The 43134-nt window shown below is 39.2% G+C and carries 44 protein-coding genes and 1 pseudogene; 14 read left to right on the top strand and 31 right to left on the bottom strand.

What is annotated here, in order from left to right:
- Positions 1-300: 300 nt before the first annotated feature.
- Together CCY97_RS08275 and CCY97_RS05970 are read right to left on the bottom strand one after the other, a co-directional pair.
- Positions 301-441, bottom strand: a complete 141-nt coding sequence (locus CCY97_RS08275; RefSeq protein ID WP_181562843.1) for a hypothetical protein — start codon at positions 439-441, stop codon at positions 301-303.
- A gap of 111 nt (positions 442-552) precedes the next feature.
- Complete coding sequence (locus CCY97_RS05970; RefSeq protein ID WP_112064573.1) at positions 553-2109, bottom strand: flagellin A; 1557 nt, start codon at positions 2107-2109, stop codon at positions 553-555.
- 146 nt (positions 2110-2255) lie between these two features.
- Between CCY97_RS05970 and CCY97_RS05965 the strand changes: the two genes are divergently transcribed.
- From CCY97_RS05965 to CCY97_RS05950, 4 genes are read left to right on the top strand one after another with little or no spacing between them, the layout of a single operon-like run.
- Positions 2256-3452 (top strand): DegT/DnrJ/EryC1/StrS family aminotransferase, encoded by a 1197-nt coding sequence (locus tag CCY97_RS05965; RefSeq protein ID WP_112064572.1) that lies wholly within the window; start codon positions 2256-2258, stop codon positions 3450-3452.
- A 14-nt stretch (positions 3453-3466) separates the two neighbouring features.
- Positions 3467-4444, top strand: coding sequence for a Gfo/Idh/MocA family oxidoreductase (locus tag CCY97_RS05960; RefSeq protein WP_112064571.1), 978 nt, complete (start codon positions 3467-3469; stop codon positions 4442-4444).
- A 35-nt stretch (positions 4445-4479) separates the two neighbouring features.
- Positions 4480-5328 (top strand): biotin synthase, encoded by an 849-nt coding sequence (locus CCY97_RS05955; protein ID WP_112064570.1) that lies wholly within the window; start codon positions 4480-4482, stop codon positions 5326-5328.
- Between the two features lie 43 nt (positions 5329-5371).
- A complete protein-coding gene (locus tag CCY97_RS05950; protein ID WP_112064569.1) occupies positions 5372-6196 on the top strand; it encodes a YihY family inner membrane protein in 825 nt (274 codons plus the stop codon).
- Here the strand turns inward: CCY97_RS05950 and lnt are convergent.
- Complete coding sequence (lnt, locus tag CCY97_RS05945) at positions 6193-7548, bottom strand: apolipoprotein N-acyltransferase (RefSeq protein ID WP_112064568.1); 1356 nt, start codon at positions 7546-7548, stop codon at positions 6193-6195. The genes CCY97_RS05950 and lnt overlap by 4 nt on opposite strands.
- A gap of 152 nt (positions 7549-7700) precedes the next feature.
- Here lnt and CCY97_RS05940 point away from each other — a divergent pair, with 152 nt between their 5' ends.
- Positions 7701-9167: a major outer membrane protein gene (locus CCY97_RS05940; RefSeq protein WP_112064567.1), complete on the top strand. Its 1467-nt coding sequence runs from the start codon at positions 7701-7703 to the stop codon at positions 9165-9167.
- 276 nt (positions 9168-9443) lie between these two features.
- Entirely contained in the window at positions 9444-10454 is a 1011-nt protein-coding gene (locus CCY97_RS05935; protein WP_258457056.1) for a glycosyltransferase family 2 protein, read from the top strand.
- On the opposite strand, the gene CCY97_RS05930 is transcribed toward CCY97_RS05935, so the two are convergent.
- The 12 genes from CCY97_RS05930 to folD all read right to left on the bottom strand — a co-directional run bounded on the left by CCY97_RS05930 (position 10444) and on the right by folD (position 22585).
- On the bottom strand, positions 10444-12204 hold the full coding sequence (locus CCY97_RS05930) for a tetratricopeptide repeat protein (RefSeq protein WP_112064565.1): 1761 nt from the start codon (positions 12202-12204) through the stop codon (positions 10444-10446). The two genes, CCY97_RS05935 and CCY97_RS05930, sit on opposite strands and share 11 nt — an antisense overlap.
- 111 nt (positions 12205-12315) lie before the next feature.
- Positions 12316-14052: a hypothetical protein gene (locus CCY97_RS05925; RefSeq protein WP_112064564.1), complete on the bottom strand. Its 1737-nt coding sequence runs from the start codon at positions 14050-14052 to the stop codon at positions 12316-12318.
- 22 nt (positions 14053-14074) lie between these two features.
- Positions 14075-14617 carry a class I SAM-dependent methyltransferase gene (locus tag CCY97_RS05920; protein ID WP_112064563.1) on the bottom strand — a complete coding sequence of 181 codons (543 nt, stop codon included), beginning with the start codon at positions 14615-14617 and terminating at the stop codon, positions 14075-14077.
- Between the two features lie 89 nt (positions 14618-14706).
- Positions 14707-15846, bottom strand: coding sequence for a bifunctional glycosyltransferase family 2/GtrA family protein (locus CCY97_RS05915; RefSeq protein WP_112064562.1), 1140 nt, complete (start codon positions 15844-15846; stop codon positions 14707-14709).
- A 31-nt stretch (positions 15847-15877) separates the two neighbouring features.
- On the bottom strand, positions 15878-16972 hold the full coding sequence (gene ychF, locus CCY97_RS05910) for a redox-regulated ATPase YchF (RefSeq protein WP_112064561.1): 1095 nt from the start codon (positions 16970-16972) through the stop codon (positions 15878-15880).
- Positions 16973-16978: 6 nt separating this feature from the next.
- Positions 16979-18436, bottom strand: coding sequence for a leucyl aminopeptidase (locus tag CCY97_RS05905; protein ID WP_112064560.1), 1458 nt, complete (start codon positions 18434-18436; stop codon positions 16979-16981).
- A gap of 11 nt (positions 18437-18447) precedes the next feature.
- A complete protein-coding gene (locus CCY97_RS05900) occupies positions 18448-19185 on the bottom strand; it encodes a DedA family protein (RefSeq protein ID WP_112064559.1) in 738 nt (245 codons plus the stop codon).
- Between the two features lie 12 nt (positions 19186-19197).
- Positions 19198-19728, bottom strand: coding sequence for an adenine phosphoribosyltransferase (gene apt, locus CCY97_RS05895; protein ID WP_112064558.1), 531 nt, complete (start codon positions 19726-19728; stop codon positions 19198-19200).
- Between the two features lie 18 nt (positions 19729-19746).
- On the bottom strand, positions 19747-20028 hold the full coding sequence (locus CCY97_RS05890; protein WP_181562844.1) for a hypothetical protein: 282 nt from the start codon (positions 20026-20028) through the stop codon (positions 19747-19749).
- A gap of 66 nt (positions 20029-20094) precedes the next feature.
- On the bottom strand, positions 20095-20520 hold the full coding sequence (gene rpiB, locus CCY97_RS05885; protein WP_112064556.1) for a ribose 5-phosphate isomerase B: 426 nt from the start codon (positions 20518-20520) through the stop codon (positions 20095-20097).
- Positions 20521-20545: 25 nt separating this feature from the next.
- Positions 20546-21688 (bottom strand): signal peptidase I, encoded by a 1143-nt coding sequence (gene lepB, locus CCY97_RS05880; RefSeq protein WP_112064555.1) that lies wholly within the window; start codon positions 21686-21688, stop codon positions 20546-20548.
- A 33-nt stretch (positions 21689-21721) separates the two neighbouring features.
- Positions 21722-22585, bottom strand: a complete 864-nt coding sequence (gene folD / locus CCY97_RS05875) for a bifunctional methylenetetrahydrofolate dehydrogenase/methenyltetrahydrofolate cyclohydrolase FolD (RefSeq protein WP_112064554.1) — start codon at positions 22583-22585, stop codon at positions 21722-21724.
- A 93-nt stretch (positions 22586-22678) separates the two neighbouring features.
- Between folD and CCY97_RS05870 the strand changes: the two genes are divergently transcribed.
- The 4 genes and pseudogenes from CCY97_RS05870 (at position 22679) to cysS (ending at position 28371) form a co-directional block, all read left to right on the top strand.
- Positions 22679-23086 (top strand): c-type cytochrome, encoded by a 408-nt coding sequence (locus tag CCY97_RS05870; RefSeq protein WP_346435145.1) that lies wholly within the window; start codon positions 22679-22681, stop codon positions 23084-23086.
- A 200-nt stretch (positions 23087-23286) separates the two neighbouring features.
- Positions 23287-25386 (top strand): annotated as a pseudogene (locus CCY97_RS05865) (RNA degradosome polyphosphate kinase); the annotation flags it as partial.
- Positions 25387-25413: 27 nt separating this feature from the next.
- On the top strand, positions 25414-26865 hold the full coding sequence (gene murJ / locus CCY97_RS05860) for a murein biosynthesis integral membrane protein MurJ (RefSeq protein WP_112064552.1): 1452 nt from the start codon (positions 25414-25416) through the stop codon (positions 26863-26865).
- A 30-nt stretch (positions 26866-26895) separates the two neighbouring features.
- On the top strand, positions 26896-28371 hold the full coding sequence (gene cysS / locus CCY97_RS05855; RefSeq protein ID WP_112064551.1) for a cysteine--tRNA ligase: 1476 nt from the start codon (positions 26896-26898) through the stop codon (positions 28369-28371).
- On the opposite strand, the gene CCY97_RS05850 is transcribed toward cysS, so the two are convergent.
- From CCY97_RS05850 to CCY97_RS05825, 6 genes are all read right to left on the bottom strand, one after another.
- On the bottom strand, positions 28372-29175 hold the full coding sequence (locus CCY97_RS05850; RefSeq protein WP_112064550.1) for an energy transducer TonB: 804 nt from the start codon (positions 29173-29175) through the stop codon (positions 28372-28374).
- Positions 29159-30181 (bottom strand): hypothetical protein, encoded by a 1023-nt coding sequence (locus CCY97_RS05845; RefSeq protein ID WP_112064549.1) that lies wholly within the window; start codon positions 30179-30181, stop codon positions 29159-29161. The genes CCY97_RS05850 and CCY97_RS05845 overlap by 17 nt, the downstream gene beginning before the upstream one ends.
- Positions 30182-30186: 5 nt before the next feature.
- Positions 30187-30540 carry a flagellar motor switch protein FliN gene (gene fliN, locus CCY97_RS05840; RefSeq protein ID WP_112064548.1) on the bottom strand — a complete coding sequence of 118 codons (354 nt, stop codon included), beginning with the start codon at positions 30538-30540 and terminating at the stop codon, positions 30187-30189.
- Positions 30537-30956, bottom strand: coding sequence for a chemotaxis protein CheX (locus CCY97_RS05835; RefSeq protein WP_112064547.1), 420 nt, complete (start codon positions 30954-30956; stop codon positions 30537-30539). The genes fliN and CCY97_RS05835 overlap by 4 nt, the downstream gene beginning before the upstream one ends.
- Positions 30957-31022: 66 nt before the next feature.
- Positions 31023-31667: an endonuclease III gene (nth, locus tag CCY97_RS05830; RefSeq protein ID WP_112064546.1), complete on the bottom strand. Its 645-nt coding sequence runs from the start codon at positions 31665-31667 to the stop codon at positions 31023-31025.
- Positions 31664-32341, bottom strand: a complete 678-nt coding sequence (locus tag CCY97_RS05825; RefSeq protein WP_112064545.1) for a YggS family pyridoxal phosphate-dependent enzyme — start codon at positions 32339-32341, stop codon at positions 31664-31666. Before CCY97_RS05825 ends, nth begins: the two co-directional genes overlap by 4 nt.
- 159 nt (positions 32342-32500) lie before the next feature.
- On the opposite strand from CCY97_RS05825, the gene CCY97_RS05820 reads away from it, so the two are divergent.
- The 4 genes from CCY97_RS05820 (at position 32501) to CCY97_RS05805 (ending at position 36637) form a co-directional block, all read left to right on the top strand.
- Entirely contained in the window at positions 32501-33181 is a 681-nt protein-coding gene (locus tag CCY97_RS05820) for a hypothetical protein (RefSeq protein WP_112064544.1), read from the top strand.
- 81 nt (positions 33182-33262) lie between these two features.
- The gene (locus CCY97_RS05815; protein ID WP_112064543.1) at positions 33263-33784 is read left to right on the top strand and encodes an LPP20 family lipoprotein; all 522 of its coding nucleotides are present in this window, start codon (positions 33263-33265) and stop codon (positions 33782-33784) included.
- 32 nt (positions 33785-33816) lie between these two features.
- Positions 33817-34755, top strand: coding sequence for a radical SAM protein (locus CCY97_RS05810; RefSeq protein WP_112064542.1), 939 nt, complete (start codon positions 33817-33819; stop codon positions 34753-34755).
- Positions 34756-34837: 82 nt separating this feature from the next.
- Entirely contained in the window at positions 34838-36637 is a 1800-nt protein-coding gene (locus CCY97_RS05805; RefSeq protein WP_146744511.1) for a DUF342 domain-containing protein, read from the top strand.
- A gap of 53 nt (positions 36638-36690) precedes the next feature.
- Here the strand turns inward: CCY97_RS05805 and CCY97_RS05800 are convergent, their stop codons facing one another.
- The 10 genes from CCY97_RS05800 to greA form a co-directional block, all read right to left on the bottom strand.
- On the bottom strand, positions 36691-37344 hold the full coding sequence (locus tag CCY97_RS05800) for a TonB family protein (RefSeq protein WP_181562842.1): 654 nt from the start codon (positions 37342-37344) through the stop codon (positions 36691-36693).
- A complete protein-coding gene (gene exbD, locus CCY97_RS05795) occupies positions 37316-37696 on the bottom strand; it encodes a TonB system transport protein ExbD (protein ID WP_112064539.1) in 381 nt (126 codons plus the stop codon). Before exbD ends, CCY97_RS05800 begins: the two co-directional genes overlap by 29 nt.
- 3 nt (positions 37697-37699) lie before the next feature.
- Positions 37700-38137, bottom strand: coding sequence for a TonB-system energizer ExbB (gene exbB / locus CCY97_RS05790; RefSeq protein WP_112064538.1), 438 nt, complete (start codon positions 38135-38137; stop codon positions 37700-37702).
- A 470-nt stretch (positions 38138-38607) separates the two neighbouring features.
- A complete protein-coding gene (locus tag CCY97_RS05785) occupies positions 38608-38934 on the bottom strand; it encodes a hypothetical protein (RefSeq protein WP_112064537.1) in 327 nt (108 codons plus the stop codon).
- Positions 38931-39548 carry an ATP phosphoribosyltransferase gene (hisG, locus tag CCY97_RS05780; RefSeq protein WP_112064536.1) on the bottom strand — a complete coding sequence of 206 codons (618 nt, stop codon included), beginning with the start codon at positions 39546-39548 and terminating at the stop codon, positions 38931-38933. Before hisG ends, CCY97_RS05785 begins: the two co-directional genes overlap by 4 nt.
- Positions 39549-39553: 5 nt before the next feature.
- Positions 39554-40192 carry a type III pantothenate kinase gene (locus CCY97_RS05775; RefSeq protein ID WP_112064535.1) on the bottom strand — a complete coding sequence of 213 codons (639 nt, stop codon included), beginning with the start codon at positions 40190-40192 and terminating at the stop codon, positions 39554-39556.
- Complete coding sequence (locus CCY97_RS05770; RefSeq protein WP_112064534.1) at positions 40192-41205, bottom strand: plasminogen-binding protein; 1014 nt, start codon at positions 41203-41205, stop codon at positions 40192-40194. Before CCY97_RS05770 ends, CCY97_RS05775 begins: the two co-directional genes overlap by 1 nt.
- Before the next feature lie 9 nt (positions 41206-41214).
- Positions 41215-41859: a tetratricopeptide repeat protein gene (locus CCY97_RS05765; protein ID WP_112064533.1), complete on the bottom strand. Its 645-nt coding sequence runs from the start codon at positions 41857-41859 to the stop codon at positions 41215-41217.
- 3 nt (positions 41860-41862) lie between these two features.
- Entirely contained in the window at positions 41863-42303 is a 441-nt protein-coding gene (dut, locus tag CCY97_RS05760; protein WP_112064532.1) for a dUTP diphosphatase, read from the bottom strand.
- 11 nt (positions 42304-42314) lie between these two features.
- On the bottom strand, positions 42315-42806 hold the full coding sequence (gene greA / locus CCY97_RS05755) for a transcription elongation factor GreA (RefSeq protein ID WP_112064531.1): 492 nt from the start codon (positions 42804-42806) through the stop codon (positions 42315-42317).
- Positions 42807-43134: the final 328 nt, after the last annotated feature.

The raw sequence follows: 43134 nt of genomic DNA, 5'->3' as shown, positions 1-43134 counted from the left end.
AGAATGGAAAAGAAGTTGGCGAGCGCTTGGTAGAACCAGATGCAAAGCTTCCTATACAAAATCTCTTGCAGCAGACTTTAGACTAAGCTAAGAATCTCTGATTCTTAACACTTGGTACGATCTGTACAAACTTATCTTTCACAAATTAATAAAACCTTTTAGAGCAGGCTTTGGCGAATATATCTCTGTACTAGCTTTGGTTGGATTTATCACTCTTTTTGGAATAGTGCTTAGATGTGGTGGATTGCTTCTCTTGGTGGAGTATGTTTGGCTATATAAGAATCTATACGCTCTAGTACTTCATCTTTTATCTTCAGTCTTAATCGCAATACAAGGAAAGTCATCAAGTCTTGCAGGGTTGGCTATGGCTGTCAGAAGCAGCATAGCAGAGTTTTCTACAAATACTTCGCGCACATATTCTTGCTGCTCTTGTATGAGCAAATCTGCACTCTTGTATAAATGAATTACTGATTGATAAAGAAGTTGTTTAGAGGATTGTTCAAATAGAAAGAAAGAAGAGAAATAGCAGAAAAGCTAGGAGTTACTCCTAGCTTAGTTAAGAAGTCGCAAGATATTTTGCTGTACTGCATTTGCTTGAGAAAGTGCATAACTTCCAGACTGCGCAAGAATATTAAGCTTAGTAAATTCTGAGCTTTCTGCCGCAAAATCTACTTCGCGGATTTGTGATTCCGCTGCTTTGACATTCACTTGAGTAACGCTAATGTTGTTTATCGTGCTAATCATTTGGCCTTGGACAGAACCTAAATCCGCGCGGATTCTATCAAGAGCCTTTTGTGCAGACTCTGCTATATCCATGACCACCATAGCACCACGCAAGCTTGTTACACCAGCACCTAAATTCTTACTTTCATCTCCAAACACTTTGTTGTAGTTACCACCTGCCGCAGAACGTATATCAGAATCAAAGCTATCTATCACTCCGCGTAGATTCACAGTGGCTTCAGCTACTGCCTGATTTTGGCCATAACCAGTAGCGCTGATATTCACTCCACTTACGACAATATCCCTCGCATCAGTCCTTACAAGTGAAAGACGACCGAGATTTATAGATCCACCTGTAACTTCACCTGTGTTTTGATCTACTTGTCCTGTCACATCTTGCCCACCATTGAGCTTATCAATAGAGACAGTCTGTCCTTCGCTTGGTGTGCCTGTAATCGCGAACTGGATACCACGACCATCTGTACTGCGCAAATTCAATCGACCAAGATTGTCTGTATAGGCTTCTACACCTGTATCTTGTGTGGTTGCATTAATCGCTTGCACCAAACGACCATCGCTGTCATTGTCCTTGATATCAACAATATCACCAATTGAGATTCCATTAAGCACAAGCCCTATGAGCGAACCAGCTTTGATTGCTTCATCTGAAGTAGAAACGACATTAGCCTGCGCTCTTACACCTAATTGATCAGAGTTTTTGTTGATAACTTCTGCGAGAACGCCTAAGCCTGTACCTGCTGAAGTAGAGATCTTGACAGATTCTAGCTGTACGTCATTGACGCCATCTACATTGATGAACTTCAATTGGACTTCGCCAGTAGCTGTCACATTCTGTCCTGTTTCAATTCGCACCTGTCCTATCTTATCGCTTGTCGTCGAACCAATTGAGACTTTGATAGTCTGATTAGAATACGCACCAACTTGGAATTCCCTATTTGAGAAGACGCCAGAAAGAAGTGCTTGTCCATTGTAGGTCGTGGTATTACCAATGTTATCAAGCCCTTCAATAAGCCTTTTGATATCAGCTTGGATCGCCTGACGAGATTGTGTAGATTGCCCATCTTGAGCAGCTTGTACAGCTTTTACTTTGATCGTATCGAGGATTTTTATCTGCTCATCCATTGCTTTATCAGCAATTTGGATAATCCCCATACCATCGTTCGTGTTTTTTATAGCTTGTCCTAATGCACTTGCTTGACTTCGCAAACTATCTGCAATAGTCATGCCTGAAGCATCGTCTGCTGCCTTGTTGATTCGCAAACCAGAACTCAGCTTGTCCAGTGAATTTCTCATATTGGACTGTGTAAAAACTCCTTGAACATGCGCGCTAAGTGCATTCACATTTGTATTGACTTGAAAAGCCATATATCACTCCTTACATAATATTTCCCCCGCTTCCTTGCTTGGGATCATTTCAATATCGGAAGCTCGAAAAAAACTTTAATGCTTTTTTGGTAGAATCGCTGCAACTGTGCGTAGCAAAAGTCTATAAAACACCAAAGGCCCCAATTATGAATATCGACTTTATCAATCTCAAAGCCCAATACCATGCTTATAAACAAGATATAGATTCTGAGATAGCCAAAGTTCTAGAATCAAGCGCTTATGTGATGGGAGAGAGTGTAAGAGAGCTAGAGATAAATCTTGCGAGATTTTGTGGCTGCAAATACGCACGGGCTGTCTCAAGCGGGACAGACGCACTTTTGCTCTCTCTCTTAGCACTTGGTATCAAAAGTGGCGATGAAGTTATCACGACACCCTTTACCTTCATAGCCACTGCCGAGATGATAGCCTTACTTGGAGCTAGACCTGTATTTGTGGATATTAATGAGCGCACTTACAATATAGATGTAGATAAAATCCGCACACACATCACACCCAAGACAAAGGCTATCATTCCTGTCAGTCTGTATGGTTTGCCAGCAGATATGGATAGTATCAATGCCATTGCAAAAGAGCATGATCTTGCAGTGATTGAGGATGCTTGCCAGAGCTTTGGTGGGCTGTATAAAGGACGCAAGAGCTGTAACTTAGGCTCACAAACTATCAGAAGTATGGGCGTTACAAGCTTTTTCCCCTCAAAGCCTCTAGGGTGCTATGGCGATGGTGGAGCGGTGTTTAGCAATGATGAAAAGCTAGATTCCCAAATTGGCTCATTGCTTAATCACGGGCAGGTCGCGCGCTACTCGCATAAATATATAGGACTCAATGCCAGACTAGACTCCTTGCAATGTGCAGTGCTTAATGTCAAGCTCAAGCATTTTGAAAACGAGTTAAAAATCCGCCAAGAGTTAGCAAACGCCTACAATAGTGGCTTAAAAAAAATAGATTCTCAAAACTACCGGCTTATCCTGCCCTATATACCAGAATCTTATGTCAGTGCATATGCCCAATACTCCGTGCGACTATCACCCAAAGCACCCGATGCGCAATACCCACTCTCGCAAAAAATCTTGCAAGACAAAGCAAGCAAGCGTGATTCTTTACTGAAGGCTCTACAAGAAAAGGGCATACCAACCGCTATACATTATCCTATACCGCTACATTTACAAGAATCTTTAGCCTATCTTGGCTACAAAGTAGGCGATTTTCCTACCAGCGAAGCGATTGCAAGCGAAATATTCTCCTTACCTTTTAGTGCATTCCTCAATAAAGACGAACAAGACTACATTATAAGTACTCTCTCTTCTGAACTCCAAAAACTCTAAAGGTAAATTTCACCATGGAAAACAAAATCATAAAAATTGGCCTGCTTGGTATTGGCAAAATGGGACAAAACCACCTCCGCAACCTTAATATGCTAAAAAATGTAGATATAAGCTTTATCTATGATGTCAATACCGAGCTTTTGGTAAAAACCGCTACGGACTTTGGTGTGCCTATGCTCAAAAACGATGATGCACTAGAAGATGCGCTCAAAAATAGTGATGGCGTAATCATCGTCACGCCTACATTCACGCATTTTGACTATATCAAGAAGGTAAGTGCGCACACAAAAAATATCTTTGTAGAAAAGCCGCTTACCGATACACTTGATACCACGCAAATTATCGTAGATGCCGCAAGAGAAAACAACCTCAATATACAAGTAGGATTTATCGAGCGCTACAACCCAGCCATTAGCGCACTCAAAGAGTTGCTCAAAAACTCTGATCGCATTTTCAGTATCGATTTTACACGTACAAACAAGATGAGTAGTCGCATTACTGATGTGGATGTCGTGATGGATCTGATGATTCACGATATTGACTTAAGTCTGCTGTTTAATGGAGAGCCACAGAGCATACAAGCACATGGAATCATAATCAATGGGATGATAGAGTATGCACGCGCCATCATTGCACATAAAAACGGTGCTTTTAGTACAATCACTGCTTCAAGAGTCACAGAAAAGAGAATCCGCCAAATCAGCGTAACCTGCGAGGATATGTATATCGACTGTAATCTCTTAAGCAAAGAAGTGCTTGTCAATAAACAGACCCTAGAACAGCACCTGCATAATATATCAATCTCAAGCCGAAGTGAATCTATAGAGATTCGGGCGCAAGAAGCATTGCTTTTAGAGCTGCTAGATTTTGCAAATCTCTGCAGATCTAACTCAAAGCACAAAAACTCTAGTCTGCCAAACGAAAATGATGGCAAGAATGCAATGCTAGTGGCAAATAAAATCCAACAACTTATCCACGCCTCCGCCAAGTAACCATAGATTCCAACAACTATGAATGAGGAGAAAAAATGAGCACTACGAATGAAATTTTTCTTTGTTCGATTTGCAATGTCACTTCGGGCAACTGCAAGGAGGATTGCAAATATTGCACGCAAAGTGCGCACTACAATACAAATGTACCCATCTACAAAAACAAGCCCATACAGCAGATCCTGCAAGAAGCCAAGCGGCTCAAAGAATTTGGGGCGCTGGGATTTTGTCTGGTTACCTCGGGGCGAGGATTAGACTCACAAAAATGTGAGTATATAGCCCAAGCTGCAAACGCGATAAAAGCGGCAGATTTAGGCTTGCATATTATCGCTTGTTGCGGTAGAGCAGATTTAGAATCTCTCAAATACCTGAAAAAAAACGGCGTAGATAGCTACAACCATAATCTAGAAACCTCCAAAGAATTCTTTGCGCAAATTTGTAGCACACACACTTGGGAAGAGCGCTTTGAGACTTGTGAGAATACCTTGCGTGCAGAGCTTGGACTATGTAGCGGAGGGATTTTTGGTCTAGGGGAAAGCTGGAGCGATAGGATAAGCCTCCTAAAAACCCTGCAGATTCTCACCCCCCACTCAAGTCCTATAAATTTTTTTATTGCAAATCCATCATTGCCTCTTAGTAGCACAAAGCTTACACAAGAGGAAGCGTTAGAATGCGTAACCCTAGCGCGTGAATTCTTGCCAAACACGCGTCTTATGATAGCAGGCGGTAGGGAGCATATATTTGGCCAAGAGCAAAAGGCTCTTTTTGAGTGCGGGATCAATGCCGTAGTGCTTGGAGACTATCTCACCACAAAAGGTGAGACACCAGAGCAAGATAGGGATCGCGTACTCTCTTACGGATATACCATAGCTACAAGCTGTCACTAGGCTATGTAGCACTTATAAGACCTTATTATCACAAAGAAGCAGAATGCATAAACCAAAGAAAGTTCCCACACTCTACCGCAAGCTAAAATTCGAGTTCCATAGAATCTACAAGTTTTTTGACCAGCAGCTTATCTATGCAGCAAGTCTGAGTTTTTATAGTGTGTTTGCGATGATTCCGCTACTCTTGATACTGTTTTCTATCCTGCTGAACCTCCCACAATTCAAAAACCAAATGCAAGAATTCAAAACCATCATTCTCTCAAACATACTGCCCACACACACCGAAATATTTGCCCACTATCTTGATACTTTCTTGGCAAATAGCACGAAGCTTGGCGTTATGGGGGTTATTTTTGTATTCATCACATCTATTCTGTTTTTTCGCAATTTTGAATACGCAGCCGCAAAGATGTTTAATTCCAAGCCAAGAAGTTTCCTAGATTCCATCATGGTGTATTGGACTATGATAACGCTCTTTCCTATTTGCCTTACGCTTTCAATCTACACAAACCAAGAAGTCCAAAAAAGGCTCACGGGAGTGGCAGACTTAAGTATCCTATTTGATTTTCTACCTTACATCATTACCTGGTGCATGTTCTTGCTACTCTTTAAAATCTCAGCAAACAAGCCCCTACGCCTTGTGCCCCTACTTCTTTCGAGTCTTATAAGCTCTCTTGTTTGGCTGCTTATCAAATGGGCATTTGTGTATTATATTTTCTACAATCAGACCTACAAGAGCATCTACGGACAAATCTCTATATTGCTTTTTTTGATGACTTGGATTTATATCTCTTGGATCATTATCCTTTGTGGTATGCGGGTATGCGAAGGCTTGATGAGTAATTTTGGCAAATCATTCAAAGCCTAAAAAGGTGCAAGCACAAAGCTCTTGCTCATATTTGCCGCATGTAGCACAAAGCTATTGTTTTTGCGCGCATAGTATTTCATAAGCATTCTTTGCATTACAGGCTCTATGCTTGGATAAAACCACGCATTATTGCTAATGGCAAGCACGACATTTGGATAGTCCTCATAAAGCTTGCTGTGCGTAGCCTCATAGCAGATTCCTACACGAATCTTCTGTCCTAGTACCTTAATATCTTCAAATCCACTCCCCCTAGCAAATTCCATATCCAGCAAAAATGGAAAATGCTTCTTTATAAAATACGGCAATGGCACGACCTCCCCAAATGGTGCTAAGACGACTTTATCCACGCGGCTAACCTTAGAATCATCAAACACAAAAAGACTATTATAATACCTGTCTTGCTCCCTATACAGCGCGCCTGTAATAATGACAATCCCATGAGAAAGCTCTAAAAGTTCATTATAGATATCTAAATCTTTGCTTAGCACAAACGGAAAGGCATTCTCTGGCAAGACAACTACTCTTTTGTCTGTATTTTTAGAATCCTTAATCAGCTTGAGATTTTGCGAGACTATTTCTTTGTTTTTTTGAGGATTCCACTTAAGCTCTTGGGTTACCTGCGTGGAAGCAAGAGTGATATGACTAAAGTCCTGCTTACCTTCCCCTCGCTCCAAATACCTAAAATCAAGCGCGAGAAAGAGCAGGACCAAAGCCCCAAGAAGCCTAAGTGTTGTGCGGGTTATAAACAAATACACCGCACAAACAATAAGTGCCAGATGCAATAACTCCAATCCAAAATAGCTATAAGCAAAGAAGCTAGAGACATTCAGCCAGTCAAACCCAAAGGGCGTGATACTGCCAAGAAGCAATAACCCTAAGAGCCGCACAAGCAAGCATTCACAAAATGCCACCAGCCAGAACACTACCCCATACACCAGCGCTACAAGCAAGCTTATCACAGGCACCAGATACTCCAACCCCACAAATCTAAAGCTCAGCCCAACCCAATAAAAGCAAAACAACCCTACAAAGACTCCCACGCCAAAGCGCCTGTTTTTTGGCATTCTCATATACACATACACGCTTATTATTCCAGCCACACTCCCTAGCCAAAGTGGTGTATCACTCTCAAAGCACACATCAAAAAACACCAGCACATAAAGCGGCAGGCAGAACAGAAAACCAAGCAAACAATCAACAAGCATGATATAGCCAACGCGCACAAGTTTCGAATCTACACCTTCCAATCCCAAAGCTTTCATCACGCACACATACATAGATTCTATAAGATGCTCAAAACTTGGGATCTCACTCTTTTGGCGAAAAGTTTTTAAAAACAGACCAACTCGCAATTCTTACTCCTCCAAGCTCCCCCAATTCCGCTAAGATAGGTAGGTTTTTGACAGATAGGATTTTGCAGGGATTTTACAAGAAATCAATATATTTCACTCATTGTGTAGCCTACAATCTCATCGTTGAAATCACATCAAGTTAAGGAGAAAACATGAAGCAGCAAGTCACACTCTATATATTCTTAGCAAGCATTTTGGCCCTCAGCGCAAATGAGATTCCATCCACCAAAGTGCCACAGCAAGAAACAAAACAAGAGGAGGTGCCAAAAGAAGCAGCCAAAGAGACAAAGCCAAGCCTTCTTGATGGTATGAGTTTTAAGGGCTTTGCATACATGCGCTATATGACAGCAGATGGTATCGGTGGCTCTGCACAAAGACAGCAATACAGACTAAAACTCGATGCCACAACGGCTAAATCAAAAGGCTTCAGTTTCACAGCTGGAATCTTTTTCAACCAAGGCTCAGCCTCACCCAGCAGAGATACCCACAATACGGACAAAGATATACAAGGATCATTAGGAGTAGCTGTTGGCAGTGTATTCGCGGACAGATTCACAATCGCTACCTACTATGTATCCAAAGAGCTACAAACAGCAAACACACAAGCCACCATCAACATAGGCCGCCTCAATCTCAACTCTGTATGGACAGACAAGAATCTCGACCTTGGTATAGGTGTGGATTCCAAACTCACATCCCACAAGCTCCAATACCAACTAGGATATTTCGACACTTGGGTAACCAACCGCATAGCCTATGCTTTGCGCTCCCACAAAGCAGTGGCAAATGACTACAAGGCTGCCAGTCTGGGTATAGGTCGGAATCTCGTGATATTTGCTATCAAGGGTGATGACTTGAGTGGACTAAGCTTTAATGTCAGTGTGGGGAATGTCTCAGGCCTGCTTGATTATCTCGCATTCAGTGATCTCAAGTTTGCACACTCCCACTTCCATATACGCGCACAAGTAGCAGCTGCAGGTATGAATCCCAAGCCAGACTTTGGCAAAGGTGCTGGTGACACTTCCAAGCTTATTAAATGGGCACCAGGTAATATCAATACAAGCAACGAAGGCTTCTCAAGCACCACAAGACCAAAATACACAGGTTTTAATGGCAATACCGACTGGGCTAACCACAGAGGTGTGTATAACATACAGATAGGCTACAAGAATGCTGGATTCTCAAGCAAGCTAGGCTTCCTAGGAAGTTTTGGTGATGGCTATGGCGTATCGCTTGATTACAAAGGCGCACTAGATGTTGGGGGCAAGGCTTGGGTTGGTAATCTCGATGCCGCAAGCGAGGGCTTCGTATTTATGGGCAATGGCGGCAGACACGGCACAAGTATCACAAGCCTCTATCTTGTCCTAAGCTACGCTATCAGCAAGCCTTTTAAGATAAATCTCGACATCGCCCACATAGGAGGGGACAATAACTACACGATATTAGATGTAGCCAAAGCACCCAGACAAACCACTGCTAAAGGCATCACCTTCACAGAAATCACTCCATCACTAAGCTACAAGCTCAGCGATAAGCTGAATTTCTCTGTATGGTATGCATACGCCACAGGCGATATGAACTTCGGCAAATCACGCTTTGAGCTACGACACACTTTTTAACCACATCAGCAGGAGCTACTCTTAATAGAACGATTCAAAATGGGCAAGGATGGAACATACTCTTTCGTGGTGGCTCTACAATGAGAGAGCTTTGAAAATAAAGGAACAATAAGCTCAAGCAATAAGGCACTCATTTATAACAGATAGAAAATATCTCTATGTGATGGGTTGAAAAATTGCAGTTGTGTAGATTACAATTAAAATAATTTTATACCTAGAGAGAAGTCATATGTATTTGCCCCCCCCCCCGTTTTAAAGACTGATGTATTTGTCTGCGTGTCCATAATCGTCCCCTGCTATAACGAGGAAGTATCCATTCCTGCGTTTTTTTCTCAGATGCTAAATATCATAGAGCAGACAAAACCAAAGCTTGCTAAAGTATTCAAACCAAAAGATTGGAGCTCTTGCCATACACAAGGCTATTTTTATGAGCTTATTTTCGTCAATGACGGGAGCAAGGATAAAACACTACAAGCTTTACAAAACATACAGCTGCATAACCAAAGTAGCGACTACATAATCAAAATTATCAATTTCTCGCGTAATTTTGGCAAGGAATCTGCAATCATCGCGGGGTTAGAGCATGCAAGCGGCGAAGGTGTTATCTTGCTTGATGCAGATTTACAAGATCCTCCAAGTCTCATTCCGCAAATGCTAAATATCTGGCTGGATTCCCAAAGAGAAATCAAAGTCATATACGCAAAGCGCACAAATCGTATGGGTGAAAATAAAATCCGTGCATTCTTTAGCGAGATATTCTATAAGCTCTCAAACTTCGTATCTGAAGTGAAAATAGAATCTGGAGTGCGCGACTTTAGACTGATGGATAGGGTCGTAGCGAGTGCACTTCTCTCAATGCCTGAGTATCATAGATTTTCAAAGGCGATGTTTGAGTGGGTGGGATTCAAGCGTCAATGCCTAGAGTACGAGTATATACCGCATTTTAAAGCAGCCTCAAGCTGGAATTTCTGGAAACTTTTCAAATACGGTATTGAGGGGATTATAAGCTTTAGTACTCTGCCACTTCGTATAGCCTTCGTGCTTGGGTTGATCATCAGTACGCTTTCTGTCGTGTATGGGAGCATCATAGTTGTCAAAACACTTTTATATGGTAACCCTGTCGCGGGCTATCCTAGCCTTATTGTTGTCATCAGCTTCATAGGTGGAATTGAACTTATAATCCTAGGAGTGATTGGAGAATACATCGCAAGAATCTACGAGCAGGTCAAAATGCGTCCAACCTATATCTTAGAGCAACCTACTGACACAAAAGATTCTAAACCTTAGCTTGCAAAATCTCTTTGGTCTTTGTTTTGAGTTCATCCAAAGCTTGCTCTCTGTCTTTATGCACTATGATATTTGCATTTGGCCAAAAGAGGCTTGAAGGATTCTCAAATTTCCCCCAACGCCAATCAAATCTCCTGCTCAATAAGAGTATTGTAGGAATCTCCATAGCCAAAGCAAGATGAGCTATAGCTGTATCAATAGATACCATACAATCAATTTCTGCTAAGACCTTATAGGTATCAAACCAAGTGCCAAAATCTTTACCTTTATTAATAATAAAGCTCGGAAGATTCTTGACCTCTTCTCCCTCGACTTGAAAGGAGATAAGCTCATATCCACTTTCTTCGAAAGCCTCTATAAGAAAGCCTAAATCAAAGTTCCGCTTCAAATTACTATCATCTCCTTTAGGAGTGAACCAAAAAAGCCCAACCTTTGGTTTCTTGGCTTTTAGGGAATCTTTTTTGGTCTTTTTTGTGGGCACAAGTATAGGTGTCTTAAGTAAGGGAATCTCATCTTTTGTGATACCACAAAAGACAGGTAGAGAGCAAACAGGCATAGCATAATCAAATTTTACAGGGATGTCTTTTTGGATTCTCATATTTCCAAAGTCTGTAGTCTCAAACTTTTTCAAACTATAATCAAATAAGCTATATAGCGCAGTTTGTGGCGCGAATAAGACTTCTTTAGCTATACCACAAAGCTTCTGCAGGCATCTTGCATACATTATCGTATCGCCAAAGCCCTGTTCGCAGAACACAACGACTTTCTTGCCCTTAAAAGCATCCACACCATGTTTATTAAAAGCATCAAGACTTTGGGTGTAATGCCGTGAACTAAAGCTTGCATCGTTTGCGTAATACAACCTTGCTTCATAATGCTTCACCCCTTCATCAAACTCCCCGATACGCATAAGCAAAAACGCCAAATCAAAGTAGTAAGTAGCATGCGGATGGATACCAATAGCCTTCTGATAGGCTTCATAAGCACCCTGATAATCGCTTGTAAGTTCTAATGTCTTGGCAAAATTCTGCCAAAAAGGCGCATTATTCTGATTAAACTCTTGCAAGGAATGGAATAATTTCGAACTTTCATCGAGCCGAAAAAGCTTGAGGTATAAATAGGCAATTTGTGGATAAATCTTTGTATTGAGGTAATTGTTAATAGAATCAATTTGTGGATTCTCATTTGCTCTTTGTAATCGTAACTCTAAGCTATGGCTTAACGCTTCTCGCTGTGATTTGGGATTGTCTTTTAAATCTTTCATAATACCTTTTGCTACTTCACAAAGCTTTTGGTGTATTTCTAGGCTTTCTTTTGGGTAATTATCAAAATACACCTCAGCATAGTTAGCCCAAAATTCTAAATTTTCTGGATGACGCTCTACAAGCTGCCTAAAGAGATCTCCTGCTTCTTGTGTCCTGCCTGCACATTTGTAGCTAAAGCCTGCTTCTAAAGCCACTTCATCAAAGAATTCTTGGTTTTCTAAAAGCTCATTAAACATCGCAAAAGCCTTAGCAAAATCCTTTGTCCCATACACATAGGCTTTTGCTAGATAAAGCTTCCAGAATGCATTTTGCTTGTGCTGATAGACCTTTTCTAAAAATCCAAGTGCTTTAGTCCAATCCCCAAGCTTTATTGCACTTAAAGCTCCAAATTCCTGCGCAAATAAGCTATCACTATGAGAATTACACAATTCTAATGTCTGAGCATAGTTCTCACTAAAAAATGCGTAGAGAATCTTATCCTGCATTAGTTCAACCCCTAGAGTAAGCCTTCAAATCCATATCTGTAAATTTTTAATAGCCATAAAGAAGTGATAAGAAAGTTCAGATATGCTTGCAAAGCGCGCGATTATAGCATATTATTCACGCTCTAAGAGAGTGTAGTAGCCGCTGCTTCCTAGAATCACAAGATTATTTTCTTCAAAAAACTCCTTGTAGTATCCAACATAATCATTTTGCAATAAGACATAAAAACTTGGCTCCATGTATGTCGAAAGAAATTTTTCAAACGCTCTAGTATCCTGGCTAAAAGAGAAATGCTCATAATATTTGCGATCAAAGCCAAGTGCATAAACTAAGAGTTGATTATCTGTAATAATAGGTTTTATGCCTTTATGTTTAAAGGTTGCTAACACAAGCTCATTGGTATCTCTGCCCCCGATATTAATCCTTCCTCCTTGCTCGATTGTCAAAATTTTCTCTTGCACAAAAGGCAGTCTGAGACTTGTGGCAATCACACCAAGAAGTAAAATGAGTGCTAAGCGCTTGTGCAAAAACTCTAAGAGAGTAAAAAATGTGCGTGAGTTCAGCATACTCCATACACCTCCACTCAATGCGAGAATCATCATAGGCAATCCACCTTGGAGATTGCGCAGGTCATAGCTAAGCAAGCAGCCCCATAACAAGAAATACACCACCCCAACGACTCCAAAAAACGCAAAGCGCTTTGAAAATAAACTAATAAGCGAGAGGAAAAACAACACGCTCATTTGGTAATACTTCGTAAGCGCGTGGCTTAGGCGCTCAAGGTATGACTTGCCTTGATAGATTTCTTGCCAAGTGTGCTGGATGTTTGTCGCATCTACGGATAAGAAAAGCTTTTTATAGAGCGCTATGAGAATCCAAGGTGCACATAAGAATATAATAATGCCAACACAGACTCCAAAGACTTTCAGTGAGAGTGTGAAGTAAGAAAACCGCCAAAAATACAATAGCCCGATGATATACATCACGCACCAAAAAAGTCCAGATTGCTTAATCTCTGCGCTCACACCAGCTAGAAGCGCACCCAAATAGAGATAGAATCGCACATCTTTTTGACTTGTTTCAAAGCTCGCCCTCAGCAGACAAAGCGCACTTAGCAAAATAACCAGACTTACAGGCATATCAACATAGCCTACATGAAATTCTCTCTGTTTGATTGCAAAATACACGATATAGAAAAAAGCTAGCACGACAAAGCCAAGAGCGCTTAACTTGAGATTGTTTTTATCAAAGAGCAAAAACACACAGCCCAAAAGACCCATTAACGCAAAATACCAATAGATAGTAACGCCAATACCTTGAAAATCTGAGATTTTAGAGCTTAGCACATAGCCCAAAGAGAGTAAAATAGGATAGATCTGTGCATATCCACCTTCATTTAACACAAACTTACCACTAGCCCACTCACCTGCCCATCTATTCCATGAAACCACAGAATCCCATGCATAAAAAATATCTAGGCCAAACTTTTTGCAAAACACATAGATACAGATTCCAATCCCTGCAAAATAGATAAGCTCTTGCATATGGCTATCAAATTCTAAGCACTTTAACCCAGACACAAGCTCTCTTTTATACACCCACAAAAAGCCAAGAATTTCTAAGAAGGTAAGCGATATAAGTATGCTATGGGTATAGAGATGAAGCCACACAAGCAAAGAGACCATAAAGAAATTAAACACTAGACTTAGACCAAAGCATACAATCACATAAACCCATACATTTGGAAAGAAAACATCATGTTTGAAATATCTTTCAGAAAGCTTATACAGCACACTACCAGGCAAAAATACGGCGACAAAAAACCCCAAAAATGCTAGCACTAGACTCATAGATTTCCTTTTGAGATTAAGATTAATGTTTTTGGTATACAAGCACCTCTTGCGTCAAGAGAATAGGCCAGTTGAGTTTTCTCAAACGCAAAGCGCCAAACTTCTTGCAAGTACTATGAACTTCATCAAAAAGTAAAGGGCGCTCATCATGAAACTCCCACATCTTGAGATATTCCAAAACCCCGCGTATGAAGCAATAAAGCGAAGTCGGTGTAGGATAGGTAATAAGCACATAGCCACCTGATTTGCATGCTTCAAAGTGTCTCTCAATCATTGCCTGTGTCAAATCCTTACCAAAATGCTCAATCAAGCCCACAGAAAACACAATGTCAAATTCCTCACACAAATACGATTCCAAGACATTGAGTTGGTAGGCAATTTGTTTGGAAGTCTGAAAACCTTGCGCATATTTTTGATTAAAAGCCATGACACCATTTTCTGAACTATCAAACACTACATATTTGGCATTTTGATAAACTGCCCTAAAGCTTTGGTAAAAGCAGCTATCGCCTCCTCCAAATTCACAAATTTTTGTGGATTCTCTAGGTAATGCACTTAGAATCATTCTTGCACTCCATTTTCTTGTGAGATTTGCGATGTGGAGTTTCTTCTTCTCACCGCGCTTTTTATAGTAATTCTCCCAATCTGTAGCCTTTAGGGAGCTATGCCCCCCCCCCCCGATGTATTTTTTAAGTCACAAGAATCATCTTGCTTTCTTAGCTGTATAACTTCGCTTTGGGGTTTAAAAATCACAAATCTCTGTACCAAGAAACTTATAGCAAAGATTCCCAGCTCGCATATTGGCTTGATGATAATCTCACTGACACCGCTATATGCAGATAAAATCTCAATGCCTTTGTATGAGAGCAGCATAAGAATAAGAGTGAGGAAACAGTAGCTGATAATCTCAAAACTCATATTGTTTTTGCTTTTGAAGACAAATCTCTTGCCTATAATGAAGTTAAAACTACCTGCGATAATGCGTCCACAGAGCATAGAGACAAAAAGCGAGCCACTCAAACCAAAGCTTAAGACAAACACCACATAATCCAAAAGTGCAGTAATTAATGAATTTGTAATATGTCTAAAAAGCACAAAGTAGATATTAAGAGAATCCAAGAAGGGATTAAAGTGTGAGCTTGCGTTATTGTCAATATAGATTGTATGGATTGGGGTTTGCAAAATTTTATATGTGTTATTGCATGCTTGGATAAGCATATCCATCTCAAATTCGTAGCCATTGTAGGGAATCTTCAAAAGATTTTTCGCAAATTCATAGCTAAAAGCTCGCAATCCTGTTTGTGTATCAGCGATGTTTTTTCCATACATAAGTTTGAAAAGCTTTTGTGTGAGTTTGTTACCAAAGCGCGAGCGCAGTGGCACACTCTTATCAAAATCTCTCACGCCAAGCGCGAGATCTACATCATTTTGGATAAATGTTTGGTAAAGATTTTTGATGTCTTCAAGCGAGTGCTGCCCATCACAATCAGCTGTAATAATGCAAGAGTATCGCTTCTCTTGGGTGAGAATGGAGTTTATGCCAGATTTGAGTGCTGCGCCTTTGCCCAAATTTATAGCGTGCCTGAGAATGCCAACTTGTGGTGGGAGAGATGAAAAAACAGAATCAAAATCTTGCGGCGAGCCATCATTGACGACAACCACCGCAAAATCAGAACAAAGAAGCTCACCAACAAACTCAATTAATGAATCTGTAGGCTTATAAGCAGGGATAAGTACAATCCCCCCCCCCATTATCAAATGTGACAGGGATTTTTCCTGTTTTGTATTTTCCATAACCGGTTTCCAAACCTCTCTTAAATTTTATTTATACATTAAAGCGGAATCGCATAATATCGCCATCTTGCACTATATATTCTTTTCCCTCGCTTCGCATAGCTCCTGATTCTTTGGCTTTTGCCTCACCGCCGTATTTCACAAAATCATCATAGCTAATAGTCTCAGCACGTATAAAGCCTTTCTCAAAATCATTATGTATCACGCTTGCAGCCTGAGGGGCTTTCGTACCATTGGCAATAGTCCAAGCACGCACTTCTTTGACCCCCGCTGTAAAATAACTAATAAGCCCAAGAAGTCTAAAGCCACTTCTTATAATCTGCTCCAATCCAGATTCTGAGCTCCCAAGCGCGCTTAAAAACTCTGCACGCTCTTTGTCATCTAGACCTACCATCTCTTCTTCTATTTTCGCGCAGAGCTTGATAACCTCAGCGCCGTTTTTTGCACCATATTCGCGCACTTTTTCTACATATTCATTATCTTTGCTCAAGCCCTTTTCATCCACATTTGCAGCATATATGACCTTTTTATTGCTCAAAAGTCGCAGTTCTCTATCAAGTCCTACAAATTCCTCGCTTTTTTCAAAACTGCTTGCTGGGTTATCAGATTCTAAATGCGCAAGAAGTTTGTTTGCTACCTCTAAGGTTTTGGAGCTATTTTTTTGCGCCTTGCTCTCGCGCTCTAATTTGGCGATTTTTCTCTGCAAGGTAACAATATCAGCCAGGACAAGTTCTAGTTCTATAATCCCAATATCGGCAACGGGGTTTATGCGGTTTTCTACATGCGTAATATCAGAATCTTCAAAGCAGCGCACGATATGCAAAATTGCATCCGCTTCTTTGATATTTGCTAAGAATTGATTCCCTAAACCTTCGCCTTTGCTTGCTCCACGTACAAGTCCTGCAATATCCACAAACTCCACTTGTGCATATAAGATTCTCTGCGGCTTTACAATCTCACTTAGTACTTTAAGACGTATATCTGGCACTTCTACGATGGCTTTGTTTGGCTCTATGGTGCAAAATGGATAATTGGCTGCTTGGGCATTCTGTGATTTTGTGAGGGCATTAAAGGTTGTGGATTTGCCTACATTTGGAAGTCCTACTATTCCGATAGAAAGTGCCATTTTTGACTACTTTCTGGAATTTTTGGAATCCAAAGATTTTTTGACGCTAGAGTTTTTGTGGGATTGCGTTTGTAAAGATTCTAAAAACTCCACGCACGCTCTCACCCCTGCACCACTTGCACCATATGGATTAATATCCCATTCTTTTTCCACATATGCTGGTCCTGCTATATCGATATGTAGCCATCTGTGCTTGTATTCCTCACGGATAAATTCACCCAAGAACATACCTGCACTTATCGCGCCTCCATAGCGACTAGATGAGACATTGCATACATCTGCGATTTTTGATTCTATGAGTTTTTTGATATGGCGATTAAATGGCAGCCTAGCACTCAACTCCCCACTTCTAGTAGCACTTGATTCAAATGCGCACTTTAACTCCTCGTTATATCCCATAATCCCGCTTGTATATTCGCCAAGCGCTACAACACAAGCACCTGTAAGCGTTGCAAAATCAAGCAAAAAATCAGGCGCTAAATCTTGTGCATAACTCAGACAATCGCTTAGTACCAAGCGACCTTCAGCATCGGTATTACGCACCTCAATGCTTTTACCCTCACGAGAGAAAAGCACATCATCGGGTTTGTATGCATCCCCGCCTATCATATTTTCAGCCGCACCTACAATCCCATGGACTTCTATTGCCAATCCAAGTTTTGCTACCGCATGCATGATTCCAATAACCGCGCAAGCTCCACTTTTATCAGCCTTCATCGTTACCATATAATCTGCTGGCTTCAGACTTAATCCCCCACTATCGTAAGTGAGTCCTTTGCCTACTAGTACGACTTTTGTATGTGCATTTTTTGGCTTATAAGTAAGATGGATCAAATACGGCTTGTGGCAAGAAGCGCGCGCTACAGCAAGAAAAGCTTGCATATTTTCTTTTTCCAAATCTTTTTGTTCAAGTGCCTTGTATTCAAGCGGCAGATTCTTTGCTAGCTGCTTACAAAAATCAGCAAGATATTTTGGCGTAGCAACTTGTGGCATGGTATTTACCAAATCGCGTGTGATAGCAAGACTGCTTGCAATGATTTGGGCTTTTTGACAAGCAGAATCCAGAGAATCCAGATTCTTAGAATCTCCAAGAAAATAGATGGTTTTGAGCTTGGGTTTCTTGCTCTCATTTTTATACATCGCACTATTGTATACACCTGCAAGAATTCCTAAAGCTAAGGCATAAGTCAATTGGGCATCACAAAAGCTAGGCACACTCAGACTCGTAAAAGGCAGATTTTTAAAATATCTTGCGATATTTGCACCTGCTTCACGCAAACAATCTGAATCTAGCTTCTCAACCACCAGCAGAAAAAGCTTTTGTTCTTGTAAAAAAAACCCGCCTTTTCCATCAAATCCTAATTTTTCTGCCACCTTAAAATTCTTGCTTTTTGTATCAAAATCTAAAATCTCAACTTCTACATCTGCCTTACAACTACGCGCGACCTTTAATTCTAATTCCATTTTTTCTCCTTTCAATTGGTTACCTCTTTCATCGAGGTTTGTATGCGTTTGATGCTTCTATCTACGCGCTTTGTCTGGGTCTTAAAATACACCACCACACCGCCTCCAATCACTAAAGCCAATACGATAAGTAAATATGGATGGTCCTTAAACCAATCAAGTACCATAAAAATCTCTTCCCCAAAATACCAGGTGATGCAAATAGTAATGGCCGCCCATACCTGCGCGCTTAAGAAATTGATCAAAGCAAATTTGCCAGCGTGATAACGCGTAGTGCCTATACTTATGGGAATAATTGTCCTCATACCATACATATAACGCTGGATAAAAATAATGCTCCATCCATACTTTTGTAATAACAGATGGGCAAGGGCGAATTGTCTGCGTTGTGCTTTGAAGCTTTTTTGAATCCCTGAGCGGTTTAAACGCCCTATATAGAAATAAATCTGATCACCCACAAAGCCGCCCAATCCTGCGATAAAAATCGCCAAAAACATGTCCATTTTTCCATCATGTACTGCAAGTCCTGCAAAAATAAGCCCAAGCTCACCTTCTAAGATTCCCCAACAAAACAAAATAAGATAACCCCATCTCTCGACATGTTCCTCCCAAAGCTTTGTGATAAATTCCTCTAGTGAGAAACCGCTGCTTTTGTAGGAATAAAAAAGCAAAACAAAAAGCAGAAGAATCACACTCCATACGAAAAGTTTTTTGGGGTTGTTTCTAGCAAATTCTCTCACTCTATCCATCGCTTAAAGCCCCTAAATATCTAGCACACAAAAGACTTTTGTGAGTTTTTCCATATTTTTTACCCCATCAAGCTCGGCAAGATTTAGGATAAAGCATGCCTCGATGCATTTGCCACCAGCACTCTGGATAAGCTTCACACTCGCTTGCGCAGTACCACCTGTGGCTATCAAATCATCGATAAGCACTACGCGAGCACCCTTTTTACCCTCAAAGGCATCAATGTGAATCTCCACTTCATCAAATCCATATTCAAGACTATATTTCTCGCTGATTGTAGTAGATGGCAATTTGCCTTTTTTGCGGATTGGCACAAATCCGATTCCAAGTGCATAGGCCAGACTTGCACCAAATATAAAACCTCGAGATTCGATTCCTACAATAAAATCTATGTTTTGCTTTATATAACGCTCTTTCAGAGAGCCAATAAGCTGTGAAAACACTTCTTGGTTGGCTATCATTGTCGTGATGTCATAAAACAAAATCCCGGGTTTTGGATAATCAGGTATCTTTCTTATTGAATCTCTAAGCTTTTGGTGATCCATAACTCCTCCTCGTATGTATTAAAGCAATGCTTGGATTTTCTGCTCTAGCTCTTTTATACGAGCCTTGTATTTGTCGGTTTCGATTCTGTATTGGGAATTACGAGCTTTGAGAAGTTTGACTTCATTTTTGAGTGCATTCATCTCTTGCTGCATATTATCCATATTGCCTAATGCCCTCTGGAGCTGCAGCTGATGCTTGCGTATAAGAATCTCCGCTTCGCTTAATGTAAGCTTCATAGAAGCAGACTTTTTCTCCTCTTTGCGAGCGACACTTTTATAAAAAAACGTCCGCACAATCATATAAAACACAAAGAGTATAAAGCCTGTAAGAAAAATCCACTGCGCTACAAATACCACTTGTCTGCCCTATCCTAGCTTTTGTACTCTTATTTGGTGGCGACCATTTTCAAAAGGTGTATTTAAAAACGCCTCTACAATGTCAAAGGCCACAGCCTCTCCTATGATTCTCTGGCCGAGGCATAAGACATTACTATCATTATGCGCACGTGCTAGCTTCGCCATGAGGCTATCGGTACAAAGCGCAGCGCGAATCCCACACAATCTATTAGCGGCAATACTCATTCCTATCCCACTCCCGCAAATAAGAATACCCTTAGAACCTTGGCACTTTAATACTTGCTGGCAGAGAACATTTGCAAAGTCTGGATAATCCACACTCTCCTTACAATCCACTCCCAAATCCTGCACATCCAATCCCAAATCCAATAAATATGCTCTCAGTGAGGCCTTTAACCCAAAACCTGCGTGATCGCTAGCGATAAAGATTTGCATATATTCTCTTGTATTGGTTTATTTGCTAAAGAAAGTCATTTTCTAAAACTTCTACAGCTAGTCTCTGAGTTTGTGCTTCTTGGGATTGTAGTTTTTCCCGTCTGGTTTTTGAATCTCTTTCTAACGAATCCACACTCTTAAACATTCTCTCCCAGCGCACGCTATAACGTTTCTTGAGATCCATATCAGCTCCTATCTCCTCGCTATTTGCCTTATTGAAACTCAAGTAGATAAACCAAGGCTTACCAATAATATTACTATAAGGCACGCTCCCCCAGAATCTAGAATCATAGCTATTATTGCGATTATCACCCGCCATAAAAAACTCATCTTGAGGCACTTTGAAATAAAAGATTTTCTCGCCATTGTTTTGTACTAGACGCATAGCTCTACCCAAGCTTTCAAAATACTGCATCTCGGCAAAAGTGATATTTTGGACTTTCAAAAATTTATCCACACTTTCATTGCTATAAGATTTCTCAAATAAAGAACAGTCTTTTCTCCTATCAGCAAGAGAGATTTTAGAATCTCCGTTAGCACAAATTTTTGTATAAAACTTTTGGTTTTCTTTGTCGTAGTGGTATGCGATTCTTTCAAGTGGTCGTATATTTGGATGGTTTGCTAACTCTTCTTTATGCCAATAGATTGGCGTATAAGAAATGCCTCCATAGAGTGTGATGAATGGATCTTGTATATATTTTTTTCCAAAAAAGTATTTTTGCTGTATTTTTATCCCTTGATTCTCCAGTGTTTTGGTGATGTGTTCTATTTCTTTATCACCACCATTTGGGCGCAAAAAATAACCATCTTTGTTAAAAAGCACTTCATCACTACCCACAGCAAAAACGCGCTTGACATAGTAGGTATTCTGCTCCATTGGGGGAATAAACACGACAATATCACCTCTTTGTGGGCGATCCCCCTCGATCAAATGCCCATTGCCAAATACATCAGGCATGATAGGTATATCAATGAGTGGCAAGCGTGGAATCGGAACACCAAAACTAAACTTTTTGACCATGAGCATATCGCCTTCAAAAAAACTTCCAACCATAGAACGCGTAGGAATTATAAAAGGCTGCGCAAAGAAAAAGATAATGAGCAAAAGAAGAATAATTGTGCCAATCCAACCTGAAAAAAAATTTTTTAGTTTCATCAGAAACTGCATTGCTTCCCTTTAGTATGATATTTTTGAAAATGTCTAAGTGTCAAAACGCGAAAAAGCCTGAGAATCTACAGATAACCTAGCAGCTTTCAGAGTATTTTCTAGCAATGAAATAATAGTCATAGGCCCTACACCACCAGGAACAGGCGTAATAAAACTTGATTTTTTGCTTACAGATTCAAACTCGACATCGCCAACTAGCACACCAGATTCTAAGCGATTGATTCCAATATCAACCACTACAGCACCTTGCTTCACCATAGCGGCCTTCAGCAAGTTTGGCTTACCTACACCCACACATATAATATCAGCACGCTGTGTATAAGAGCCTAAATCTTTGGTGAGAATGTGGCATAAGCTAGTGGTCGCTCCTGCATTATGCATAAGCATGGCTAAAGGCTTGCCAACAATATTACTAGCTCCAATAATTGTGACATCTTTTCCTTTGACTTCTATGTCATAAGCTTTGAGTAAATTCATCACTCCTAATGGAGTAGCAGGTGCAAAACACTCCAATCCAACACTTAGCCGACCAATATTATACGGATGGAATCCATCGACATCTTTGTGCGGAGCGATAGATTCCAAAATCTTAGAAGTATCAATATGTTTAGGAAGTGGTAGCTGGACTAAGATTCCATGTATTTGGGGGTCATTATTAAGCTTATGTGTTAGGGCTAAAAGCTCCTCTTGAGTGCAAGCCTCATCAAGCTCAAACTTTACAGAGCGAAATCCTACACGTTTGCACGCGCATTCTTTCATATTTACATATGCCCTGCTTGCGGCATTATTGCCCACAAGCACAACAGCAAGACCGGGAATAACTGAGCTTGTGGTGAGTTCATGTTTAAGATGGTTTTCTAGCTTTATACTAAGACTCTTACCATCAAGAAGTTCCACTTTGCCCCTTTTGCCTCTAAAATGCGTCATATGATTGTTGTATTATACTATGAATTTTGAAAAGAATTCTGGCGGTTTGCAGAGGCAGTTTGTATGAATAGACTTTTTGATTTTAGCCTTGCTATAAGTGTTTTTCTTAGCATTTCTTGTACACAGATTTTCGCTCAGGATTCTTCAGACACTAGCACAAGTTTTGAAAACCTCACACATTCTCATGATGACTTTGATGGGTTTATAAGTTTTAAAGACTATGGAAGAAATCTTTACGAAAATCCCCGTGGCATAGGCTGCAATAGATGCCATGGCAAAAAGGGCGAGGGCAGTGTGATTGCACATTATTCACATAAGGGCAAGGCAAAAACTCTCAAAGCCCCATCTATAAAAAATCTGGAGTTTGGGGCTTTTATAAAAGCCTTGCGTTCCAAAAAAATCGGGGTTATGCCGACTTATTACCTGACTGACAAAGAAATAGAAGCGATTTATTTTTTCTTATACGAATAGCAGTATTTACAGACACATTTATACACCACAGATAACTGCTTTTTTTTTTTTTTAAAGTAGAGGTTTTATCTTCTTAGTCTATGGGCTTGCTTTAAAAAATCCAGATACCAAAAATCTCTTAAAATTACACTTTGACTCTTAATATAGCCTTGAAATACTTTCGGTTACAATAACTTCCAGCAACTACTTCCAAACAAGGCAATGTAATGGATATCAAAGATTCTAGAATGTATTTTAATCGTGAGCTTTCTTGGCTTCGATTTAACACCCGTGTGCTCAATGAAGCTAAAAACCCAAATATCCTCTTGCTTGATAATCTCAAATTTATAGCAATCTATGGGACAAACTTGGATGAGTTTTACATGATACGCGTCGCGGGATTAAAACGCCTCTATGCAAGCGGAATCACAGAAGTCGGAGCAGACAAACTCACGCCACTCCAACAGCTCACAGAAATAAGAAAATATCTCCACGCACAACAAAAGGAACTAGAACATATCTTTTCTACTATCAAAGCACAACTTGCACAAGAAAATCTCTCTATCAAACAAGTAAGCGAATTAAACACAGACGAAAAAAGACTTCTCAAAGAATATTTTTTCAACTATCTTTACCCTGTAATCGTGCCTGTACTAGTAGACACCACCCATCCTTTTCCACATCTGAATAATCTCTCGTTTGCAATCGCATTGAAATTCAAAGATTCTAATGGCTTTAAATATGGCTTGATTAGAATCCCACGTATTTTGCCGCGGTTTTTTGAGCTGGATTCTGGAGTGTTCATCCCATTAGAGCAGATAGTGGGGGAATTTGCGCAAGAGTTTTTTGAAAACTACGAGATAGTAAGCTATACCCCCTTTAGAATCACACGCAATGCAGATATGGAAATAGAAGAGGAGGAGGCCGATGACTTTTTCCAAATCATGAGCGAAGGCATAAAAACTCGCAGAAAAGGCGAAATCGTGCGTCTAGAAATCGGGCAAAATGATGAGGATTTGCTTGCATTTGTGAGATTCCATGTCAAAGTGGATCCTTGTGATATTTATACCTTCAAGATTCCTTATCTTATTAACTTAAATGGGCTGTGGCAAATCGTAGGAAGCAAGGCTTATGCACACTTAAGCAGTGCTCCATTCCACCCTAAAGTCCTACCTCCACTTGATTCAAATACTGATATTTTTGCCACTATCGACAATAGCGATGCCTTGCTCTTCCACCCTTATGAAAGCTTTGATTCTGTCGTGAATTTCATCCAAACTGCAGCAAAAGACCCAGATGTCTTAAGTATCCGTATGACTCTTTATCGTGTCGGTAAGAACTCTCCAATTGTGGAAGCTCTCATTGAAGCAGCAGAGAACAATAAGCAAGTAACAGCTCTTGTAGAGCTTAAAGCACGCTTTGATGAAGAGAACAATCTGCATTGGGCAAAGCGACTAGAATCAGTTGGTGCGCATGTGATTTATGGAATCCCAGGGCTAAAAGTGCATGCAAAAATCGCACTTGTCATCAAGAAAGTGGGCAATACACTTAAGGAATATGTGCATCTAGGCACTGGCAATTATAATCCCAGTACAGCAAAAGTCTATACAGATTTGTCATTGCTCACCTCAGACAAAGATATTGCAAAAGATGCAATCAAGCTATTCCATGCGCTATCAACTGGCAATGCACGCAAAACCACACTAAACAAACTCAAAATCGCACCTACACAGATAAAAGCACAACTTCTTGCTCTTATCGAAGGGGAAATAGACCAAGGTGAGCAAGGACGCATCATCATGAAGGCAAATGCTTTTGTGGATACTGATATTATCCAAGCGCTTTATCGCGCAGCTCAAGCGGGTGTAAAGATAGATCTGATTGTGCGAGGCATATGCTGCCTACGCCCGGGGGTTAAAGGTGTAAGCGAAAATATACGCGTATTCTCCCTTATTGGCAAATACCTAGAGCATGCCAGAATCTACTATTTTAAAAATGCCGATGTGCCAATTTATTTTGCTTCAGCAGACATCATGCCGCGTAATCTAGAGCGCCGAATCGAGATTCTTACTCCCTCTATTAGCAATACAATCACACAAAAATTATTTGAGATTGTAAATATCCAACTCAAAGATAATACACAAATCCACGAGCTCCAAAGCAATGGCGAATACAAAAAACTTCTGCCACCAGAAAAACAAAAGCCTCTTAGCGCCCAAGATTTGTTTGAAGAGATGACAAATGCGCTTTATGATACCACCAAGAAAAGTCAAGGAACGAAAGCAAAGAGACTTATCAAAAAAATGATGGGCGAGAGCTAGTCAGAATCAGTTTTCAAAGGGGATTATTTGGTATTTAAGGCATTTCTTACAAACAGTATGGGGATATTGTGCTCTCGTGTTTTTGGCTTTATCCGTGATTTGTGTATGGCATTATTTTTGGGCGCTGGGATTGCAAGCGATATTTTTTTTGTGGCATTCAAATTACCCAATCTTTTTCGTCGTATTTTTGCTGAGGGCGCATTTGTCCAAAGCTTTTTGCCAAGCTTTATAGACACAAGGAAAAAGGCTGCTTTTAGTGTGATTATTTTCAATGTTTTTTTTTGCTTTATTTTTGTACTAAGTCTTTGTGTATGGGAGTTTAGCGGTTTTTTTACCAAAGCTCTTGCATCTGGCTTTGATGATGTGCAAATAGAGCTTGCCAAACCCATCGTGGCTATTAATTTCTGGTATCTGGAGCTTATCTTTTGTGCAAGCTTCTTGAGCGCACTTTTGCAATACAAAAACTGCTTTTGGGTAAGTGCTTATAACACTGCTCTGCTTAATATTTGTATGATCATCGCACTTTTTATCGCGCGAGATGAAAATGAGATAAAAGCAGTATATGTCCTTAGCTATGGTGTTTTGTGTGGTGGCTTTGCACAGATACTTTTGCACTTCTATCCACTTTTTAGGCTCAAGCTCTTAAGGTTATTTAGCATAGGGATATATGAGATTATCCAAGCAATCAAATACTCCAAAAAACTTCCCAAGAAGCTAGATTCTATTTTGAATGATGTTAATGGATTTTTTAAACAGTTTTTCCCCGCACTTCTTGGCAGCTCCACTGCACAAATCGCCTCTTTTCTTGATACACTCATTGCTTCATTTCTAACTACAGGGGCAATCAGCTATCTTTATTATGCAAATAGAATCTTTCAGCTGCCATTAGCAGTCTTTGCTATAGCTGCATCTAGCGCACTCTTTCCTACGATCGCTAAAGCAGTCAGAAACAAAGAAGAGCAAAAAGCACTCATGCTTTTAAAAAGAGCATTTTGGTTGCTAGCTACTATATTATGTGTGTGCGTAGTTGGCGGAATCATCTTGAGAGAAGAGATTATCTGGCTACTTTTTGAGCGCGGAAAATTTATGCGTGAGGATACTCTGGCTGTAGCTGGGGCATTTGCTGGGTATATGGTAGGTTTACTGCCTTTTGGATTGGCAAGAATCTTCTCGCTCTGGCTTTATGCAAGGAAACAACAAGGCAAGGCCGCAAAAATCTCTGCCATCTCACTGCTTTGTGGCGTTGGATTTTCTCTTGTACTTATGCAGCCTTTTGGCGTAGTGGGATTAGCTCTGGCCTCATCACTTGGCGGTGTATTGTATTTTTGGCTCACCATTAGAATCTTTGGTACAAACAAGTTTCTTCATATTTTAAACAATCCAAAAGCTTGTATTGTGCTGGTTATAATAATACTAGTGGAAATTGCGATTCTGAAGGTATTTCAAGCTTATGAAAATGTTTTTGGAATCCTTATTTGATGTAATCGCAAAAAAATTTAAGGAGGAAGGATGATTACACTTTATGATAGTGTTAAGAGAGGAAAATGCGAGTTTGTAAGTATCAAGAAAAACGAAATACGTATGTATGTATGTGGTCCTACGACCTATGACCATTCACATTTAGGGCATGCCAGAAGCGCGATCACCTTTGACTTATGGCGCAGGGTTTTCTTAGCTCATGATTACAAAGTCATCTTCGCAAAAAATTTCACTGATATTGATGACAAGATCATCAAAAAATTTTTAGATTCTCAAAATAGCCAAACTCCTTTCGCTTCCATAGAATCCTTAAGCCAACACTATATTAAATCATACTTAGATGATATGGACTGTCTTAATGTCCTAAGAGCAGATATTGAACCACGTGCCACAGAAAACCTCACACCAATCACACAAATGATAGGCGACTTATTAAAGCAGGGATATGCTTATAATGGAGAAAATGGCGATGTGTATTTAAGAATCAAAAGTGATAGTGCATATGGCTCACTCACACAGAAAGGCAAAGAAAACAACGAAAATTTGCTTGCACGCATAGAAAATATGGATGACAAGATGGAATCAAGAGACTTCGCACTATGGAAGGGCTACAAGGGCAAAGAGGATTTTGGCTATGAAAGTGAGTTTGGTAAAGGGAGACCTGGCTGGCACATAGAATGCTCAGCGATGATAGAGGAACACCTCGCTTACAAAGACGAAAATATCTGTATTGATATACATGCTGGGGGATCGGACTTGTTTTTCCCTCACCATGAAAATGAAGCGAGCCAAACCCGATGTGCCAAAAAAAAAGAGCTTGCAAAATATTGGCTGCATAATGGGTTTGTAACCATCAATGGCGAAAAAATGAGCAAGAGTTTGGGGAATAGCTTTTTTCTCAAAGACGCTTTAAAGAGCTATCATGGCGAGATTTTGCGTAACTATCTGCAAGGCGTACATTATAGACTTTCACTAGGCTTTAATGAGGAAGATCTCTTAAGCTCAAAAAAGCGACTGGATAAATTCTATCGCTTAAAAAAACGCATAGGTCTGCATGAAAACTACCCAAAAGATGCCAAACAGCTACAAGAGTTCTACTATCACAATTCCAAACAGGCACAAAATGATTTTATCTGTGCTCTTTTAGAATCACTGAGTGATGATCTTAATATCTCAAAAGCACTCAGCGTAATAGAAGAGATGATAAATCGCGCGAACGAAGCCCTTGATAAAACTCCAAAAGATAAAGGTTTATGTAAACAAATCGCCCACAACCTCAATACTATATCCGCACTTCTTGGTATTGGTACTTTAGATTCACAAGAGTATTTTCAACTTGGAGTAGATGAGCAGAAGCGAGAGCTTATAAAATCTCTTATCTCAAAACGCACACAGGCAAAAGCGCAAAAAGACTACAAGCTCGCAGATTCTTTGCGTGATGAACTCAAAAATATGGGTATAGAAATAATGGATCTAAGCACAGGAACAACTTGGGAAGCACTTTAGCTAGTAGTAATACAGCTCCATACTCACGCGGATTCTAATAAGCACCTTGCTTTTGGGATGTGGATAGTCCTTGTAAGCAATCTCTATCGTGCGCACTGAATTTCTATCAAGGATAATATAGCCTGAGGGTTTGATAACAGATAGTTCAGAAATATCGCCATTAGGATGCAAATAGAACTGCACAATATTTACTCCCTGCTGGCCTAGCCTAATAGCATCTTTTGGATACTTGAGATAGCGAGCAGTAATGCGTCCTATGTCACGTAGATTGTTAATAAGAAACTCGCGTTCTACTAATCCATAATCGCCAAACTCTTCTCCATATAGCTCCATAATATCGCGCTTTGTGATGCTATCGGGATTGTATTGTGAGAATATCTGTGATAGTGGCGTGCGGGTCTGTGTATTTTGATTGAATTCTTGGAGCGGATTGGGGTCTGTTGCCTTGTCAGAAGAATCTTCCTGTGTATTGTGCAAATCACCGTCATAGTCTTGAGAACTTGGAACACTTTGTTGCTGTAGAGATTCTTGGGATTGTAGAGATTGGGTGAAAGGATAAGAATCTTGTGTATTAGCTGCTGGATTTTGCGATGTCTGCGCAGCATCTGTTTGGGAGATATGCTCCAAAAACTTAGAAATCTTTATTTTACTAGGGTATTGCCCTGTGCCAGATTTGAAACGCATTGTTTCTTTTTCTAGTAATAAAAATACAACCAAGCCTATGATGAGTGCATGCAGCACACAAGAGGCAAATAGGCTAAAACCTAAGCGATTACTTTGTAATATCTCAGAAAGTCTGTGCATTTTTAAGGCGCATAAGACGTTGTTCTTTTTGCTCTAAAAGCTTGGCAAATTGTGTATCGTCAATGACGAAGTCATTGTGTGTGTTTATCTCTTGATTTTTTGCGGGATTATAACGATCAAGCAAAACATTACCCCGCTCTCCTAAAAGCACTAGATAATAGTAGTTGTTGGCTTCAACAAGAACAATACGATTTTTTGAATCTATTTTTTTCTGCAGTGTTACCTTCAAATCGGCGTGTAATGTAGGCAAATAAGGACTTGCATTGTCTCGTATAAGAGTGGCGAAGTTTTGTGCTTTGGGCTTAATAAATTTCTTTACCCACAACAAGAGCAAGATAAAGCCAACCATAATCCCAATAAGTGCAAAATAACGCCAAGTCTCTAATTCAAAAGAATTTTTGCCAATTACAGCAAGATTCCTCTGATCTTGGGTTGTACCACTTGAATCTGTGGTTGTCAGATCCTGTGTTATGGGATTATTTTGTTTTAATGCACTCAAATCAAATTCTTTGTCGTATATAAAAGCTGTGCTTTCTGGCTTTGGGAGGTTCAGGATATTTTCAGAGATACTCTCGCTTTGTGTGGTATCAAGAGTGTTTTGGAGGGTTTTGTCTATGAGTATTTCTAAATGCGTGGGGGCAGGAGTGACTTTTTGGAAAAGCACCTTAAAAGTCTGTGCGGATTTAGAAACCTCAACATTTATGTTTTGCGCATCGCCTATGCCCAATACATACAGGTTATTATTGATATTAAAAACCTGCACTTCACTAAGAAAAGATCCATCTATGCGCTTATTTTGTCGTAATGCGCTTGCGTTTTCAAAGATTACACCCTTATATTCATCCTGGGTACTTATACGTGGCAAGAGTGTATAAGGTGCGTCAAAGTAGAGTAAAACCTCAGTCGCATTCGCTTGGCTTATTATCTCTACTTTTTGTGCCTGCACTCCAAAAACAGTAGACACAAAAAAGCACAGCACACAAGCCAACGCACTCCAATGCCCCATAGAATCTAGACCTTCTCCCTTGTGAGATAATACACAATCGCATTGGAATCCAAAATCTCATTAATACGAATGGCAAGATTCTTCTCATATACCATAACCTCGCCCTTGCCTATCACACGTCCATTGACAAAAGTCTCGATGCTTTCACCAGCAGGCTTACCTAAATCTATTATTGAGCCTTTTTCAAGCTTAAGAATCTCTCTTAGCTCAATCTTTGTGCTTCCAAGCTCAGCATTAAAAACCACTTCCATATCAAGCAAAGTATTATAATTTTTCATCATATCTTCAAGATATGTGGCAAGCTCTATTTCCTTAGTTGTATGGATTCTTTGTTTATCGAGAATCGAATCGCCATTCATTGTTTTACACTCTTCATATAGATTCCGCAATGTCCATTTTTTAGCTTGAAGTGTAAGCCACTATCATAGTCTTTTAATAGCTTATAGCCAACATAGGTTGGCACAGAAATATCAAATCTCTGTCTATTTTCATTTGCGCCAATGACTTTTGCATGTCCTACTACGAGATTTGCAATTTCTTTTGCTATGTCTTCTAATGTCTCTGTATTGGGATTGCTATCGTCCAAAAGCTGAATACAAAAGATTCTCAAAAATGCCTTGTCAAACAACAAAAACACCTCTCTTGCTATCCCTTGCTTTTCAAGTAAGCTGATTTTTGTAAGATAGCCTTTTTTTAGTGGCAGGATAGAATCCTTAGGCGTTTGGGAAATACTGCCTTGGACCACCTCTATAAAACTCTTGCGAATAATATCCATGCGATATTTCCTTTAGGAATGAGTTGCTTATGCTATTAGGGAGTTTTGATTATAAATATTTTTTGTTTATCTTGGCTTAAAATTCTGCTTGTTCTTACATAGGTCAAATACAAAACAATCACTGCAATTTGGCTTGACTGCCTTGCATGTATAACGACCAAAAAGCACAAAAGCCTGATGCAAAGTAGAAAGATTGTCTTTAAAGATTTTGCTCAATTCAAGTTCTGTTTCTTGGGCGCTTTTAGCATAGCTTAAGCCTAATCTATGGGAAGTGCGAAATACATGAGTATCCACTGCCATATAATTTGCTTCAAAAAACTCTATAAGCACCACATTTGCAGTCTTTTGCCCTACTCCAGCAAGACTTTTTAGTGCAATCTGTGTCGTTGGAATCTCACCATTAAAATCCTGCATGACTTGGTTTGCCATTTTATGTAGATTCTTAGCCTTTGCATTAAAGAAGGAAATTGACTTGATAAGCTCTCTTATCTCATCTACTGTAGCAAGCGCTAGACTCTCAATATTTGGGAATCTCGCAAAAAGCGATGGAGTTACGATATTGACACGTTTATCAGTGCATTGTGCCGAGAGCATTACACACACAAGTAATTCATAGAGATTCTTATAGACCAATTCTGTCTTAGCGTTTGCATAATGGACAAGAAAACGGGATTTTATAAGCGCAATTTCTGCTTTGGTCGCCTTTTTCATATTTGGAATAGCCTTGATCCGATTCGCACCATATTTGCCCCGCATGCAATAGCAATCTCAAAGTCATCACTCATTCCCATCGACAATGTTCTTGCCCCAACACCAGAAAGAGAATCAAAGACATCTTTTGCTAGCACAAAACTTTGCTCAATCTTTTTGTAATCATTGCTATGTGCTCCGATAGTCATAATGCCTTCCATGATGATATTTGGACACTGGGCTTGTATCTCTTGATATAAGACATGCGCATCTTGTGGGAAAACGCCACTTTTGCTAGATTCAAAGGAAGTATTAAGCTGCAAGAGCGCGTGCATTTTGGTGTTTTTAGTCTCAAGACGCTTTTGTAACGCAAGGGCAAGCTTTAGAGAATCCAATGAATGCAAAAGCACGGGATTTAAGTCAATGAGAGCGTTGATTTTATTTTCCTGTAGGCTACCTATCATATGCCATTGTAATGGGAGGGATTCTAATGCCTGGGCTTTGGATTTGAAGTCTTGTATTTTGTTCTCACCAAATGCGCGCTGACCGCATTCATAAAGAGCTGTGATTTCTTGGATACTTACATATTTGCTTACTGCAATCAGTGAAACTATATGATGTGGGCTGTAAGAAAGCCTTGCACGCTCGATTTTACGAATGACAAGATCAAGATTCCTCAAATAATTTGCCTGCATATTGTATCTTCCTCAAAAATGACTAAGGGTTGTAAATTCGCAAAAATTATACGCAAAAATTATCGAGAAAATCAGAAAGTCAGAGGGTTCTAGCTCCTCTCAATAAGCTATAATGCCCAAATCATGACAGTAATAAGACGTTTTATAAAGAGTAGCTTTTTGTTTTTAGTGGGTGTTGGGGTTTTGTATGCCGCGCGCCCTATGAATACAGATGATGGAAGGATAGTAGATACAAACTCTTGCCAACTTGAGAGTTGGATAAAGCATGGCCAAGATTCTGAATTCTGGGCTATGCCTGCGTGTAATTTCTTGCTGGATTCTGAAATCACTCTTGGTGGGAATATCACTAGAGAATCCCAAATGGACACAAAAGCCTATATGGTCCTTGCACTCAAAAAAATCTTTTTTGATCTAGAAAACGACGGTTTTAGCTATGGCTTTGCCTTAGGAAACGTGCAAAAAAATCTCAAAGACAATGATTCTGTGTATGGCTATTTGCTTTTTAGTAAAGCCTATAGGGAGAATAGGCTGTTTTTGCATAGTAATCTAGGAGTGCGCGCCCAAGTGCTACCCACACAACGTGCCGCAACTCGTAGTAAAATTTATAATCTAGGCCTAGGCATAGAATATGATGTCAACGAGTATATTTGGCTTATGGCAGAGACATTTTATGAATCTTCATTGCCTACTCCTGCCTACCAACTTGGCATCAGAATCTGGCTTGCTCGTGATATGCTACAAATTGACTGCACTTATGGCAATGATTTTCTCACACCTTTTAATGCGAGCAATAGCTTTGTCTCTTTAGGTCTCAGGGTATTAAGCCAGCAGCTTTTCTGATACATCTATACTCTAGCAGAAACGCTTAAGGGTTTTTGGATTATAATCACCCCTCATTCAATTAATAAAAGGATTTAAAAAATGAGAAAGCTACTTTTCTTTGTGATGGTTGGAATTTTGGCATTAGGCTTTGTGGGTTGTTTTAAGAAAAATACTTTAGGGAATGGAAAAAAATTTGGTTTAGATGGTGCGCCAGCTTGGGTGAGTGGCGCAACAGCAAAAGAGAAAGTTTATGGAGTAGGAAACGCACAAATTACTAATAATCGTTCAGATTGGGCCATGAAAGAAGCGACAATCAAAGCTCGAGCTGATTTAGCCTCAATACTAGAATCCAAAATAGAAGAAAAAATCAAGATTCTTGAATCTGCTGAAGGAAGCGAGATGGTATCAGCTATTCGTGTAAGTGTGGAGCAAACTCTCTCAGGAGCACAAAGAAGCGATACTTGGATCAGCAAAGATGGGATGTTGTGGGTAAAAGTCGAACTAAAAACCATCGATAAAACAGTACTTCAAAGCAATCTGGCCAATTTAAGCAAGGTCAATCAAGAAGCTGCAAAAGCCCTCTCAGAAGTCGTGGATGAAATCATTGATGGCAAGAAATAAACATGTGAGTGAGCGTCTGTATAATCTTATAGATGGATACGCATAAAATCACTTTTGGACCCATTATCTCTCGCCGTTTTGGACATTCTCTAGGTGTCGATCTCTCGCCAACCTCCAAACAGTGTAATTTTGACTGCTTGTATTGCGAGCTTCAACCTGCAAAAGCCCAAGATTTTATGAGAGATGTAATCACTCCAGAGCTTATAATAGAAGCGATTGCAGCTGCACTAGAGAACCTCAATCAAGAAGGTATTAGCCTTGATGTCCTCCCCTTCACCGCCAATGGCGAACCCACTCTCTATCCACATTTAACACAAGTCATAAGAGAATCCAAAAAGTTTCTGCCAAAGGGTATCAAAACGCTCATTCTCAGCAATGGATCGCTATTTTGGCAAGAAAAAGTTCAAGAAGCTTTGCTCGAGTTTGATATCGTCAAGTTTTCATTAGATTCTATTGATGAACGTAGCTTCAAACGGGTGGATAGACCACACAAAGATATCAAGATTGCCAAGATAAAGGCAGGAATTGTGTCTTTTGCTAAAGTCTTCCAAGGCAAGCTTATAGGAGAGATTTTGCTCGTAAGTGGAGTAAATGATGACCTACACAGAGCAAGAGAATTGTATGAATTTTTAAAAGCTATAAGATTAGATAGGCTTGATATAGGCACAATCCACCGTCCAAGCGCCCACAAGACTACACCATTAAGTACGCAAGAAATTGAACGTTTTGCTGATGTTTTTGAAGGAATATGCGTATATCTACCACATACAGCACAAGCACAAACTCCAAACCTGCGAACCTTGCAAAAAGATGAAATCCTCTCTCAAATAGCTCATCGCCCGCTCAGTAAGCATGATATTGACTTGCTATATTCCAAGCAGAGCAAGTGTTTTGTAGATGAACTTATAGAATCTGGGAATCTAGCATGGGTGGAGACAGGAGGCATGAGATTTCTTAAAATCAGACGATAGAATCCCCACACCAAAGAATTTAAGTGCAAAAAAGATAGAATTTTTGTTTATAGATTACATTCAAAGTGTAGGAGTGCTTGGAATGCAGAAATTTAACCCCCTAATAATACGTAACTGCGATGAAATCACAAAGGCATTAGGCCAACTCCATGAACTTTATGCTTTGGATTCTTATAGCCTGAATTTTGATATTTTAGAAATCAAAACCTTTAATCCCGACACACAAGAAGAAATAACAACCTATGATACAAACGATAACCTCAGACAAAAATTTGATATCAGTGTGCGCGATAGAACAGAATCCGAACACAAAATTTTCTTAGAACTTGCACTTGATAGATACAACACAAAGCTCACTTTGACCTTTAAAAAAGGCATGACATTAAGCCTAGATGAAACATTCTTAGAAACTCTTTACAATGAGTTGTTAAGAAATTTTGCTACCCAAAAAATTTTCATAGACACCACAGAATCAAACAACTTCAAAACAGGCATTATAGAAAATCTCAAAAACGCTATCCAAAGAATTATCGAAAACCCGACACAATCTACAGTCCTCGAAAAAAATGAAAGTTTTGAAATCTTGCGCAGCAGCTATATTCCTAGACTTGAATCTAAGACATACTTTCATCCAAAAATACTGTGGGAGCAACAAAACCAAACAAACATAGAATTTGCATCTTATGCTGTAGTAAGAGATGAGCTGGTATTAGAAGTTCTAGCCCCTTGTAGTGGAGAAAGTGGTAGGGACTTGTTAGGAGACTATCATGAGGTGAATATCAAACAAGACAATAAACAACTAGCAGAAATTGTTTTTGATGAAAAAATATTCCGCAAAGAACAAATAAATGATGGTGTTGGATTCTATGCATTGACAACAGGCTATGTGTCTTTTAATGACAATAAACTGAGTATGCTAGATTCTCAAAATTTAACAGAAATCAATATACGCACTACAGGGCATTTATTAGGCGGTAAAGAAAAAGCAACTTATGTCAATATCACCTGCTCTAATCCACAAGATGACGCTGTAGGCCAAGGTATAATCCTTGAAGCAGGAAATGTAGATATAGTAGGCTGTATAGGAGAAAAAGCAAAGATCCTAGCAAACAATATAAAAATACATGGCCAAACCCATCAGCGCTCTTATATACAAGCTCATACCTGTGAGATTGACTTCCACAAAGGAAGTGTGCAAAGCGAGGAATTAAAAATCCAACAATGCGAACTAGGAAATATTGACGCCGGAAATGTAAAGATCGATGAGGTAAGTGGTGGCAATATCCATGCCAAAAATATAACAATCAACAAATTGCACTCAAATACAAAATTGTATGTCTCACAGACATTAGATATTGCGCTTCTTGATGGCGGAGGAAATGAAATCTATATCTCCCCAAGTGCATATTTTGAAGATCGCAAAAAAATAGATGAAGATACACAATTTATGCAAGAGTGTGTAGAAAAAATCAACAGACTTATAGAATCACTCAACAAAGACAATACAAAAATCAAACAAGCAAAGCCTATTATCAAACAACTCAGATCTATTATTGAAAAAAACAACCAATTAAACCAACCTATTGACAAGCGCATGACAAAAGCAGTAGCTGAATACATCATGCTTGTCCGACATGCAAATTTTCTCAAGCACAGGATCCTGCAAATCCAAGAGAGTGCTAAAACATGCAATAGAGAACTAAAAAATATCGATGAAAATTTAAAAAATGCAACCATCAATTGTCATAGCAAATGGAATAACCACAATGAAATTTTCTATGACTACCTCTTCCCAAAAGGACGGGATATGATGAGCTTAGAAAATGAGGAAGAATGCAGTATAGGAATTGACAAAAACACTCTCAAACTCACAAAATTCTAAAACCCACCAAACAAGATATCTCAAGAGTATTTTCTAAGACATACGCGAGGCAACTATAAGTCTAGATTATACGCTAATGGAATCTCTAGTCTGAGCTTTTTCTCTACGCGAGGAAAATGTTTTGATGCTTCCTGTATCGCCCTTACCGAAGCCCTATTAAAATCATCATATTTTGATGCTTGAATCAGGCGAATATTAGTAACCCTACCATCAGTATAGATGACAAACTCAATAAGCACTTCATCTTCTAATTTGCGTTTGAGCATCATACGCGGGTATTTTTGCTTCTTGGCAATAGCCCTTTGAATCTGTTGGTAGAGTTCATTATTTTGTCCATCTCTATAACTCAATGTCTCTATCATATCAGCCTGATTTTCTTGCTGTGCTTGCTTGGCTAATGTAGATTCTACAATCTCTTCTTGCACAATCTCTTCTGGTATAGGACTTGGCACAACTTGCTTTGGCTTTGTTTTTTTATGAATCTTCTTCTTTGGCTTTTTTGGAGTGGGTTTTGCTTCATTTGGAGATGGATTTTGTATCGTAGAAAGAGACAAAGTCATCATATTTATACCTTCCTCTTTTATATCTACGCTATGAAACTTATCCATAAAGAAACACAACACTGCCAAATGAACAAGCAAAGAAACAACAAATCCCACACGCATAGGTGTAAGGAATCTATTTTTTACTCGTCGCGATACTAACATTTTCATGTCCTTTTTCTTTTAAAATATCCGCGATTTGCACGAAAATATCAAAACGCGCATTCTTATCGATCTCGAGTTTGAGTAAGGTTTTTGGCGTAAGAGCAAAAATTTTAGTTTTGAGTATTTCGATACTCATAGCCTCATTTTCAAAGAAGATCTCGCCATTTTCATTGATACTAAGTGTTACAACAGGAGAGTCTGTAGGGGCCGAGGATTGGTTGGAACTTGGCAATTCAACCTTAATCTGTCCTTGTGCAATAAATGTGGACACGCTCAGTACTATAGCAAGCAAGACCAACATCACATCGATGAGTGGTATGACATTCAGTCCATCTTTTTTTGGTAATCGCATCGACTAACTCTCTGTCTTATTACCTTGTAAAACCTGATAACGGTTGGTGTATATATCAACTTTACGTAGAAATATGTTATATAAGATGAGCGTAGGAATAGCCACCAAAATCCCTAGCGCCGTCGCTTTCAATGCAAGCGACAAGCCCACCATAATACTCTTTGCGTCAACTCCACTGCCCATACCCATATCATAAAATGTGATCATAATCCCCACGACTGTACCCAACAAGCCAATATATGGAGCGTTAGAATAGATAATATAAAGAGCTGTGAGATTCTTACTGAGAGCTTCTTCTAATTCTTCTTTTGTTTTATAATCACTAATTTCCAAACGAGTATAAAAAATCACACGTTCAACACTAAACCACAACACCAAAAAACTCATAAAACCTAAAACAAAAAAAATCGTATGATCAATGTAGTTTTTCAAAAATTCCATACTCTACTCCCGTAGAAAATTCGTCGCATCTTATAGTAATAATTCTTAAAATAACTTAATGCCATTTATGTGCTAAAAATGATAAACAAATGGGATTCAACGAAGGATAAGTACATAAAATTTGATACTTTGCTCAGAGTTTCTTGAGAGTTTTTTTCGTTGATTATGATGGAATATTTTCTCAATATACTAACAAGAATGATACGCATTAATCTCAAATCTAAGAATTCTGTTGTCATAGTAAAACCCAAACTTTTTTTTGCAAAAATCTAACCTGACAATATTTATAGGAAATTTATTCATGGGCTTTATGCACTAAATTCTTAGGATTTTTCAAGTAATGGCTAAGAATTTCAAAGTAATTAGTTGGGATGCTTTTTGGTTGAAAATTTTGCAGTGCTTGAATACAGAGGTCTGCTGACGCTTTGCCCATATCGCCAGAGCATCGCATAGTATATTAAAAAGAGATTCTAAAAATCCAATGCATTATTGAGGGCTTCTTGAGATTTTTTGAGTGCTTCTAGCTTGCGCTGTTCTAGATCCTTATCGACTTGAGTATTTTGCTGCAATTGTAGCCGTATAGATTGTGAAGTCTTAGAATCTTGTATCTCGTTTGGAAACATACCCCGAGGCATTTTAACAAACACATCTTTATAATTTTGCTCGCCCATTTTGTAGCGGATAAATATTTCACCGCTTTGGTTGTTGTAGATATAGGTATCTTTGCTATCGCTAAACATAATCCATTCAGCATTCAAAATGCTCAAAAATATTCCCACAAAGATACATCTTTTCATCGATGAAGTTTCTCACTAAGACTTTGCATCAAATCTAAGATTTCTTTTTGCTTCTGATAAAAGCTATTATGGTTTGCAACCAAATATGCAGAAGATTCCATAATCACCTCATCAATTTTAAGATTATTTTGCTTCATCGTAACCCCAGTTTCAACAATATCCACTATCCCATCGCTTAAACCCACAAGAGGAGCAAGCTCAATGCTTCCATAAAGCTTAATAATCTCAAGTGGGATTGCCTTTTTGGAAAAATACTTATGCGTAATCGTAGGCATTTTTGTAGCAATTTTTATTTGGGTTTTTTGGTAGTCAATGTCTCTGCCTACGGGTGAGCCAATAATCACCTTACATTTGCCAATATGCAGATCTAACAACTTCAATACACTATTTTCATCAAACTCCTCAATCACATCCAAACCCACCACACCAACATCTGCCGCTTGATAATGCACATAAGTGAGTACATCCTGACTTCTTACAAGCAAAAACCTCAAGTTGTCTTTATCTAAGATAAGCTTCCTGTCCTCAAAATTAAAATCCTGGCTAAACACGCGCGAAAAAAGTTCTAGACTCTCTTTTGCGATGCGGCCTTTTGGTAATGCAATTCGTATCATATCCCCTACCCTCTACTTTGCCCTTTTATATAGTTTTCATAAGCTCTCTGCATACCCTTAAAAACAATCGTGTCATCAAAAATACTTTGCTGAAAAAATTTACTCAAAAACTTTCCATCGCCTCCAGTAAAGATAATTCTTTTTTCTTTCGCGCTATCTCTTATCATCAGCACAATACTATTGATAACACCAAAAGAGAGTGCTGAACGGGTATTTTGCGGTAAAACATCCAGCTGAACACTTAGATCCAAATCAATTGCAAGAGTGGGGGAGATGTTTTTATAAAGATTTTGATACATACCAAGACCAGGCAAAATATAGCCACCTAGATGCACGCCCTTTTGCATAATATCAACAGTTATAGCACTGCCAGCATCAACGATCAAACCATTCCCTATACCCACACAAGCTGCAACTCTATCGATTCCAATACCACTATAAGCAGTATTCAAAGAAAAATATGGTCCAAGATCTATGCAATGTTCATATACAGCAAGGAGCTTTTGTTTGGATTTGGGATTGACGCTGATATAAAAAATAGGCATATCCTGGTATTTTGGAGTAATTCTATCTGGACTCTCATGCCAGATTCTGCCTTCGTGAAAAAAATGCAAGTTGGTATTGCCTATATCACAAAAGACCATCAGAACTTCTTGTATCGATCATGGTAAAACAAACTGTCTTTGGTATAAAATAGATGCTTTTTCTTAGGTAATCTCACTTTATAAATCACAGGCAAGAAACTTTCCAAATCAAGCTCTATAAGATATTTTGCAGATTCTAAAGTATAAAGCTTGCCATCTTTTATGACAAGACCATTAAAATGCGCAAACTCAAATTTAGCCTCACGCAATAGTTTCAAACTACGATCAAGCTCTAAAATTTTGCCATCATTACTCAGAACATAAACCTTATCATCATGAACCAGCACATCGATAAAATCCCCATCATGATTAAAACTCTTAGAATTACCCAAAATAGTGCTCACACGCCTTTGCGTTGCTGTGATAATCGTCTCATTTTTGGTATACAAATAAATGATGTTGTTAAAAAACTTATCACTCTGAATCAAAATATCCTTAGTGATTGTCTTGGTGCGCAAATCAAGTAGAAGAATCTTGCCATCAAGGGTAGGATACACGACATAGTCTTTAGTAATTTGAGGGGCTGCACTCAAGGAATTGATAGCAATGATATTGCCTAACTTTTGACTAAAAAGCTCCTTTTTGTCTTTCAAGTCGTATAAGAAAATTGTATTCTCTGCCGAAACAAGTGCAAGCAAATCCCTCTTTGGATCAATAGCTGCACTCACTACACAATTTTGGAATGTAATCTCACTTGTGCTTTTGCTTGAAGAATCTAAAATAACCAAATCCTTACATTCGTTTTGTAATACATACACATCCCCGCTTCTGCTCAAGAAACTTTGTTTTTTCTTCAGTTCTAAATCCATATTTCCATTAGATTCCAAGACCAAAAGATTTTTCAAAAGCGCACCATCGCGAGTAGTATAAGCAATAGGAGCAGGCAGTTTCTTGTCAAACACCGCTTCAAGTTTTACATCTTTTGGTTCAAAATAACGCTTTTGGCTGCAAGCAGTAAAAAACACAATAACACTAAGTGCAAAATAAAATTGGAATGTAAGCAAAAATCTCATCACTAAAACCTACTTATAATGTTTGAGAAACTGACCCAACATAGAAAATATGGAATCCAAATCCAAGAAACCGATCTTGTCTTTGGCCTCTTGTATCTGACCTTCTTGAATGAGAAGTGCTGCTTGCTGCATGATAGCCCATTCTCTGAAGTCTTTGGCCTTTAAGGATTCTAGCCGTCCAAAGACTACATCAAAATTCTGAGCTTGAGAATCTTGAGTACTGAAAAGATCTGAAAGCTCTGATTGTGCAAGCTGATAGTTTGCTATTGTAGAAATAAACTCATTTTTTGATTTGCTCAATTCCTCTAGGACATCTTTTTTGGTATTTGCATATGTGAAAAGATAAAACTCATAAAGCAAATGGTTATTGTCTTTTAAGGTCTGTAATAGCTCTTTTGCATTCTCGTGTGCATCTATTTCACTAGGCAAACTCAAAAGAGCAGTATAAGCAGTGTTTGCTTTTTCTAATCTCGCATGTGTGAGCTGTGTATAAATAATCCAAGATACAAGCAAAAATAGCAAGACAACAGCAAATACAATGAGTTGTTTTGCGTACCGCTTTAGAAAAATCTCAAACCTAAATGCAGATTGAAGAATCTGAGCATCTGTATCAAATGCATTTTTTATTTCACGTAAATCCGATTTTATGTTCATTATTTATCCTCCATTTCTAACTCCACTACTCCCAAAGCCCTTATTTCCTCTTGTTGTTTCGTTTAATGCATCACATTCAACAAAGCTTACTTGATAGATTCTGTTAACCACACCTTGGGCTATTCTATCTCCTATGTTGATAACAAAATCTTTCTTTGAGTGGTTTATGAGAATGACTTTAATTTCACCACGATAATCGCTATCTATGGTGGCTGGAGTGTTTAAAACACTTATCGCATCATTGAGAGCCAAACCACTCCTAGGACGTATTTGTAATTCATAATCTTGCGGCAGCTCAAGAGCTAACCCTGTCGGTATAAGAGCAAGCTCTCCAGCTTTTAAAACACAATCAATAACAGAATGAAAATCAAAACCCGCGCTACCTACTGTCTGGTATCGAGGAATGATAGCTAATGGGTTGAGTTTTTTTAATTTGACTTGCATACTAGACCCTCTTACCTATCTAAACTGAAAGGCTTGTAAACTACTTCAAGAATCTCAAAGTCATTTTCACCATTTGGCAGCTTGATACTTACCTCATCACCCACTGATTTACCCATAAGCGCACGCGCAATAGGTGATGATATGGAAATGAAACCTTTTTGTGGATTGCTCTCTAAACTCCCTACAATCGTATAACTTGTCTCTTGATCGCTTTCAAGGTTTAAAATCCGAACATGCGAGCCAAAACTTACTTTTTTGTGTTCCAACTGACTTGGATCAATAATCTGAGCGTTCGCTAAGATACCACCAAGCTCAGCTATTCGAGATTCTATAAACGCTTGTTTTTCTTTGGCCGCATGGTATTCAGCATTCTCTTTTAAGTCCCCATGAGAGCGCGCAATATCAATCTCTTTGACAATTTCTGGACGCTGCACATCTTGTAAATCCTTAAGCTCTGCACAAAGCTTCTGATAACCATATTCAGTCATAGGTTCTTTTGTCATTTAAGCTTCTCCAAAAATTTTTATAATCATAACAATTTAGCCTTAAAGCTACATAGTTCCACTTTCAGTCAAACCAAAATATTCAGACAAATCCAGATACTCTAGCAACAAAATAAGACACTTTATAGAAACAAAATTGCAAGAGATAGCGTAACTAGAACCATACAGATCAAACAATCCCAATTGCATAGATTCCATCAAAGTGGTTTTTGGAGGATTAAACTTAAGCGCGCTAGGTATCATTGGCGAATACATAGGACGCAGCTACGAACAGAGTAAGAGAAGACCGCATTTTATTATTGCAGAGTCTCTCTAGTACAAACTCAAG

Source organism: Helicobacter sp. 10-6591, assembly GCF_003288805.1.
Taxonomy (GTDB): Bacteria; Campylobacterota; Campylobacteria; order Campylobacterales; family Helicobacteraceae; genus Helicobacter_F.
This window is presented reverse-complemented; position numbering and strand designations above follow the sequence as displayed.

Bases quoted from the DNA above. Each gene is read 5' to 3' on its own strand.
- CCY97_RS05810 (WP_112064542.1), top strand. From the start codon at position 33,817: ATGGATACGCATAAAATCACTTTTGGACCCATTATCTCTCGCCGTTTT.
- CCY97_RS05915 (WP_112064562.1), bottom strand. From the start codon at position 15,846: ATGGAAAATACAAAACAGGAAAAATCCCTGTCACATTTGATAATGGGG.
- ychF (WP_112064561.1), bottom strand. From the start codon at position 16,972: ATGGCACTTTCTATCGGAATAGTAGGACTTCCAAATGTAGGCAAATCC.
- CCY97_RS05845 (WP_112064549.1), bottom strand. From the start codon at position 30,181: ATGGGGCATTGGAGTGCGTTGGCTTGTGTGCTGTGCTTTTTTGTGTCT.
- CCY97_RS05775 (WP_112064535.1), bottom strand. From the start codon at position 40,192: ATGGTCTTTTGTGATATAGGCAATACCAACTTGCATTTTTTTCACGAA.
- lepB (WP_112064555.1), bottom strand. From the start codon at position 21,688: ATGCAGTTTCTGATGAAACTAAAAAATTTTTTTTCAGGTTGGATTGGC.
- CCY97_RS05900 (WP_112064559.1), bottom strand. From the start codon at position 19,185: ATGGATAGAGTGAGAGAATTTGCTAGAAACAACCCCAAAAAACTTTTC.
- CCY97_RS05800 (WP_181562842.1), bottom strand. From the start codon at position 37,344: ATGTTAGTATCGCGACGAGTAAAAAATAGATTCCTTACACCTATGCGT.
- hisG (WP_112064536.1), bottom strand. From the start codon at position 39,548: ATGATACGAATTGCATTACCAAAAGGCCGCATCGCAAAAGAGAGTCTA.
- cysS (WP_112064551.1), top strand. From the start codon at position 26,896: ATGATTACACTTTATGATAGTGTTAAGAGAGGAAAATGCGAGTTTGTA.
- CCY97_RS05805 (WP_146744511.1), top strand. From the start codon at position 34,838: ATGCAGAAATTTAACCCCCTAATAATACGTAACTGCGATGAAATCACA.
- CCY97_RS05930 (WP_112064565.1), bottom strand. From the start codon at position 12,204: ATGCAGGATAAGATTCTCTACGCATTTTTTAGTGAGAACTATGCTCAG.
- CCY97_RS05785 (WP_112064537.1), bottom strand. From the start codon at position 38,934: ATGAAAAGATGTATCTTTGTGGGAATATTTTTGAGCATTTTGAATGCT.
- nth (WP_112064546.1), bottom strand. From the start codon at position 31,667: ATGAAAAAGGCGACCAAAGCAGAAATTGCGCTTATAAAATCCCGTTTT.
- greA (WP_112064531.1), bottom strand. From the start codon at position 42,806: ATGACAAAAGAACCTATGACTGAATATGGTTATCAGAAGCTTTGTGCA.
- exbD (WP_112064539.1), bottom strand. From the start codon at position 37,696: ATGCGATTACCAAAAAAAGATGGACTGAATGTCATACCACTCATCGAT.
- CCY97_RS05890 (WP_181562844.1), bottom strand. From the start codon at position 20,028: ATGATTGTGCGGACGTTTTTTTATAAAAGTGTCGCTCGCAAAGAGGAG.
- CCY97_RS05940 (WP_112064567.1), top strand. From the start codon at position 7,701: ATGAAGCAGCAAGTCACACTCTATATATTCTTAGCAAGCATTTTGGCC.
- CCY97_RS05770 (WP_112064534.1), bottom strand. From the start codon at position 41,205: ATGAGATTTTTGCTTACATTCCAATTTTATTTTGCACTTAGTGTTATT.
- CCY97_RS05970 (WP_112064573.1), bottom strand. From the start codon at position 2,109: ATGGCTTTTCAAGTCAATACAAATGTGAATGCACTTAGCGCGCATGTT.
- exbB (WP_112064538.1), bottom strand. From the start codon at position 38,137: ATGGAATTTTTGAAAAACTACATTGATCATACGATTTTTTTTGTTTTA.
- CCY97_RS05920 (WP_112064563.1), bottom strand. From the start codon at position 14,617: ATGATTCTAAGTGCATTACCTAGAGAATCCACAAAAATTTGTGAATTT.
- dut (WP_112064532.1), bottom strand. From the start codon at position 42,303: ATGCAAGTCAAATTAAAAAAACTCAACCCATTAGCTATCATTCCTCGA.
- CCY97_RS05825 (WP_112064545.1), bottom strand. From the start codon at position 32,341: ATGCAGGCAAATTATTTGAGGAATCTTGATCTTGTCATTCGTAAAATC.
- CCY97_RS05835 (WP_112064547.1), bottom strand. From the start codon at position 30,956: ATGGATATTATTCGCAAGAGTTTTATAGAGGTGGTCCAAGGCAGTATT.
- CCY97_RS05815 (WP_112064543.1), top strand. From the start codon at position 33,263: ATGAGAAAGCTACTTTTCTTTGTGATGGTTGGAATTTTGGCATTAGGC.
- CCY97_RS05765 (WP_112064533.1), bottom strand. From the start codon at position 41,859: ATGAACATAAAATCGGATTTACGTGAAATAAAAAATGCATTTGATACA.
- apt (WP_112064558.1), bottom strand. From the start codon at position 19,728: ATGGATCACCAAAAGCTTAGAGATTCAATAAGAAAGATACCTGATTAT.
- CCY97_RS05925 (WP_112064564.1), bottom strand. From the start codon at position 14,052: ATGAGTCTAGTGCTAGCATTTTTGGGGTTTTTTGTCGCCGTATTTTTG.
- CCY97_RS05870 (WP_346435145.1), top strand. From the start codon at position 22,679: ATGAATAGACTTTTTGATTTTAGCCTTGCTATAAGTGTTTTTCTTAGC.
- CCY97_RS05950 (WP_112064569.1), top strand. From the start codon at position 5,372: ATGCATAAACCAAAGAAAGTTCCCACACTCTACCGCAAGCTAAAATTC.
- CCY97_RS05965 (WP_112064572.1), top strand. From the start codon at position 2,256: ATGAATATCGACTTTATCAATCTCAAAGCCCAATACCATGCTTATAAA.
- CCY97_RS05960 (WP_112064571.1), top strand. From the start codon at position 3,467: ATGGAAAACAAAATCATAAAAATTGGCCTGCTTGGTATTGGCAAAATG.
- CCY97_RS05850 (WP_112064550.1), bottom strand. From the start codon at position 29,175: ATGCACAGACTTTCTGAGATATTACAAAGTAATCGCTTAGGTTTTAGC.
- CCY97_RS05955 (WP_112064570.1), top strand. From the start codon at position 4,480: ATGAGCACTACGAATGAAATTTTTCTTTGTTCGATTTGCAATGTCACT.
- rpiB (WP_112064556.1), bottom strand. From the start codon at position 20,520: ATGCAAATCTTTATCGCTAGCGATCACGCAGGTTTTGGGTTAAAGGCC.
- fliN (WP_112064548.1), bottom strand. From the start codon at position 30,540: ATGAATGGCGATTCGATTCTCGATAAACAAAGAATCCATACAACTAAG.
- CCY97_RS05905 (WP_112064560.1), bottom strand. From the start codon at position 18,436: ATGGAATTAGAATTAAAGGTCGCGCGTAGTTGTAAGGCAGATGTAGAA.